This window comes from Sphingomonas fucosidasi (genome assembly GCF_036663855.1).
GTDB lineage: Bacteria > Pseudomonadota > Alphaproteobacteria > Sphingomonadales > Sphingomonadaceae > Sphingomonas > Sphingomonas faeni_B.
Genome location: NZ_JAXOJR010000001.1, coordinates 114105 through 170686 on the forward strand (window position 1 = coordinate 114105; position 56582 = coordinate 170686).

55 protein-coding genes and 2 tRNA genes (2 of these 57 cut by a window edge) are annotated in these 56582 nt (G+C 66.3%); 43 read left to right on the plus strand and 14 right to left on the minus strand.

The features are described from left to right. On the plus strand, positions 1-321 hold the 3' portion of the coding sequence (gene phhA, locus U1737_RS00525) for a phenylalanine 4-monooxygenase (RefSeq protein WP_248521235.1). 558 nt of this gene lie to the left of the window's left edge; only the last 321 of its 879 coding nucleotides appear in the window; the start codon falls outside the window, past its left edge; its stop codon occupies positions 319-321. Positions 322-564: 243 nt separating this feature from the next. Here phhA and U1737_RS00530 read toward each other — a convergent pair whose 3' ends face one another. The 4 genes from U1737_RS00530 to U1737_RS00545 all read right to left on the minus strand — a co-directional run bounded on the left by U1737_RS00530 (position 565) and on the right by U1737_RS00545 (position 5225). Next, on the minus strand, positions 565-1512 hold the full coding sequence (locus U1737_RS00530) for a 50S ribosomal protein L11 methyltransferase (protein WP_332795209.1): 948 nt from the start codon (positions 1510-1512) through the stop codon (positions 565-567). Further along, positions 1502-2191, minus strand: coding sequence for an SDR family NAD(P)-dependent oxidoreductase (locus U1737_RS00535; protein ID WP_332795210.1), 690 nt, complete (start codon positions 2189-2191; stop codon positions 1502-1504). Before U1737_RS00535 ends, U1737_RS00530 begins: the two co-directional genes overlap by 11 nt. Before the next feature lie 69 nt (positions 2192-2260). Next, positions 2261-4000, minus strand: a complete 1740-nt coding sequence (gene ggt / locus U1737_RS00540) for a gamma-glutamyltransferase (RefSeq protein WP_332795211.1) — start codon at positions 3998-4000, stop codon at positions 2261-2263. 199 nt (positions 4001-4199) lie between these two features. Next, positions 4200-5225 carry a quinone-dependent dihydroorotate dehydrogenase gene (locus tag U1737_RS00545; RefSeq protein ID WP_332795212.1) on the minus strand — a complete coding sequence of 342 codons (1026 nt, stop codon included), beginning with the start codon at positions 5223-5225 and terminating at the stop codon, positions 4200-4202. 283 nt (positions 5226-5508) lie between these two features. On the opposite strand from U1737_RS00545, the gene U1737_RS00550 reads away from it, so the two are divergent. From U1737_RS00550 to U1737_RS00595, 10 genes are all read left to right on the plus strand, one after another. Continuing rightward, the gene (locus U1737_RS00550; protein WP_248521226.1) at positions 5509-5937 is read left to right on the plus strand and encodes an SUF system Fe-S cluster assembly regulator; all 429 of its coding nucleotides are present in this window, start codon (positions 5509-5511) and stop codon (positions 5935-5937) included. A 124-nt stretch (positions 5938-6061) separates the two neighbouring features. After that, positions 6062-7552: a Fe-S cluster assembly protein SufB gene (sufB, locus tag U1737_RS00555; RefSeq protein ID WP_060523826.1), complete on the plus strand. Its 1491-nt coding sequence runs from the start codon at positions 6062-6064 to the stop codon at positions 7550-7552. Then, complete coding sequence (locus U1737_RS00560; protein ID WP_332795213.1) at positions 7545-7874, plus strand: immunity 53 family protein; 330 nt, start codon at positions 7545-7547, stop codon at positions 7872-7874. The genes sufB and U1737_RS00560 overlap by 8 nt, the downstream gene beginning before the upstream one ends. Continuing rightward, positions 7867-8610 (plus strand): Fe-S cluster assembly ATPase SufC, encoded by a 744-nt coding sequence (gene sufC / locus U1737_RS00565; protein ID WP_254687880.1) that lies wholly within the window; start codon positions 7867-7869, stop codon positions 8608-8610. Before U1737_RS00560 ends, sufC begins: the two co-directional genes overlap by 8 nt. 146 nt (positions 8611-8756) lie before the next feature. Beyond that, a complete protein-coding gene (locus U1737_RS00570) occupies positions 8757-9830 on the plus strand; it encodes a SufD family Fe-S cluster assembly protein (protein WP_332795214.1) in 1074 nt (357 codons plus the stop codon). Positions 9831-9988: 158 nt separating this feature from the next. Further along, entirely contained in the window at positions 9989-11167 is a 1179-nt protein-coding gene (locus U1737_RS00575) for a cysteine desulfurase (RefSeq protein ID WP_332795618.1), read from the plus strand. Then, complete coding sequence (locus U1737_RS00580) at positions 11164-11625, plus strand: SUF system Fe-S cluster assembly protein (RefSeq protein ID WP_332795215.1); 462 nt, start codon at positions 11164-11166, stop codon at positions 11623-11625. Before U1737_RS00575 ends, U1737_RS00580 begins: the two co-directional genes overlap by 4 nt. 135 nt (positions 11626-11760) lie before the next feature. Next, a complete protein-coding gene (locus tag U1737_RS00585) occupies positions 11761-12114 on the plus strand; it encodes a HesB/IscA family protein (protein ID WP_248521215.1) in 354 nt (117 codons plus the stop codon). A gap of 290 nt (positions 12115-12404) precedes the next feature. Beyond that, positions 12405-13796: an amino acid permease gene (locus U1737_RS00590; RefSeq protein ID WP_332795216.1), complete on the plus strand. Its 1392-nt coding sequence runs from the start codon at positions 12405-12407 to the stop codon at positions 13794-13796. 10 nt (positions 13797-13806) lie between these two features. After that, positions 13807-14670: an S-methyl-5'-thioadenosine phosphorylase gene (locus U1737_RS00595; protein ID WP_248521213.1), complete on the plus strand. Its 864-nt coding sequence runs from the start codon at positions 13807-13809 to the stop codon at positions 14668-14670. Between the two features lie 36 nt (positions 14671-14706). Here U1737_RS00595 and U1737_RS00600 read toward each other — a convergent pair whose 3' ends face one another. Further along, positions 14707-15042 (minus strand): DUF6481 family protein, encoded by a 336-nt coding sequence (locus U1737_RS00600; RefSeq protein WP_248521212.1) that lies wholly within the window; start codon positions 15040-15042, stop codon positions 14707-14709. A gap of 297 nt (positions 15043-15339) precedes the next feature. On the opposite strand from U1737_RS00600, the gene U1737_RS00605 reads away from it, so the two are divergent. Together U1737_RS00605 and U1737_RS00610 are read left to right on the plus strand one after the other, a co-directional pair. Continuing rightward, entirely contained in the window at positions 15340-16938 is a 1599-nt protein-coding gene (locus U1737_RS00605; RefSeq protein WP_332795217.1) for a beta-helix domain-containing protein, read from the plus strand. An 88-nt stretch (positions 16939-17026) separates the two neighbouring features. Further along, positions 17027-19747 carry a TonB-dependent receptor domain-containing protein gene (locus U1737_RS00610; RefSeq protein WP_332795218.1) on the plus strand — a complete coding sequence of 907 codons (2721 nt, stop codon included), beginning with the start codon at positions 17027-17029 and terminating at the stop codon, positions 19745-19747. Positions 19748-19909: 162 nt separating this feature from the next. On the opposite strand, the gene U1737_RS00615 is transcribed toward U1737_RS00610, so the two are convergent. Further along, the gene (locus U1737_RS00615) at positions 19910-20566 is read right to left on the minus strand and encodes a prolyl hydroxylase family protein (RefSeq protein WP_248521489.1); all 657 of its coding nucleotides are present in this window, start codon (positions 20564-20566) and stop codon (positions 19910-19912) included. Positions 20567-20770: 204 nt separating this feature from the next. Here U1737_RS00615 and U1737_RS00620 point away from each other — a divergent pair, with 204 nt between their 5' ends. The 20 genes from U1737_RS00620 (at position 20771) to U1737_RS00715 (ending at position 38513) form a co-directional block, all read left to right on the plus strand. Further along, positions 20771-21544: a type II secretion system protein N gene (locus tag U1737_RS00620; protein ID WP_332795619.1), complete on the plus strand. Its 774-nt coding sequence runs from the start codon at positions 20771-20773 to the stop codon at positions 21542-21544. After that, entirely contained in the window at positions 21541-23751 is a 2211-nt protein-coding gene (gene gspD / locus U1737_RS00625; protein ID WP_332795219.1) for a type II secretion system secretin GspD, read from the plus strand. The genes U1737_RS00620 and gspD overlap by 4 nt, the downstream gene beginning before the upstream one ends. Beyond that, the gene (locus U1737_RS00630; RefSeq protein ID WP_443027062.1) at positions 23748-25418 is read left to right on the plus strand and encodes a GspE/PulE family protein; all 1671 of its coding nucleotides are present in this window, start codon (positions 23748-23750) and stop codon (positions 25416-25418) included. The genes gspD and U1737_RS00630 overlap by 4 nt, the downstream gene beginning before the upstream one ends. A 189-nt stretch (positions 25419-25607) precedes the next feature. Continuing rightward, the gene (gene gspF, locus U1737_RS00635; RefSeq protein ID WP_332795220.1) at positions 25608-26834 is read left to right on the plus strand and encodes a type II secretion system inner membrane protein GspF; all 1227 of its coding nucleotides are present in this window, start codon (positions 25608-25610) and stop codon (positions 26832-26834) included. 8 nt (positions 26835-26842) lie between these two features. Further along, positions 26843-27283, plus strand: coding sequence for a type II secretion system major pseudopilin GspG (gspG, locus tag U1737_RS00640; RefSeq protein WP_248521204.1), 441 nt, complete (start codon positions 26843-26845; stop codon positions 27281-27283). Between the two features lie 22 nt (positions 27284-27305). Then, on the plus strand, positions 27306-27761 hold the full coding sequence (locus U1737_RS00645) for a GspH/FimT family pseudopilin (RefSeq protein ID WP_328805532.1): 456 nt from the start codon (positions 27306-27308) through the stop codon (positions 27759-27761). Further along, positions 27751-28155, plus strand: a complete 405-nt coding sequence (gene gspI, locus U1737_RS00650; protein WP_332795221.1) for a type II secretion system minor pseudopilin GspI — start codon at positions 27751-27753, stop codon at positions 28153-28155. The genes U1737_RS00645 and gspI overlap by 11 nt, the downstream gene beginning before the upstream one ends. Continuing rightward, entirely contained in the window at positions 28152-28838 is a 687-nt protein-coding gene (gene gspJ / locus U1737_RS00655) for a type II secretion system minor pseudopilin GspJ (protein ID WP_332795222.1), read from the plus strand. Before gspI ends, gspJ begins: the two co-directional genes overlap by 4 nt. Continuing rightward, positions 28825-29847: a type II secretion system minor pseudopilin GspK gene (gene gspK, locus U1737_RS00660; protein WP_332795223.1), complete on the plus strand. Its 1023-nt coding sequence runs from the start codon at positions 28825-28827 to the stop codon at positions 29845-29847. Before gspJ ends, gspK begins: the two co-directional genes overlap by 14 nt. Further along, on the plus strand, positions 29844-30944 hold the full coding sequence (gspL, locus tag U1737_RS00665; protein ID WP_332795224.1) for a type II secretion system protein GspL: 1101 nt from the start codon (positions 29844-29846) through the stop codon (positions 30942-30944). The genes gspK and gspL overlap by 4 nt, the downstream gene beginning before the upstream one ends. Then, positions 30941-31417, plus strand: coding sequence for a type II secretion system protein GspM (gene gspM / locus U1737_RS00670; protein WP_248521198.1), 477 nt, complete (start codon positions 30941-30943; stop codon positions 31415-31417). The genes gspL and gspM overlap by 4 nt, the downstream gene beginning before the upstream one ends. Beyond that, positions 31414-32139 (plus strand): type II secretion system protein N, encoded by a 726-nt coding sequence (gene gspN / locus U1737_RS00675; RefSeq protein ID WP_332795225.1) that lies wholly within the window; start codon positions 31414-31416, stop codon positions 32137-32139. Before gspM ends, gspN begins: the two co-directional genes overlap by 4 nt. Before the next feature lie 66 nt (positions 32140-32205). Then, positions 32206-32282 (plus strand) — tRNA-His (locus U1737_RS00680). Between the two features lie 111 nt (positions 32283-32393). Further along, on the plus strand, positions 32394-33443 hold the full coding sequence (locus tag U1737_RS00685; protein WP_248521194.1) for a Leu/Phe/Val dehydrogenase: 1050 nt from the start codon (positions 32394-32396) through the stop codon (positions 33441-33443). Positions 33444-33662: 219 nt separating this feature from the next. Beyond that, complete coding sequence (ccmC, locus tag U1737_RS00690; RefSeq protein WP_332795226.1) at positions 33663-34388, plus strand: heme ABC transporter permease CcmC; 726 nt, start codon at positions 33663-33665, stop codon at positions 34386-34388. 97 nt (positions 34389-34485) lie between these two features. Next, entirely contained in the window at positions 34486-34932 is a 447-nt protein-coding gene (gene ccmE / locus U1737_RS00695; RefSeq protein ID WP_248521190.1) for a cytochrome c maturation protein CcmE, read from the plus strand. Continuing rightward, complete coding sequence (locus U1737_RS00700) at positions 34929-36842, plus strand: heme lyase CcmF/NrfE family subunit (RefSeq protein ID WP_332795227.1); 1914 nt, start codon at positions 34929-34931, stop codon at positions 36840-36842. The genes ccmE and U1737_RS00700 overlap by 4 nt, the downstream gene beginning before the upstream one ends. After that, the gene (locus U1737_RS00705) at positions 36839-37366 is read left to right on the plus strand and encodes a DsbE family thiol:disulfide interchange protein (RefSeq protein WP_248521186.1); all 528 of its coding nucleotides are present in this window, start codon (positions 36839-36841) and stop codon (positions 37364-37366) included. The genes U1737_RS00700 and U1737_RS00705 overlap by 4 nt, the downstream gene beginning before the upstream one ends. A 125-nt stretch (positions 37367-37491) precedes the next feature. After that, positions 37492-37872, plus strand: a complete 381-nt coding sequence (locus tag U1737_RS00710; protein WP_332795620.1) for a cytochrome c-type biogenesis protein — start codon at positions 37492-37494, stop codon at positions 37870-37872. After that, positions 37872-38513 carry a tetratricopeptide repeat protein gene (locus U1737_RS00715; protein WP_248521181.1) on the plus strand — a complete coding sequence of 214 codons (642 nt, stop codon included), beginning with the start codon at positions 37872-37874 and terminating at the stop codon, positions 38511-38513. The genes U1737_RS00710 and U1737_RS00715 overlap by 1 nt, the downstream gene beginning before the upstream one ends. Before the next feature lie 44 nt (positions 38514-38557). Here U1737_RS00715 and U1737_RS00720 read toward each other — a convergent pair whose 3' ends face one another. Together U1737_RS00720 and ald are read right to left on the minus strand one after the other, a co-directional pair. After that, entirely contained in the window at positions 38558-38773 is a 216-nt protein-coding gene (locus U1737_RS00720) for a DUF3072 domain-containing protein (protein ID WP_332795228.1), read from the minus strand. Positions 38774-38823: 50 nt separating this feature from the next. After that, the gene (gene ald / locus U1737_RS00725; protein ID WP_332795229.1) at positions 38824-39930 is read right to left on the minus strand and encodes an alanine dehydrogenase; all 1107 of its coding nucleotides are present in this window, start codon (positions 39928-39930) and stop codon (positions 38824-38826) included. Positions 39931-40057: 127 nt separating this feature from the next. On the opposite strand from ald, the gene U1737_RS00730 reads away from it, so the two are divergent. The 6 genes from U1737_RS00730 (at position 40058) to U1737_RS00755 (ending at position 46668) form a co-directional block, all read left to right on the plus strand. Continuing rightward, complete coding sequence (locus tag U1737_RS00730; protein ID WP_332795230.1) at positions 40058-40498, plus strand: Lrp/AsnC family transcriptional regulator; 441 nt, start codon at positions 40058-40060, stop codon at positions 40496-40498. Between the two features lie 262 nt (positions 40499-40760). Beyond that, positions 40761-42659 carry a potassium transporter Kup gene (locus U1737_RS00735; RefSeq protein ID WP_443027071.1) on the plus strand — a complete coding sequence of 633 codons (1899 nt, stop codon included), beginning with the start codon at positions 40761-40763 and terminating at the stop codon, positions 42657-42659. 2 nt (positions 42660-42661) lie between these two features. After that, positions 42662-43174 (plus strand): 2'-5' RNA ligase family protein, encoded by a 513-nt coding sequence (locus U1737_RS00740; protein WP_332795231.1) that lies wholly within the window; start codon positions 42662-42664, stop codon positions 43172-43174. 66 nt (positions 43175-43240) lie between these two features. Then, positions 43241-43317, plus strand: a tRNA-Met gene (locus U1737_RS00745). Positions 43318-43498: 181 nt separating this feature from the next. Then, a complete protein-coding gene (locus U1737_RS00750) occupies positions 43499-45883 on the plus strand; it encodes an FdhF/YdeP family oxidoreductase (RefSeq protein ID WP_332795232.1) in 2385 nt (794 codons plus the stop codon). Then, complete coding sequence (locus U1737_RS00755; protein WP_332795233.1) at positions 45880-46668, plus strand: formate/nitrite transporter family protein; 789 nt, start codon at positions 45880-45882, stop codon at positions 46666-46668. Before U1737_RS00750 ends, U1737_RS00755 begins: the two co-directional genes overlap by 4 nt. Before the next feature lie 31 nt (positions 46669-46699). Here U1737_RS00755 and fdhD read toward each other — a convergent pair whose 3' ends face one another. Genes fdhD through U1737_RS00770 form a run of 3 tightly spaced genes read right to left on the minus strand, consistent with a single transcriptional unit; the run spans position 46700 to position 50288 of the window. Next, a complete protein-coding gene (gene fdhD, locus U1737_RS00760) occupies positions 46700-47491 on the minus strand; it encodes a formate dehydrogenase accessory sulfurtransferase FdhD (RefSeq protein ID WP_332795234.1) in 792 nt (263 codons plus the stop codon). Further along, the gene (mobA, locus tag U1737_RS00765; protein ID WP_332795235.1) at positions 47488-47973 is read right to left on the minus strand and encodes a molybdenum cofactor guanylyltransferase; all 486 of its coding nucleotides are present in this window, start codon (positions 47971-47973) and stop codon (positions 47488-47490) included. The genes fdhD and mobA overlap by 4 nt, the downstream gene beginning before the upstream one ends. Positions 47974-47999: 26 nt before the next feature. Continuing rightward, positions 48000-50288: an FdhF/YdeP family oxidoreductase gene (locus U1737_RS00770; protein WP_332795236.1), complete on the minus strand. Its 2289-nt coding sequence runs from the start codon at positions 50286-50288 to the stop codon at positions 48000-48002. Positions 50289-50414: 126 nt separating this feature from the next. Between U1737_RS00770 and trxB the strand changes: the two genes are divergently transcribed. Then, positions 50415-51383, plus strand: coding sequence for a thioredoxin-disulfide reductase (gene trxB / locus U1737_RS00775; RefSeq protein WP_332795237.1), 969 nt, complete (start codon positions 50415-50417; stop codon positions 51381-51383). Positions 51384-51516: 133 nt separating this feature from the next. Here the strand turns inward: trxB and U1737_RS00780 are convergent, their stop codons facing one another. Genes U1737_RS00780 through U1737_RS00790 form a run of 3 tightly spaced genes read right to left on the minus strand, consistent with a single transcriptional unit; the run spans position 51517 to position 53257 of the window. Beyond that, positions 51517-52290 carry a hydrolase 1, exosortase A system-associated gene (locus U1737_RS00780; RefSeq protein ID WP_332795238.1) on the minus strand — a complete coding sequence of 258 codons (774 nt, stop codon included), beginning with the start codon at positions 52288-52290 and terminating at the stop codon, positions 51517-51519. Next, the gene (locus U1737_RS00785; RefSeq protein WP_248521143.1) at positions 52278-52949 is read right to left on the minus strand and encodes an alpha/beta hydrolase family protein; all 672 of its coding nucleotides are present in this window, start codon (positions 52947-52949) and stop codon (positions 52278-52280) included. Before U1737_RS00785 ends, U1737_RS00780 begins: the two co-directional genes overlap by 13 nt. 29 nt (positions 52950-52978) lie before the next feature. Next, on the minus strand, positions 52979-53257 hold the full coding sequence (locus U1737_RS00790) for an acyl carrier protein (protein WP_248521141.1): 279 nt from the start codon (positions 53255-53257) through the stop codon (positions 52979-52981). Between the two features lie 93 nt (positions 53258-53350). On the opposite strand from U1737_RS00790, the gene U1737_RS00795 reads away from it, so the two are divergent. The 3 genes from U1737_RS00795 to U1737_RS00805 form a co-directional block, all read left to right on the plus strand. Beyond that, complete coding sequence (locus U1737_RS00795; RefSeq protein ID WP_332795239.1) at positions 53351-55024, plus strand: AMP-binding protein; 1674 nt, start codon at positions 53351-53353, stop codon at positions 55022-55024. Continuing rightward, complete coding sequence (locus U1737_RS00800; RefSeq protein WP_332795240.1) at positions 55021-56247, plus strand: pyridoxal-dependent decarboxylase, exosortase A system-associated; 1227 nt, start codon at positions 55021-55023, stop codon at positions 56245-56247. The genes U1737_RS00795 and U1737_RS00800 overlap by 4 nt, the downstream gene beginning before the upstream one ends. Positions 56248-56418: 171 nt before the next feature. Then, a protein-coding gene (locus tag U1737_RS00805; RefSeq protein WP_332795241.1) for an XrtA/PEP-CTERM system exopolysaccharide export protein crosses the window boundary here: on the plus strand, positions 56419-56582 show its start. Its footprint extends 481 nt past the window's final position; the window shows 164 of its 645 coding nt (coding positions 1-164); the start codon lies at positions 56419-56421; its stop codon lies beyond the right edge, outside the window.

Genomic DNA, 56582 nt, shown 5'->3' on the forward strand with positions numbered 1-56582 from the left:
ATCTACGGCTCGGGCATCGTCTCCAGCTACGCCGAAACCCGCTTCGCGCTCGACGATCCGAGCCCCAACCGGATCGCGCTCGATCTCGCCCGGGTGATGCGGACCGAATACCGGATCGACGATTTCCAGCAGAACTACTTCGTGATTCCGAGCTTCGACGAGTTGCTGCGGCTGACGGTAGAGACGGATTTCGCGCCATTGTATGAGGAGCTGAAGGCGCTGCCGGATATCCCGGTGGCGCGGATCGAGCCGGGGGATGTGGTCATCACTGAGGGTACGCAAGACTACGCGAACGCAAAGGTGGCCGCGGAGACCGCATAAAAGCCTCCCTCACAGAGGCCACTACCCCGGCGGAGGCCGGGGCCCAGTTGGGATAGCGGTGCGGTTCTATCTCAAGGCTTCACCCAACTGGGCCCCGGCCTTCGCCGGGGTGGTGTCAGAGATGGGGTAAGGGCAACCTTTGCAAACTTGTTCCCCCGCGAAGGCGGGGGCCCAGACTGGACCCCCGCCTTCGCGGGGGAACGTTCTTCTGAGGGAAGGGCAGCTCTCAGATTTCCGCACCCCTCAAATATCGAGTGCCCACCCATCGCGACCCTTGGGATCGAACGGCCCATCGGCCACGAACCGCTCAACCCCAGCCTTTAACCGAAGCACACTCCAATCCCCCCGCCGGTCGACCGCCTCGAGCGAGCAGCCGCAAGCCTCATACGCCGCCACGACTCCGGCACGCTGGGTCTCCAGCAACCCGGCTAGAACGATCGTTGCTCGCGCATCCGCAATCGACGCGATTTCCGGCGCCATCGACACCAACGGCCCAGCCAGAATATTCGCGATCACCAGATCATACGGCGCGCGCGTCACGATCGCCTCGTCCAACGTGCCGTCAGCGACCACCAGATCGATCCCCGAGACCCTATTCAACGCCGCATTCTCGCACGTAACGTCGATCGAGACCGGATCGATATCCGTCCCCATCACCTTGGCCCCAGGCCAAAGATGCGCCGCCGCAAACGCGAGCAAACCCGTCCCCGTCCCGATATCGATGACGTTCGCAAAGTTCTCGTCCGCCAACCCGTCGAGCATCGCCAGACACCCGCTGGTCGTCTCGTGATGCCCCGTCCCGAACGCGCGGCTGGCTTCGATCAGAAAAGCCCGCTTGTCCGCCGGCACCGCGCCCGCATGCGCCCCGGTATGCACGAAGAACCGCCCCACCGACAAAGGCTCCAGCCCAGCCTGGCTCATCGTCACCCAATCCGCATCGCCCAACCGCTCGACCGCGATCTCGGCCCCGGCCGCACTCGGCACCAGCGCGCGTACCGCTGCGACCGTGTCGGCGGCCGGCTCATGTTCGAAATACGCATCGAGCCGCCACGATTCGACGTCGTCCTCGATCTCCTCGGTGGTCATCAGCACCGCGTCGCCCGGAATCGCGTTACCCAGATCGCCACTCGCATCGATCGCCTCCGCCTCCGCTCGCGTGCAGGGGAGGGTGAGCTTCCAACTATCGGACATAGCTGGCCCCATTCACATCGATCACGGACCCGGTCATCGAGGCCGGCGCCTCCAGCGCGCAATAGCGGGCGACCGACGCGATCTCGGCGGGCTCCGCGACCTTGCCGAGCGGAATATCCGCCAGCAACGCATCGCCCCCGCGGCTCGCCAGATACTCCTCCGCCATCCCGGTCATCGTGAAGCCCGGACACACCGCGAACGCCAGGATGCCTTCGCGCGCATACCCTCGAGCGATGGTCTTGGTCATCGCCACCATCCCCGCCTTCGACGCGGCATAATGCCAGTGCGCGGGCGAGTCCCCGCGATACGCCGCCCGGCTCGCGATATTGACGATCCGCCCACCGACGCCCCTCGATTGCCAATGCAGCACTGCCAACCGGCACAATTCGGCCGACGCGGTCAGGTTGACCCGCATCGTCCGCTCCCATTGCGCGGTCCAGTCGTCCGCGCCCAGCGGGCTAGCCTCGAACACCCCCGCATTGTTGATCAGCACGTCGATCGTACCGCCAGCCTGCTCCAGCGCGGCGTTCCACAACGCAGTCGGCGCCGCAGGGTCGGCGAAGTCGGCCGGGATGCCGCTGGCGGTCCCATGCCCAATGACGGCTGCGCCAGCGTCGGTCAGCGCAGAATGGATGGCGGCGCCTATGCCGCGGCTCGAACCTGTTAGGAGAATAGACATGCCCTCCCTTTAGCGGGCGATGCCGTCCGTGTCCCAGGCGATGCTCCCGCCCATTGGCTGTTTTCCGTCTTATTCCGGCGCGCGCTGCAGGACGCCGACGCGCCGGATCCGGGATATCGTGCCGTCCTGACTCATCGCGACGCCTTCGCTGCGCGGGTCCGCGGCGCCGATCCATTTGCCGCCGACGCGCTCGATCGCGTTCGCTTTCAGGCCCAGCGGCGTCACTCGCACTGTTTCGCCGAGCGCCTCCAGGGCGGGGATCATCGCCTCGATCTGCGTACCCTTTTCCGCCGCGGCGACGTGGCCGGGGGCGTAGAGCAACCCCAGCGCGATCGAGTCCTGCGCGGACAATTTCCAGTCGACCACGCCGATGATCGCCTTGGCCACCTGCGCGATGATCGTCGAGCCGCCTGCCGCGCCGACTGCGAGCCGGACCTTGCCGTCGGGGCCGTAGACGATCGTCGGCGCCATCGAGCTGCGCGGACGCTTGCCGCCCTCGACGCGGTTGGCGACGAGCGCGCCGTTCTTTTCGGGGACGATATCGAAATCGGTCAACTGGTTGTTGAGCACGGTGCCGTCGACGGTGATGCCGGACCCGAAATAGCCCTCGACGGTGGTGGTTACCTCGACGACGTTGCCGCGTGCGTCGGCCACCGCGAGATCCGTCGTGCCAGGAACTTCGCTGACCGGCGCGGGGGCGCGGGCGGGGGCGCCGGGAGGCGTGCCGGGCGCGACGGTCGCCATGGTCGTCGCGGGCGAAATCAACGCCGAGCGTGCCGCTAGATAGACGGGGTCGAGCATGCCCTTGATCGGCACGCGGACGAAATCGGGATCCCCGACGTAAAGGTCGCGGTCGGCATAAGCGAGGCGCGAGGATTCGGCGAACACATGCCAGGCCTGCGCGCTGTCCTTGCCGAGTTTCCCCATGTCGAAGCGTTCGAGCTGTTTCAGGATCATCAGCACGGTCAGGCCACCGGACGACGGGGGGCCCATCCCGCAGACCTGGTAGACGCGGTATTTGATGCAGACCGGCGGGCGGTTCTTCGCGTCGTAGCTCGCGAGATCGCCGGTCGTCATCTTCGAGGGGTTGCGCGCGGCGGTGTTGACTGCGGTGACGATCTTCTGCGCCTCGGGCCCGACGTAGAAGCTGTCGGGGCCTTGTGTGGCGATGCGTTGGAGCAGCGCGGCCTGCGCGGGGTTCTTCACCGTGTCACCGACGGCGACAGGCGTGCCGTCTGCTTTCGAGAACAGCGCACGCGTCTCGGGCGTCACATGGCCGCCATATGCCGCCATGCCGTTGACGAGACGCGGCGTAACCTGGAACCCGTTGGTCGCGATCCGGATCGCAGGGGCGAACAGCCGCGCCCAGGGGAGCTTGCCCGACGCGCGGTGCGCGAGCGCCATGCCGCGGAGCGCGCCGGGGATGCCGACGCTGCGGCCGCCGGGAACCGCGTCGCGGTGGCTCAGCGGGGTACCGTCGGGGGCGTAGAACCAGCGCGCATCGGCGGCGGCCGGCGCGGTCTCGCGTGCGTCGATCGTGCTGAGCGCGCCGCCGGCCGCATGGCTGACCCAGAAGCTGCCGCCGCCGATCCCCGAGCTCTGCGGCTCGACGACGTTGAGCGCGAGCATCGTCGCGATCGCCGCGTCGGTGGCGCTGCCGCCGGCGCGGAGGATCTCGACGCCGGCGGCGGCTGCGCGGGGGTCGGCGGCGCTGACCATGCCTTGGTCTTTGGGAGCGGGGGCGGGTTGGCGCGCGTCTGCGGTGGCGACGGGGACGAGGAGGGCGAGCGCAAGGAGAGAGGTCTTCATCGCCGGCGAGCGTAGCGCGGTTCGGGTATGAGGCAAGTCGTCTTGCTCCGTTGCGATCCTCCCCCGCCAAGGGGAGGTGGCGCCGAAGGCGACGGAGGGGGAGGAACTCGCAACCGCGAGGAACTCGCAACCGCGGTAATTCTAACCTCCCCCTCCGTCAGGCAAGCGCCTGCCACCTCCCCCTAGCGGGGGAGGATCGTTAAGCGTCGACCCCCACCGCGTCGGCGATCTTCGCAAACCCGTCGCGCGTCAGCAGTTCGTCCAGCTCGCGGAGGATGCGGGCGGGGAGGCCGGGGCCTTCGTACACCAAAGCGGTGTAGAGCTGGACGAGGCTCGCGCCGGCGCGGAGGCGGGCATAGGCTTCGGCGCCGCTGTCGATGCCGCCGACCGAGATCAGGGGGATCGCTGCGCCGGTGGCCTTGCGGAAGTCGGCCAGGCGTTGGCGGGCTAGCGAAGCTAGTGGCGCGCCGGAGAGGCCGCCGGTTTCCTTGGCGTTGGCCGAGCGCAGGCCGGGGCGGGAGATCGTCGTGTTGTTGACGATCAGCGCGTCGATGCGGTTGTCGAGGGCGGCGCGGGCGATGTCGTCGATGTCGGTGGGGTCGAGATCGGGGGCGACCTTGAGGAAGATCGGCGTGGTGCCCTTGGCAGCGGTGCAGGCGGCGAGCAGCTCGCGGAGTGCGGCGCCGTGCTGGAGGTCGCGGAGGCCGGGGGTGTTGGGGGAGCTGATGTTTATGGTGATGTAGTCGGCGTGGGGTGCGGCACGGGTGACGCCGTGGACATAGTCGGCGGTGCGGTCGGTCGCGTTCTTGTTCGCGCCGACGTTGATGCCGAGGATGCCGTTGCGCTTTGCGCTCTGTGCACGGGGAAGCGCGCCATCGAGGCCGCCGTTGTTGAAGCCCAGGCGGTTGATGACGGCGCGGTCTTCGGGGAGGCGGAAGATGCGGGGCTTCGGGTTGCCTGGCTGCGCGAGCGGCGTGAGCGTGCCGATCTCGACGCTGCCGAGGCCGAGCCCGAAGAAGCCGTCGATCGCGCGGCCGTCCTTGTCGACGCCAGCTGCAAGGCCGACGGGGTTGGGGAAGGTGATCCCCGCAACCGTCGTCGCGAGCCGCGGTACGTTCGGAGCTAGGGGCGTGCCGGTGCGGCCCCATGCGGCGAGCGCGGCGATGGTCAGGCTATGCGCGCGCTCGGCGTCGAGGCGGAACAGGATCGGGTGGTAGAAGGCCATGGCTCGTCCTTGCGTTCCGCGGGGGGAGCGTCAAGCCTTGGACCGCCGGGCATGTCTTGCTCCGTAAATCTACATTGTCCGACCTCCCAACCCGTCACCCCCGCGAAAGCTGGGGTCTCCCCGTTCAAGCCACTCGACCCGAACCGGGAGACCCCAGCTTTCGCTGGGGTGACGACGCGATCCAGTTGCGAGTCGTTAGCACCGCCCGCCGGGTTGACGATGCACTGCACAAAGCCCATTTGATCAATCGGATCATATCGGTCCGATTGGACTCTAAGCCACTATGCGTCTCTCCAGCCTAGCCGACTATGCGGTCGTGATGATGAGCGCCGCGGCGCGTCATTGCGGCGGTATCGCGCGGCTGAACGCGACGCTGCTCAGCGAGGAGACCGGCGTGCCGTTGCCGACCGTGCAGAAGCTGGTGAGCCGTCTGTCCGCCGCGGGGCTGATCGAGAGCACACGCGGTACTGGTGGTGGCTTTCGCCTGTCCCGCCCGCCCGCTATGATCTCGCTCGCCGACATCATCGAGGCGGTCGAGGGGCCGATCGCGCTGACCGCCTGCGTCGACGGCGCCTCGCAGGATTGCTGTATCGACCAGAGCTGTCGCGTGAAACCGCACTGGAACGCGGTCAACGGGGCGGTCCGCGGAGCGCTCGCCGGCGTGTCGCTCGCTAGTCTTTCGCAAGCCCCCCTTTCGCAGGTGCCCGCATGACGCGCGTAGCGCCCTACCCCTTCCTCAGCGATCTCTGCGCCTCTGCGCGCAAAATTTCTTGTTCGCGCAGAGGCGCAGAGATCGCCGAGTTTTTTGAGAGCCGCGTTGCGGCGGAGATGGAATGATGGCTACCCGGAACGCAGAGGCTTACGCCGCCGCGAACAAGACGTACGAGTGGGGCTTCTCCTCGGACATCGAACAGGAATTCGCGCCCAAGGGCCTGTCTGAAGACACGGTGCGCTTCATTTCCGCCAAGAAGGGCGAGCCGCAGTGGATGCTCGACTGGCGGCTGAAGGCGTTCGCCTTGTGGCAGACGATGGAGGCGCCCGACTGGTCGAAGCTCAACGTGCCGCCGATCGATTACCAGGATGCGTATTATTACGCGGAGCCCAAGGCGAAGCCGAAGCTCGGGTCGCTCGACGAGGTCGATCCTGAGATCCTGCGCGTCTACGAAAAGCTCGGCATTCCGATCGGTGAGCAGAAAATGCTGGCAGGCGTGGTCGAGGATCCGCTGAACGAGGACGGCACGCCCAAGCGCCGCGTCGCGGTGGATGCGGTGTTCGACAGCGTCTCGGTCGCGACGACGTTCCGCAAGGAGCTTGAGGCTGCGGGCGTGATCTTCCGGTCGATCTCCGAGGCGATCAAGGAATATCCCGAGCTCGTCCGGAAATGGCTCGGCAAGGTCGTGCCGCAGCGCGACAATTACTTTGCGACGTTGAACTCGGCAGTCTTCTCCGACGGCACGTTCGTCTACATCCCGGAGGGTGTGCGTTGCCCGATGGAGCTGTCGACGTACTTCCGTATCAACGCGGAGAATACCGGGCAGTTCGAGCGCACGCTGATCGTGGCGGACAAGGGCTCGTACGTCTCGTACCTCGAAGGCTGCACCGCGCCGATGCGCGATGAGAACCAGTTGCATGCGGCCGTGGTCGAGTTGGTCGTGCTCGACGATGCCGAGATCAAATATTCGACCGTGCAGAACTGGTATCCGGGCGACGAGAACGGCGTTGGCGGGATCTACAATTTCGTCACCAAGCGCGCGCTTTGCCAGGGCAAGAACTCGAAGGTCAGCTGGACGCAGGTCGAGACCGGCAGCGCGATCACGTGGAAATACCCCTCGTGCGTGCTGCTCGGCGATGGATCGGTCGGCGAGTTCTATTCGGTCGCGGTGACGAACAATCGCCAGCAGGCCGATACCGGCACGAAGATGATCCACCTCGGCAAGAATACGCGATCGACGATCGTGTCGAAGGGGATTTCGGCCGGGCGATCGGACAACACGTACCGCGGGCTGGTGCGCGTCGCGCCGACCGCGGAGGGCGTGCGGAATTTCACGCAGTGCGACAGCCTGCTGCTCGGCGACCAGTGCGGCGCGCATACCGTGCCGTACATCGAGGTCCGCAACCCGTCCGCGCAGATCGAGCATGAGGCGACGACATCGAAGATCTCCGAGGACCAGCTGTTCTACGCGATGTCGCGCGGGCTGGACCAGGAGGCGGCGGTCGCGTTGATTGTCAATGGCTTCGCGAGGGAAGTGCTGCAGCAGCTGCCGATGGAGTTCGCGGTCGAAGCGCAGAAGCTACTGGGGATTTCGCTGGAGGGTAGTGTTGGCTGACGATCCGCTCTCTTGGCTTCAAAGTTTCTATCGAAGTCTTTGTGACGGAGATTGGGAGCATTCCTTCGGCTGCGACATTGGAAACGTGGATAATCCAGGTTGGACCCTGACGTTTGATCTGACGGATACCGATTTTCAATCGCATCTCTTGGATCGTTGCAAAGAAGAGCGATCAGAGGACGACTGGCTCCATTACTGGAAAGAGGACGTCAAATTCGAGGGTCGCTGTGGTCCCGAAAATCTTTCCGAGTTGCTGACCCGGTTTCGGCATTTCATCGACGGCGTTGCCGCGAAAAAAGTTACGGAATTTCAAAATGCTTAAAATTGAAAACCTTCACGCCGAGATCGACGGCAAGGAAATCCTCAAGGGCCTGTCGCTCACCGTGAACGCGGGCGAGGTGCACGCGATCATGGGGCCGAACGGGGCGGGCAAGTCGACGCTGGGCTATGTGCTCGGCGGGCGGCCCGGCTATGAGGTCACCGCGGGCTCGGTCACGTTCGACGGCGTCGACCTGCTCGAACTGGAGGCGCACGAGCGCGCCGCGGCGGGCGTGTTCCTCGGCTTCCAGTATCCGGTCGAGATCCCCGGCGTGTCGAACGTCCAGTTTTTGCGCGAGGCGCTCAACGCCCAGCGCGCCACGCGGGACGAGAAGCCGTTGTCGGGGGGCGAATTCCTGAAGCTCGCGCGCGGGCAGGCGGATCTGCTCGGCATGGATTACGACATGCTCAAGCGGCCGGTGAACGTCGGCTTTTCGGGCGGCGAGAAGAAGCGCAACGAGATGGTCCAGATGGGCATCGTCAACCCAAAGTTCGCGATCCTCGACGAGACCGATTCGGGGCTCGACATCGATGCGCTGCGCGTCGTCGGCGACGGCATCAACCGCATCATGCGCGCGCCCGACAAGGCGGTGCTGCTGATCACGCACTACCAGCGGTTGCTCGATTATGTGGAGCCGGACTTCGTGCACGTGCTGGCGGACGGGCGGATCGTGCGCTCGGGCGGCAAGGAACTGGCGCAGCAGCTGGAGAGCGAAGGCTATGTGGGGATCGCCGCATGAGCGTGCTGTCGCAAATCCTCCCCGGCACGGGGAGGGGGACCAGCGAAGCTGGTGGAGGGGGTTCTCCACTGGACGTAGCGCCCGTGGAAGCCCCCCTCCACCCCGCCGCTACGCGTCGCGGTCCCCCTCCCCGTGCCGGGGAGGATTTGAAGGCCGAACTTCCCTCCACGCGCGAAGAAGCGTGGCGCTGGGGTGATCCGGCAGCGATTGTGGCGGCGGCTGAACTGCCACGCGGCGTTGCGTCAGATGCTGGCGAGTGGTTTTTGGACTTGCCGGGTGCGCGGGCGGTGTTCGTCGATGGCGTGCTCGACGAGGCTCGGAGCGATCTGCGGCATGTCGCGATCGTGCACGTCGATGGCGGCGCGCATGTGCTTGGCTGCCGTACGACCGGGACCGGCTGGTCGATCCGGGTCGAGACGGATGCTGCGGCAGAGCTTCTCCAGATCGTCCACATCGCGACCGGTGGCGAGAACCAACTTCCCGCTGAGATCCTGCTCGCCGATGGCGCGAGCGCGTCGGTGGTCGAGACGTATATCGGGGCTGGCTGGTCGAACCGGTCGACGCGGATGACGCTCGGCAGGGGCGCCAAGCTTACGCGGGCGGTGCGGTTGTTGCAGGGCGATGGCTTCGTGTCGTTGCGCGACGAGGTGGACATCCATGCGGGTGCGAGCCTGATCGCGACGGTGCTCGGCGCGGGCGATGCGGGCACGCGGATCGACGGGTCGATCATCGTCTCGGGCGACGATGCGTTCGCCGAATATGGCGGCGCGTTGCTGACGCGGAACGATCAGCGGCAGGAGTGCGCGGTGTCGGTGCGGCATGCGGCGCTGAACGGGCAGAGCAAGCAGATCTGGCGCGCGGTCGCGGCGGACAAGTCCACCGCGAGCCTTGCCGCGCGGGTCGAGGTGGCGCGCGATGCCCAGAAGACCGACGGGGTGCAGTCGTTGCGCGGGCTGCTTTTGCAGCGGACCGCGACGGTCAACCTGAAGCCCGAGCTGGAGATCTTCGCGGACGACGTGAAGTGCGCGCATGGCGCGACGGTCGGCGAACTCGACCAGCGCGCGCTGTTCTACATGCAGAGCCGTGGCATCCCGCATGCCAAGGCGCAAGCGCTGCTCACGCGCGCGTTCGTGGGGGATGCGTTCGTGCAGATCGCGGACGAGGCGGTGCGGGAGGCTTTCGTGGCGGATGCGGATGCGTGGCTGGAGCGGGCGCTGTGAATGACGGGACAGAAATCCTCCCCGGCACGGGGAGGGGGACCAGCGTGGCTGGTGGAGGGGGGGCTCCACGAGGCGTAGCGTCTGTGGAAGCCCCCCTCCACCCCGCCGCTTCGCGTCGCGGTCCCCCTCCCCGTGCCGGGGAGGATGCACTCGACCGGCTGTCGGACTTCCCTGCGATCCCCGAGGGCTGGGCCTATCTCGACACAGCCGCTACCGCACAGAAGCCGCAAGTCGTGGTCGATGCGATTACGCGTGCGTATGGCGAAACCTATGCGACCGTGCACCGGGGGGTTTACCAGCGTTCGGCCGATATGACGGTTGCTTACGAGGCGGCGCGGAAGGCCGTCGCGCGGTTTATCGGTGCGGGTTCGCCTGACGAGATCGTGTTCGTCCGCGGCGCGACCGAGGGGATCAACCTCGTCGCCCAATGCTGGGCCGGCGAGCAGTTGAAGGCGGGCGATCGCATCCTGCTGTCGTTGCTGGAACACCATTCGAACATCGTGCCATGGCAGATGATCGCCGAACGCGTCGGCGCGGCGATCGATGTCATCCCGCTCACCCCCGATCACCGTATCGATCTCGACGCGATGGAGCGGATGATCACGCCGGCGCACAAGCTGGTTGCGCTCGGGCATGTCTCGAACGTGCTCGGCTCGGTGCTCGATGCCAAGCGCGCTACGGAGATCGCGCATTCGGTCGGGGCGAAGATCCTGCTCGACGGCTGCCAGTCGGTGCCGCGGATTTCGGTCGACGTGAAGGCGATCGGCTGCGATTTCTACGTGCTGTCCGGGCACAAGCTGTACGGGCCGACCGGGATCGGTGTGCTCTGGGCCAAGCCGGAACTGCTCGACGCGATGCCGCCGTACCAGGGTGGTGGGTCGATGATCGACAAGGTGTCGTTCGTCAAGACCACCTACGCGCCGCCGCCGGGCCGGTTTGAGGCCGGGACGCCGCATATCGTCGGTGCGCTCGGGCTGCATGCCGCGATCGACTATGTCGAGAGCATCGGGCTCGACGCGATCCACGCGCATGAAACCGCGCTGGTTACCGCCACGCGCGAGGCGTTGTCGGGGATCAATTCGGTGCGCCTCTACGGCCCGGCGGACTCCGCGGGGATCGTCTCCTTCACCATCGAGGGGGTTCATCCGCACGACATCGGCACCATATTGGACGAGGAGCGCGTCGCGATCCGTGCCGGCCATCACTGCGCACAGCCGCTGATGGAGGCGCTGGGCGTCGAGGCGACGGCCCGCGCGAGCTTCGGCGTGTATAACGGGCCGGCGGACGTCGAGGCGCTGGTGCGCGGTATCGAGCGAGTAACGAGGATTTTTGGATGAGCGATCGGTTCGAGATCGAGGAAGTGGAGGCTGTAGCCTCGCCGCCCAAGGCGCGTGTCGTCATGGAGACGGACTCCGACGCGGAGCGGAAGCGGGATTATCTTGCCGGTTTCCTCGCGCAGAAACCGCAGGTGGACTCGCCCGGCGAGCCCGGCGGCGCGGTGTACGATGCGATCATCGATGCGTTGAAGGAGATCTACGATCCCGAGATCCCGGTGAACATCTACGATCTGGGGCTGATCTACGGCGTCGAGGTGACTGAGGACGGGCATGCGGTGGTGGCGATGACGCTGACCACGCCGAACTGTCCGGTCGCGGAGTCGATGCCGGCGGAGGTCGAGATGCGGGTCGGGTCGGTGCCGGGGGTCGGGTTCGCGGAAGTGAACCTGGTCTGGGATCCGCCTTGGGATCCGCAGAAGATGTCGGATGAGGCGAAGCTAGAGCTGGGCATGCTCTGACTTATGCTTCCCCTCCCGCATGCGGGAGGAGAAGGGGGTGGGCTCGCGCTCACGTCGTTGATTACGGTTCGAATGGCTGGCCGGGAGCCCACCCCCGGCCCCTCCCGCTCGCGGGAGGGGGGGAAGGAAAAAGAGATGGCGACGACATTGCGAGCACGGCCGGCGGCGCTGAACCTTACGGCGACGGCCCACGCGCGGATCGCGGATCTGATGGCGCGCGCGCCAGCGGACGCTATCGGGGTGAAGCTGTCGACGCCCAAGCGGGGGTGTTCGGGGCTGGCGTATTCGGTGGATTACGTGAGCGAGGCCAAGCCGTTCGACGAGCGAATCGAGACGCCCGGCGGCATCCTGTTCGTTGATGGCGGGTCGATCCTGTATCTGATCGGCTCGACGATGGATTGGGTTGAGGACGACTTCACCGCCGGCTTCGTGTTCCAGAACCCGAACGCCAAGGGTGCGTGCGGGTGTGGGGAAAGCTTCACCGTTTAAGAATCGCTTTAAAATAGCGTGTGTCCCCGCGAAGGCGGGGACCCAGAATGGGCCCCCGCCTTCGCGGGAGAACAAGGAGGTGCGGGTGACGGCGTTCCACTCCCTCCGTCACCCCGGACTGGTTCCGGGGGCCACCGTTCCGCGAACTCAGATTTCTCGAATGTGCGGAGCCGTGGATGCCGGAACGAACCCGGCATGACGGAGGACGGGGCAGTTCCCGCTAACTGACCGCTAGCCTTGCCCGCCGCGCCCCTCCTGTGCCACTCCCCGCGCCAACAAAGGGGATATCCGTGGCCAGTCTGTTTCGCCGAAAAATCGTCACCGAGCAGCCGCCCGAGCATCAGCTCGCGCGCACCCTGTCGTGGCCGCACCTCGTCGCGATGGGCGTCGGCGGGATCGTCGGCACCGGTATCCTGACGCTGATCGGCGTTGGCGCAGGGCTCGCCGGGCCGGCCGTGATCCTGTCGTTCGTTATCGCCGGCGGGATCTGCGCCTGCGCGGCGCTCGCCTATGCCGAGATGGCGACGATGATCCCGGCGTCGGGCAGTGCGTACACCTACAGCTATGTGGTGCTCGGCGAGCTGATCGCGTGGGTGATCGGCTGGTCGCTGATCCTCGAATATTCGCTCGTCGTGTCGACCGTCGCGGTCGGCTGGTCGGGGTACGCGGCGCCGTTGCTGCGCGGTGCGTTCGGGTTTCCCGAGGCGCTGACGCTCAGCCCCGAACTCGGCGGCATCCTAAACGTGCCGGCGATCTTCATCATCGCGGTCGTCGCTGGCGTGCTGTCGTTCGGCACGCGCGAGAGTGCGACGCTGAACGCGGTGCTGGTGGCTGTGAAGATGATCGCGCTGACCGTGTTCGTGTTCATCGCGCTGAAGTATTTCAATAGCGCCAACCTGCATCCGTTCATGCCCTACGGCTTCCCCAAGGCGGTCCAGCCCGACGGTGCCGAACGCGGCGTCATGGCGGCGGCGGCGATCATCTTCTTCGCCTTCTACGGATTCGACGCAATCTCGACCGCGGCGGAGGAGACCAAGAACCCCGGCCGCGATCTCGCGATCGGCATCGTCGGGTCGATGGTCGCGTGCATCGCGATCTACATCCTGGTCGCGGTCGCCGCGGTCGGCGCGCTGTCCTATACCCGGTTCGCCGGCAGCGCCGAGCCGCTCGCGCTGATCCTGCGCGAGATCGGCCGGCCCGGGTTCGCGACGTTTCTCGGCGCGTCCGCGGTCATCGCGTTGCCGACGGTGCTGCTCGCCTTCCTGTTCGGGCAGAGCCGGATCTTCTTCACGATGGCGCGTGACGGACTGCTCCCGTTGAGCCTTGCCAAGGTTTCGAAGCGAGGCGCCCCCGTCCGCATCACCTGGATCACCGCGGCGATCGTCGCGGTGATCGCCGGCCTGTTGCCGCTCGCCGAGATCGCCGCGCTGGCTAACGCCGGCACGCTCGCGGCGTTCGTCGCGGTCTGCGCCTGCATGCTGGTGATGCGCCGCCGTGCGCCCGATGCGGTCCGGACGTTCCGCGCGCCGGCGGCGACGTTGGTCGGCACGATCGGCATCCTTGGCTGCCTGTACTTGTTCGTCAGCCTGCCCTCGAAGACGCAGCTGTATTTCGGTCTGTGGAACCTGCTCGGGCTGGTGATCTACTTCATCTACGCCCGGCCGCGAGCGCTCGCGGAATGAGTGCCGCAGAATGACCGGCTGGACGATCGGGATCATCGGCGGCTCGGGGTTGTACGCGGTCGACGGGATCGAGGACGGTCGCTGGCAAACGGTGGAGACGCCCTGGGGTGAGCCCTCCGACGCGATTTTCACCGGCCGCGTCGGCCACGTGAACGTCGCATTCCTTCCACGACACGGGCGAGGGCATCGCATTGCGCCCTCAGACCTCAATGCGCGCGCAAACATCGACGGGCTGAAGCGGCTCGGGGTGACCGACGTCCTGGCGGTGTCGTCGGTTGGGTCGCTGGTCGAGGCACGCCCGCCCGGCAGCTTCACCATCGTCGATCAGTTCATCGATCGCACCAAGGGCCGCCTGTCGAGCTTCTTCGGCACCGGCCTCGTCGCGCATGTCTCGATGGCCGATCCGGTATGCGCCCGACTGTCGCGCTATGCGGCCCAAGCGGCGCGAGAAGCCGGCGTTCAGGTCGACGACCGCGGCACCTATCTCGCGATGGAGGGGCCGCAATTCTCCACGCGCGCGGAAAGTCTTCTCTATCGCCAATGGGGCTGCGACGTGATCGGGATGACCGCGATGCCCGAGGCGAAGCTCGCGCGCGAGGCGGAGCTGCCCTACGCGCTGGTCGGCATGGTGACGGATTACGATTGCTGGCGCGAGGACGAGGCGGGCGTCGACGTCGCGCAGGTGATCGCGCAACTCGGCGCGAACGCGGAGAAAGCCCGGGCGATGGTGATGACGCTATTGCGCAATCTGCCGATGGAGCGCGAGGCTTCACCGATCGATACGTGTCTCGACACCGCGATCATCACCGCGCGCGATGTGCGCGATCCGTCGCTGGTGGCGAAACTCAGCGCGGTAGCAGGACGCGCGCTGTAGCGGGCGGATCCGCCGAGACGGATCCGCGCACGCGACTTACTTCTTCTTGTTCTTTCGCGCGGCGTATTTCGCGTCGCGAATGGCCTTCTTCTCGGCATCGGTCAGCTCGACCTTGGCCTCGGCCTCGCGCTTCTTTGCGGCCGCGATCTCGGCCTCGGCCTTCTTCGCAGCCTTTGCCTCGTCCTCGGCCGCACGCTTGGCGGCGCGCTTCTCGCGCTCGGCGAGCTCCTTGGCTTCGCGCGCGGCAAGGCGCTCGGCGACGACGGCTTCGTCGATCGGCGGCTTCGCCTTCAGCGCTTCGAGCGCCTTCTGCTTGGCGGCGGCTGCGCTGCTCGTGCGGTCCTGGAAACTGGGGTCCTTGAAAGAGGCCATTGTCGTCGAGATATCCTGTAATGATGGTCTGGCCGCACGGTCGCAGGGATGCGCCGGCGGTGACTCTGGCTGCGCCTGTAAATCATCGCGCGCCGGATCGGAAGAGATGTGTTCGTGCGTGCCGATTTCAACCCGTCGCCGGGCGCACTGTCATCGAACGGTCATATCCCAGTCATGCAAGCGTCACGCAAATCGCATCGTAACGTCACGCGCCCCGCATAGTCGCCTAATCGAGGTCGGCAGGGGGGAGCCTGAGTCGATCCATCAGATCAACGATTTCGACCGGGAGTCTCTCGAATGACCATCTTCAAGCGCACGAGTCTCGTTCTGCTGGCCGGCACCGCCTGCCTCGCACTCTCGGCCTGCGATGGCGCCGACAGTGTCGCCTCGCCGGGTGAGGGCGTGATCGTCGTTCCGGGTACGCCGACGCCGAGCCCGACCCCTTCGCCGACCCCGACGCCGACCCCGGGTACGCCCGCCACGTCGTGCCCGACCGGCACTACCGACGTCGGTGTGCTCGGCAATTACCGTTCGTGCCGCCTACCGTCGCTGATCACCTCCGCGCTCAGCCTGCCGAAGGTCGCGGGCGTCGCCTACGAGATCAACGGCCGCGTCGATGTCGGTGTCGACATCGGTGGCGCCGGCACCGCGCCGACGGGCATCCCCACCACGCTGACGATCGCGGCCGGCTCGCTGGTCTATGCGAACACCACCAACGCGGACAACGACTATATGGTCGTCAACCGCGGCTCGAAGCTGATCGCCGAGGGCACCGAGACGCAGCCGATCATCTTCACCGCACAGGCTAACCTGACCGGCGGCGTCACCGACGAATCGCAGGGCCTGTGGGGTGGCATCATCCTGGCGGGTCGCGCGCCGATCTCGAACTGCAACACCACCGTCCCCGGCGGTAACGCAGCCTGCGAGAACGTCGTCGAGGGCACCAGCACCGCATTGTACGGTGGCGCCATCCCGACCGACAACAGCGGCACCATCCGTTACGTCCAGATCCGGTATTCTGGCACCGTCATCAGCCCGAACAACGAGCTTCAGGGCCTGACGCTCGGCGGCACCGGCTCTGCGACCGTGCTCGATCACATCCAGATCCACAACAGCTCGGACGACGGCATCGAGATCTTCGGCGGCCGCAGCAACCTGCGCTATCTGGCGCTGACCGGTTCGGACGATGACGGCTTGGATACCGATGTCGGCTGGCAGGGTTTCGTGCAGTTCGTGCTAGCGATCCAGAAGCCGAACAACACGCAGACCGACAACTACTCGACCGAGATCGACTCGAACGGTTCGGAAGATGCCGTGCCGCGCCAGGCTTACAACCTCGCCAACTTCACCTTCATCCAGACCTCGACCGCGACCAACGCGGCGATCCGTCTGCGCGGTGGTGCCGATGCGACCTTCGTCAACGGCATCGTCAGCAATCCGAGCAGCGCATGCCTGAACGTCATCGCCGGCGCCGATGCAGGCGGCAAGACGACCATCCGTCCCGCCAGCACGACGCTGGAAGACAAGGGCCCGCCGGTGTTCAACTCGGTCGTGTTCAGCTGCCTGACGCCGTATGCGACGACCACCGTCAACGGCATCACCGTGACGACCGAAGAGCAGCAGGCGCTGTTCCGCGCCGGCACCAACAACACCGAGAGCGCGGCCGTCGGTTCGGCCGTCACGGGCACGTTCCTGCCGGCCGGCGTGTCGACCACGACCACCGCGTTCAACGCGGCGACGCTCAACCCGTCGGGCAGCTCGTTCTTCGTGAACACGAGCTATGTCGGCGCGGTCAACGGCAGCACCGACACCTGGTACCGTGGTTGGACCTGCAACTCGAACCGCGCGAGCTTCGGTACGACCAGCACCGCCTGCACCGCGCTGCCGACCAGCTGACACCGACGCAAGCCTGAGGCTGCGCGGTGGGCGGGGGCCCGCAGCGCAGCCTTTTACCTACCGAATTCCTCTTGTTGCCGGGGCAGCCATGAAGTCATCCGTTCTCGTCTCCGTCCTGCTCGCGACGACGACGCTCGTCCCGGCGCAGTCGTTCGCGCAAAGCGCTCCAGCAGGGAGTGTCGTATCGCCACAGGCGGGCACGCCGGTGGAGGATCGTACGGATCCCGCCGCGGCAGCCGCGCAGCAGCAGGAGCAGGTCGAAATCTCGACGCCCGGCGGTAGCGGGAGCGGTGAGGACATCGTCGTCGTCGGTCGCAACGTCCCCAATGCGGTGCGTGCCACCGCCGCGGTCGTCAACGTGCTATCGTCCGCCGATATCGCGCGGACCGGCGAAGGCGATATCGCCGGCGCCCTGCAGCGCGTGACCGGCCTGTCGGTGGTCGGCAACGGGCTGGTCTATGTCCGCGGTCTCGGCGATCGGTATTCGTCGTCGCTGCTCAACGGCTCGCCGCTGCCGTCGCCGGAGCCGCTTCGCCGCGTCGTCCCACTCGACATCTTCCCGACCAACGTGATCGCATCGGCGGTCGTCCAGAAGAGCTATTCGGTCAATTACTCGGGTGAATTCGGCGGCGGCGTCATCAACCTGACGACCAAGGCCGTCCCCGAAAAGACGTTCTTCCAGTTCGGCGGCTCGGTCGGCGCGGACACCGTCACGACCAGCGAGCTCGGCTATGTCTATGATGGCGGCAAGCACGACTGGACCGGTTTCGACAGCGGCGAGCGCAAGGTTCCCGGCTTCATCAAGACGGCGGGCGCAGACGGTACGTCGCTGACCGGCGCGCAGATCACCGCGCTGTCGAACGCCAAGACGAGCTTGCTGCAACAGAACAACCAGATCCCCGCCAATCTGTCGGGCGAGACCAGCTTCGGCACCTCGGCCGATATCGGCAGCACCCGGGTCGGCGTGATCGCCGCGGCCGGGATCAGCAACACGTGGCGGACGCGCGACACGATCCAGCAGTCGACCGACGACGTCGGCGGCATCCTCACGCGCGATTTCCGCACGGTGCTGACCGACAACCGTTCGATCGTCAACGGCTTGCTCGGCTTCGGCGCGGAGTTCGGCGAGAACAAGATCCGCTGGACCAACCTCTACATTCACGACACGCTGAAGCAGGGGCGCCTCAGCACCGGCTCGACCTCGAACATCGGCGATGTCGCCGGCATCCAGCCGTTCATCGTCCAGAACACCAGCTGGTTCGAACGCCAGTTGATGGACACGCAGCTGGTCGGCGAGTTCAAGTTCGGCGATTTCGCGCTCGATACCCGCGGCAGCTATGCCAAGACCGAGCGCAACTCGCCCTACGAGCGCCAGTTCACCTATCAATATAACGAGAACGTCGGCGACTACACGAACAACCTCAGCGGCTTGCAGAGCGCGACGGTCGCGTTCAGCGAACTCGACGAGACCTTGTGGTCGGGACAGGCCAACCTCACCTGGAACGTGCCATTCGACCGCCCGTTCGCGCTGTCGGTCGGCTATGCCTATAGCGACACCGATCGCACCTCGAGCCGCTACACCTTCCGCTACCAGACCGCGGGCAACGTGGCGCTGACCGATGCGGTCGCACAGCAGCGGCCCGACTTCCTGCTGTCGGACTTCAACCTCCAGACCTATGGCATCGGCCTCGCGAACACCTGCGTCGCACCGACCTGCGCGCCGACCTATGATGCGTCGCTGCGGATCCACGGTGCCTATGCCCAGGTCGAGGGCGAGATCACCGACGGCCTGCGCGCCAATGTCGGCATCCGCTACGAGGACGCACTGGAGACGGTGCTGCCGGGCGGTGGCGTCGGCGTCTCGTTCGCGCAGACCAACCTCGCGCGGTCCTATTGGCTTCCCGCCGTCACGGTGACGTGGAATTTCGCGTCCGACATGCAGCTTCGCGGGCATATGTCGAAGACGCTGGCGCGGCCGCAGTTCCGCGAACTCGCACCCCAGCTCTACCAGGATTTCGAGAGCGATCGCCTGTTCTTCGGCAACCCGTTCCTGACCGACTCGCAGCTATATAATGGCGAACTGCGCTACGAATGGTATTTCGCGCGCGACCAGAAGTTCAATCTGGCAGGCTTCTACAAGCGCATCGACAACCCGATCGAGGCGGTCGCGTTCTTCCCGGCCGGTAGCGACACGCTCCAGACCGGCTTCGCCAACGCACCGCGCGCGGACCTGTACGGCGGCGAGGTCGAGCTTCAGAAATATATCCCGCTCGACGGCGTAGGCGGCGATTTCTTCGCGACCCGCCGCCTCGTCGCGATCGCCAACTACACCTACACGCATTCGGCGTTGAAGATCGGCGACGAGCTGATCGCCAGCCCGATCCAGTCCAACGGCACGACCGCCAGCCTGCGTCCCGCCAACGTTCTGTTCCAGGACGGCGCGGCGCTGACCGGCCAGTCGGATCACCTCGTCAATCTGCAACTCGGGATCGAGGACAAGGCCAGCCTGTCGCAGCTGACGTTCCTGTTCAACTACGCCAGCGACCGCGTGACGAACCGCGGCCCGGTCGGCGGCGGCGGCGGCGTTCGCCTGCCCGACCTGATCGAGAAGCCCGGCATCCGCTTCGACGTCGTCGCGCGCCAGGGCATCGCAGTGGCGGGCAAGCAGATCGAGGTGAAGTTCGAGGCCCGCAACCTGACCGGCACCGGTTACCGCGAGTACCAGACCTTCTCGAACGGCAACGAAGTCGACATCAACCGCTACAAGCTGGGCCGTGTGTTCACGCTGGGAGCGAGCGTACAGTTCTAAGGGCGTTCGGGACCGAACGTTTGCAAATCCTCCCCCGCCAGGGGGAGGTGGCGCGAAGCGACGGAGGGGGAGGACACGAAACAGGGGTTACCCTTTCCGCCCCCTCCGTCTGGCAAGCGCCAGCCACCTCCCGCTGGCGGGGGAGGATCGAAGCACCACGCCTCACCGCCACTCCTTCTCCCGAAACCATTTCGTGATCACGTATTTGACCCCTGCGCGCACCTTCATCCCGTGATGCAGCGTCGCCGCATTCAGGCTTCCGTCCGCACGCCGGTTGTTCCACGCGAGCAGCTTGCCCGTCTCCGGCTGGACGATCTTGTCGATCGCCTTGAACCGCGTCGCGCCGCCGGCTTCGGGCTGGTTGAGATAGACCATCACGGTCCACGTCCGATTTCCCGCGACTCCGCAATAGCGCTGGTAATCGATGCCGCTCGGCTCGAAATAATCGGTGTGGCCCTTGAACTCCTGCCCGACCGCATAGCGTTGCCCCTGCAACGGTTCGCCATGCGCCGGGTCGAGCCCGGTCAGCGCCAGGATCCGACGCTCGACCTCGACCACCGCGGGATCCTCTGCCGACAGGTCACCCGTCTCGCTCGTCCGATAGCTCGCATCGCCGTTCGAATCGGAGATCGTCGATGGTCGCCGCACCGCATCGATCCGCTCGATCAGCGCCGCACACAGCTCTGGCGGCAGGAAGTCCTTGCGCACGAACAGGTCGAGCTTCGCGCTAGGCACCCGCTGCACGCCGGGGACGGACAGGCGCGCGATGACCGGTTCGGGGGGCAGGCCGGAGCCGCTGGAGGAGAGATGCTCGAACATCCGCGTGTTCTGCCCATCGTCGAGGCGATGCGCTACCCCGTCCTTCATTCCGGGGCGGGCTGTATCAGATTGCACATGAACACGGCGCAAGGCATTGACGCGGAATTGTAACATGGCATGCCTACGCGACGAGATGCGGGAAATTGGGGTGGGTCGCGCATGCGATTGAAGCTGGACGCGCGAGCGCGCCGTATCTTGCGGCGTATGCCCGTCGTGAATGTCTATAGTGTGGTCGAACTCGCGCTGCTGGCCGGGCTGGCGGTGCAGTGCGCGCGGCTGGCCTGGACGGTGGTGACGCCGATCACGCCGCTTGGCGACTGGCGACCGGCGGTGCCGATGGTCGTCGGATCGCCTGCCGATATCCTGCGCGATTTCGACCCGTTCTTTCGCTCCGATGCGTCAGGTGGCGCGCCGACGACGGTTACGTCGCTTCAACTCACGCTCTTCGGTACGCGTCTGGACGAGGCGATGGGGCGGAGTTCCGCGATCATTGCGGGCCCTGATGGCGTTCAGCAAAGCGTTGGGATCGGCGACGAGATCCAGCCCGGGGTACGTCTGAAGGCGGTCGCGTTCGATCATGTCACGATCGACCGCGGTGGTGCCGACGAGGATCTGTTTCTCGATCAGTCCGCTGCGGTAACGCCAGTCGTACCAGGCGCTACGACGGCGGCCCCGGCCTCCGACGCGGCTGGCATCCCGATTGCGAAATTGCGTACCGAGATCGGGTTCATCCCGAGGATCGACGGCGGTCGGATCAGTGGGTTGACGCTTCGATCACAGGGTTCGGGTGCCGTGTTTCGTGCTGCCGGACTGAAAGACGGCGACGTCGTCACGTCGATCGGTGGGCGGCCGGTCACGGGTCCCGGCGATCTGGACCGGATCACCAAGGATTTCGCGGGCGGCGGCAACGTCCCCATCACTGTAGAACGCGGACAGGACACTCTGTCGCTCGCCATCACGATTGCGTCTCCCCAATGAAAAAACTGATCCTCGGTCCGGTCGTTGCGCTCGCGCTGGCGGCAGGCGTCCACGCACAAACCACGCTCAACGTCCGCGACGCCGATATCCGCGCGTTCATCGCCGATGCCGCCAAGGTCACCGGGCGGACCTTCATCATCGACAACCGCGTCGCGGGGAAGGTGACCGTCGTCACCGATCGGCCGCTGTCGCGCTCCGAATATTTCGAGGTCTTCCTTTCGACCCTGCGCGCCAACGGCCTTGTCGCGGTGCCGACCTCGAACGGCGCGTTCCGGGTCCAGCCGCTCGACAACGCCGCTTCGCAGCCGAGCCGGATCGGCGTCGCGGGGGCGGCGCGCAACAGCTACGTCACCGAGATCGTCCGCCTCCGTGCGATCGACGCGCAGTCCGCGGTGGAGACGGTCCGCCCGCTCGTCAGCGCGCAAGGCTCGGTCAGCGCCAACCGCGGCGGCAACAGCCTAGTCGTCGTCGATTTCGCCGACAACATCCGCCGCATCCGCGAAGTCCTCCGCCGGATCGACACCGACACCTCGTCGACGCGTGTCGTCGCGCTCAAAAACGCCAGCGCCAAGGAAATCGCCACCGCGCTCCAGGGCCTGATCGGCGCGGGCACCGGGGGCGGGCAGGGCGGAGCAGCCGCGACCGGCCCTAGCGCCTCGGTTGTCGCCGTCGAAGGCTCGAACGCGGTCGCGCTCCGCGGCGACCCGACCACCGTCGCCCGCCTCGCACAGGTCGCCGCCGACCTCGATCAGAAGGCGCGCAACGGCACCGAGATCAGGGTCGTCTTCCTCGAAAATGCCGATGCCGAGCAGTTGCTGCCGGTGTTGCAGGAACTCGTCGGCCAGACCCCGACCCAGCCCGTGCAGACAGCCCTGTCGCGCTCGAACTTCGGATCTAGCAGCACCAACGGGGCGTCGGGCGGCCAGTCGAACATGTCGCAGCCGCAGATCCAGCAGTCGGGGCCATCGCCGAGCGGCGGGGGCGGCGGCTCGGGTCAGCCCGCGATCACCGCGGCCGGCGGCAAGACCGCCGCGGTCGTGACGCGCTTCGCCGGCGCCAACGCGATCGTCATCGCCGCCCCCGCCGAGATCCAGCGCCAGCTCAATGACGTCGTCCGCCAGCTCGACACCCGCCGCGAACAGGTGCTGGTCGAGGCGATCGTCGCCGAAGTGTCGGATTCGACCGCCCGCACGCTCGGCGCGCAGTTCATCGTTGGCGATCCCAGCGGCGGCGCGTTCGGCGCGTCGACCTTCTCCAACTCCGCACCCAACATCCTGCAGATCGCCGGCGCGATCGGCGCGACCCAGCTCAACACGTCGAGCACCACGACGGTCAACACCGACGGCAGCACGACGACGACCAACACCACCAGCGACGCTGCGAACACGCTGCAACAGTCGGCGATCAGCTCGATCCTCGCGGCGACCGGCGGTTTTGGCGGATTCGGCGGGAAGATCGGCAGCACGTTCTTCGGCGCGATCATCAACGCGGTGAAGAGCGACACGACCTCGAACCTGCTCCAGGTCCCGCATCTCGTCACGCTCGACAATCAGGAGGCGCACAGCCTCGTCGGGCAGGAGATCCCGATCACCACGGGGCAGGCGCTCAGCACCAATTTCGACAACGCCTTCCGCACCACGCAACGCCAGAATGTCGGTATCGAGCTGACCGTACGGCCACAGGTGAACTCGTCGGGCACGGTGAAGCTCAACCTGCGCCTGGAAGTCAGCTCGATCGCAGGGCCAGTGTCGAGCGACAACAGCGACCTGATCCTCAATAAGCGCGAGGTCGAGACCGTCCGCACCGTCGACGATGGCCAGATCGCAGTGATCAGCGGCCTGCTCGACGATAATGAGCGCCGGACGATCGAGAAGATCCCGCTGCTCGGCGACATTCCGGTGCTCGGCCATTTGTTCACCTCGAAGGCGAAACAGCGGTCGAAGACGAACCTGATGATCTTCATCCGCCCGACGATCCTGCGCACCGCGGAGGACAGCCGCAAGTTGACCGAGCAGCGCTACGGCTATGTCCGGTTGCAGCAGGGCTTGCAGGAGCCGGGCGCCGAGCCGTCGATCGACCAGCTCGTCCGCGATTACATGGGCGCCGCGCCGCCGATCCCGTCCGGCCCGATCCCCGGCAGCATCGAAGACCCCCGCATCGCGGTCCCCGTGCGGACCTCGACGATGGTCTTCCGGCCCAAGAAATGATCATCCGCGAAGGCCATGAGATCGACGCCGCTACTCAACTCCCGCTTGCGGGAGGGGGCGGGGGAGGGGCTGCCTTACTCACGGACGAAGCGATCGAGGGATATGCCGTGCCCTCCCCCGAACCCTCCCGCAAGCGGGAGGGGAGCAGTGAAGCGTTATCATCGACCGACCTCCCCCAGATAACCATCCCCTACGCCTTCGCCCGCAAGTTCGGCGTCGTCGTCGACCACACCGATACCGACTCGCACCTCACGATCGCCATGCGCGCCGGCGCCGACCCGAAAGTCCTGCTCGAACTGCGCCGCTATCTGGCCCGCCCGTTCGACGTGACCTTCGTCGAACAGATCGCCTTCGACCGCCTCCTCTCCAACGTCTACGCGATGGACGGCCAGGCCAACGCTCTCGCCGCGGTCGGCATGGGCGACGAACTTGACCTGCTCGCCGGCGACATGCCGACCGCGGAGGATCTGCTCGACACCGCCGACGACGCGCCCGCGATCCGGCTGATCAACGGCATCATCGCCGACGCCGCGCGCAACGGCGTGTCGGATATCCACATCGAACCGTACGAGACCGGCCTCGTCGTCCGCATGCGGATCGACGGCGTGCTGCGCGAGACGCTGCGGATGCCGCCCAACGTCGCGCCGGTCGTCGTCAGCCGCATCAAGGTGATGGCCCGCCTCGACATCGCCGAGCGCCGCGTGCCGCAGGATGGCCGCATGGGGCTGACACTGGGCGGCAAGCTCCTCGACGTCCGCGTCTCGACTCTGCCGAGCCGCGCCGGCGAACGGGTCGTGCTGCGTATTCTCGACAAGGAGAATGCCGGCATCGACCTGGAAGCGCTGGGACTGCCGCCCGCCTTGTTCGCGCTGCTGAACGAGGCGCTGAGCGAACCCAACGGCATCATCCTCGTCACCGGCCCGACCGGCTCGGGCAAGACCACCTCGCTCTACGCCGCGCTCCGTTTGCTTAACGACGGCAGCCGCAACATCCTGACCGTCGAGGACCCGGTCGAGTATGCCGTCGACGGCGTCGGCCAGACCCAGGTCAACCCGAAGGTCGGCCTGACCTTCGCGGCGGGCCTTCGCGCGATCCTCCGCCAGGATCCCGACGTCGTCATGGTCGGCGAAATCCGCGACCGCGAGACCGCCGAGATCGCGGTGCAGGCGTCGCTCACCGGGCATCTCGTGCTGTCGACCGTCCACACCAACGACGCGATCGGCGCGATCACCCGCATGCGCGACATGAAGGTCGAGAGCTTCCTGCTCGCCTCGACTCTGCGCGCGGTGATCGCCCAACGGCTCGTGCGACGGCTGTGCCCGACGTGCCGCAAGGCCGTGCCCGCGTCGGATACCGTCGCGCCGTTGCTCGGGATCGCGCCGGACGCGCTAGTCTACGTCGCGCAAGGCTGCGAAGACTGCAACCAGACCGGCTACAAGGGCCGGATCGGCGTGTTCGAGGCGGTCCGTATCGACGACACCATCCGCCGCCTGATCAACACCGACGGCCACGAATCGGAGATCACCGCGCACGCGTTCGCGAAATCTCCGAACTTGGCTCAGTCGGCGCGCGACCTGGTCCTGATCGGGCAAACCACCGCCGAAGAAGCCGTCCGAGTATCCCGCCGCGACACGACCGAGATCGTCGAGGACGTAGCAGTTGCGTAGGGGGCAACAATTCCTCCCCGGAACGGGGAGGGGGACCAGCGCAGCTGGTGGAGGGGGTTCACCGCACCAGCACCGCCAGCCGTACATCGCCACGCTACCGCACGCTCGATCACCACAACCGGAATGTTCGCGGCACGCCCCCTCCACCACCGCTACGCGGCGGTCCCCCTACCCTTGCAGGGGAGGATGATGGCGGACTTCGACTATCTAGTGATCGATACCAAGGGCGCCGAACGGCGCGGCCACATCGCCGCGGCGGACATCGACGTCGCGCGCGCCAAGCTCGATGCGCGGAAGCTCTACGTCGTCAAGATCGTCCCCGGTGCCCCGCCACAGGCAACCAAGGGCCGCCCGCTCTTCGGGCTGCAGCTCGGCACGCCGAAGATGTCGGGTAAGAACCTGACTCTCTTCACGCGCCAGCTCGCCACACTGAACCGGGTCTCACCGCTGGAGGAATCGCTCCGCACGATCACCCGCCAGACCGAGCAGGACAGCGTCCGCGCGATCGTCCAGCATGTCCACGCGGGTGTCGTCGAAGGCCGTAGGCTCGCCGACGCGATGGCGCGCGAGCCGAAGAGCTTCCCGCCGCTTTACCGCGCGATGGTGTCGGCGGGCGAAAGCTCGGGTTCGCTGCCGACGATCCTCGACCGCCTCGCTGCCCTTCTCGAACGCCAGGCGGAAATCCGCGGCAAACTCATCACCGCGCTAGCGTATCCCGCGATTCTGGCGCTCGTCGCCTTCGGTGTCGTCACCGCGCTGATGATGTTCGTGGTCCCCCAGGTGGTCGAGCAGTTCGATACGGTCGGCCAGCAATTGCCGTTGCTGACGCGGATGGTGATGGCGTTCTCGGCGTTCCTCGTCGGCTATTGGTGGGTGATGCTGCTGATCGTCGTCGGCGGCGGCCTGATCGGGTGGCGGGCGCTCAAGGATCCGTCGATCCGCCTTGCCTTCGATGGCTGGCTGCTGCGCATTCCGCTGCTCGGCAGGCTGCTCCGCGACCTCCACGCCGCGCGGATGGCGCGTACGCTAGGGACGATGGTCGCGAGCCGCCTGCCGCTGCTCGACGGCCTCAACCTCACCGCCAGCACGATCCACAATCGCCGCCTGCGCCTCGCCTCCGATCAGATCGTCGAGGCGATCCGCGGCGGAGGCAGCTTGTCCGCCGCGATGCGCCGTGCAGGGGTGTTCCCCCCGCTGCTGACCTATCTCGCAGCATCTGGCGAAGCCGCCGGTCGTCTCGACGAGATGCTGGAGCGCGCCGCCGACTATCTCGAACGCGAGTTCGACCGCTTCACCGCCACCGCATTGTCGCTGCTCGAACCGCTGATCATCGTCGTGATGGGCGGCATCGTCGCGACGATCGTGCTATCCATCCTGCTCCCGATCCTCCAGCTCAACACGCTGGCCGGACAATGAGGTCGTACATGCGTCCAGAAGACAAAAAGAAGCGCCGCGAGGCAGGCTTTACTCTCGTCGAGCTCATGGTGGTGATCGTCATCATCGGCCTGCTCGCGACGATCGTCGCGCTCAACGTGCTGCCGTCGGGTGACACCGCGCGGATCCAGAAGGCCAAGGCCGACATCGCCCAGATCGAGGGCGGCCTTGAACTCTACAAGCTCCAGAACATGACCTTCCCCAACACCTCGCAAGGTCTGAACGCGCTCGTCACCGCACCTGCCGGCCTGACAGATCCCTCGCGCTATCAGCGTGGCGGGTATCTCAAGAAGCTGCCCAACGATCCATGGGGTCGCCCGTATCTCTACGCGTCACCCGGCACGCACGGCGAGGCCGACGTCTGGACCTTCGGGGCCGACGGCAAGGAAGGCGGCGAGGGGATCGATGCCGATATCGGCAGCTGGCAGTAAGCGCGAAGCCGGTTTTACGCCTGTGAGGCGTTCCGCCGAACTCGGCTTCACATTGGTCGAGTTGATGGTCGTCGTCACGATCATCGGCCTCGCATCGGCCGTGGCCGTGCTCGTCATGCCGGACCCGCGCGGCCGCGTGCTCGATGAAGCGACGCGCTTCGCCCTGCGCACCCGCGCCGCGCACGACTCGGCGATCGTCGACGCGCGTCCGGTCAGCGTCTGGATCACCGGCGGCGGCTATGGCTTCGACCAACGGCTGGCGGGCGGCTGGACGCCGATCGCCGAGAAACCGATGCGCGTCGAACGCTGGAACGACGGCACCAGGGCCAGCATAGGCGACGCCAGCGGTCGCATGCGCGTAACCTTCGACCCGACAGGACTGGTCGATCGCCCGGCGGAAATTCGGCTCGACCGCGGCGGGGTTGCGGCCACCGTGCATATCGACGCCGACGGCAGCGTGCGCGCCGATGCGGGCTGAGCGCGGCTTCAATCCTTTCGCGCGTTATGCCGAACACGGCTTCACGCTGATAGAAATTATGGTCGCGCTGGCCGTCTTCAGCCTCGCGGCGATGGCGCTCGTGCGTCTTGAAAGCGCGACGATCCGCGGTGCCTCGATCCTCGACGAAACCCTTGTTGCGCAAATGGTCGCGCGCAATGTCGCGATCGAAGCGGTGACCGATGCGCAACCCCCGACCGCGGGCCGCGTCACGGGTGTCGAGACGAACGGCGGCCAAGCCTGGACCTGGACCCGGCAGGTCAGCGCGCTCGGCGGCTCGCGCGTGCTGCGGATCGACGTGGTGGTCGCCGACCGTACAGGCACCCAGCTCGGCCGCCTGACGATGGTGCGCCCTGCGCCGCGGTCGGCGACATGACCGTCGATCGGAGACCAGGGGAGGCGGGCTTCACGCTGATCGAAGTCATGGTCTCGCTGATGATCTTCGGAATGATCGCCGCGGCGGGCGTCGCCATCCTGTCGTTCAGCGTGAGGGCACAGAGTTCGACCGGCGCCAAGCTCGACGATATCAGCGCGCTGACCCGAACGATGTCGATCCTCTCCGCGGATCTTGCCCAGGCCGCGAATCGCGTCACGCGCGACGAAGCCGGAACGCGGATACCGGCGTTCGTCGGCGAAAGCGGATCGGGCGTTACGCCGATGCTCCGCCTCGTGCGCGCCGGTTGGAGCAATATCGACGGTACCGCACGGTCCAACCTGCAAAAGGTCGCCTACCGCGTCGATGCCGGCGTTTTGCAGCGGATCGCCTATCCGATGATCGATGGCGCCCAGCCTCTGCCTCCGGCCGCGCTGCTGACGCGCGTCCGCCAGGTCGGGCTTCGCTACCGGATCGCCGGCGCCTGGAGCGATCGCTGGGACGGGGCAGGCGGTGTGCCCTTGCCCGACGCGATGGAATTGCGTGTCCAACGCGACGACGGGACGCAATTTCGCCAGATGTTTCTGGTCGGCACCGGCTACACACCGATGCCGGCCGACGTCAGCGAGGCGCCGGTTACGCCGCCCGCGGGATCGCAACAGGGGGCGTCGGGTGCGCGAAACTGATCCGGTGCAATCGCATGGCGCAGAGCGAGGGGCAGGGCGGGGGCCGGAGCGGGGGGCGGCATTGCTCACCGTGCTGATGCTGGTCGCGATCATCGCCGTGATGGCGGGCGCCGCGCTCGAAAAGCTGCGGCTGTCGACGCGGTTGGCCGGGAATGCCGCGACCGGCGAGCAGGCGCGCGCCTATGCGCTGGCCGCCGAGACGATGGCACTCACCCGCATCTCCAACCTGCTCGGACCGAGCCCAACGCGCGTGACGTTGGCCGGCGGGTGGAGCAATACGCCGTTCGGCCTTCCCGTGCCCGGCGGCTTTGCGACCGCGCGCGTGCGGGACGGTGCGAACTGCTTCAACCTCAACAGCTTGGTGCGGATGACTGAACCGGGCATCTATATGACGCAACGCGAGGCCCGCCCGCAGTTCGTCCGCCTGATGCGGCTCCTCGACGTGCCGGTACAGGTCGCTGAACAGGTCGCGGCAGGCACGGCGGACTGGATCGACACCGATCAGGATCAGCAGCAGATGGGGGCGGAGGACGGCGCCTATCTCGGCCGCGAGACGCCGTATCGTACGGCCGGTACGCTGATGACCGACCCGAGCGAACTCAGGGCGGTGCTCGGCATGACGCCGGACATCTACGCCAGGCTGCGGCCCTGGATCTGCACGCTGCCGATCGCGAAACCATCGCCGATCAACGTCAATACGCTGTTGCCCGAACAGGCGGTGCTGCTGGCGATGATGTATCCCGATACGCTGTCGATAGGCAACGCGCAGCAGGCGCTGCTGCGGCGGCCTGTGCAGGGCTATGCCGAGATCGGTCAGATGCAGACGAGCCTGTCGCTGCTCGGGGCGTCGACGATCGCGCCGGGCGCGGAAGCCACGGTCGTCTCGAAATGGTTCACGCTCGATATCGACGTGACGCTCGGGACAACGCAAATGCAGGAACGTGCGCTGATCGATGCGAACAGGGTTCCCGCGCAGCTCGTATCGCGGCAATGGGGCGAGCCATCATGACGACGCTATTGTTCCTTCCCGCCGGCGAGACCGGATATCGCTGGATGCGCGTCGTGGACGCGCGGGTGGTCGGGGAGGGGGAAGGCATTCCCGAAGCGATCGACGACGAGACGATCGCGGTGGCGCCGGCCGATGCGGTGACGCTGCATTGGGCGGAATTGCCCTCGCGCTCGCCGGCCCAGGCGACCGCCGCCGCGCGGATACTGGCGGCCGAGGCGAGCGCATCGCCGCTCGTGGAACTTCATGTCGCGGTCGGGGACGAGGGCGCAAGCGACCGTCCGATCGGCGTCGTCGGGGCCGCGACTATGCGCGACTGGTTGCGGATGCTCGCCGAGGCAGGCGTCGACCCGATCGCCGTCATCCCCGCGCCGATGCTCCTGCCGCGACCCGAAGAGGGGTATGCGCGCGCTGAGCTTGCCGGCAGCGGCGTGGTGCGCGGTACGTCCAGCGGGTTTGCGGACGAGGCGCGCCTGACCGAGCTCGTGACCGGCGGCAGCGCGCCGGCGACGATCGACCGCGACACGTTGGAGGCGGCGATCGTTGCCGCCGCCGCATCGCCCACGCTCGACCTCCGCCAGGGCCCGTTCGCGCGGCGCCGCCGGTTCGCGATCGACTGGCGGCTGATCCGCCGGCTAGCATTGTTGTCGCTGACGATCCTCGCGGTGACGCTCGCCATCTCGCTCGTCCGCATCGCCAAATACAGTTTTGGCGCGGATGCGCTGGAGGCGGAGGCGAACACGGCGGCGGTCGCCGGATTGCCGCGCGGCGAGACGGTGGTCGACGCCGCCCGGCAGCTTGACGAGCGGCTGTCGCGCGTGCGCGGGCCGGGGCTCGGATTCACCAATACGACCGCGGCGGCGTTCGCGGCGGTACGCGCCACGCCCGGCACCGAAGTTACCGGGCTCGATTTCCAGGCGAACGGCGATCTGCGACTGTCGGTAGCGGTCGAGCGCGAGGCGTTGGCCACTGATCTCAAGCGCGCGCTGGAGGCGGCAGGCTTCGCCGTCCGCGCCGGCGTGTTCCAGGCCGCCGCGGGTCGCGTGACGGGCGAATTCACGATCAGTCCAAGTTCAGGCAGCCCGGGGAGCGGACAATGACCGGCCTGAAGACATGGTTCGAGGGACGGTCGCTCAGGGAGCGGCGCCTGCTCCTCGTGATGGCCGCGCTCGCGGTGCTGACGGTGCTGTGGGCGGTGATCATCCGTCCGGTCGGCGATGGTCTATCGAGCGCCCGCGAACGCCACGCCGATGCCGTCACGCGACTGGGCGAGACCCGCGCGCAGGTCGCCACGTTGCGCGATATCCAGCGGACGCGCGCGACGCCGCTGACCGGGGCACTTGCCGACGTGGTGCGTGCCGAGGCCGATCAGGCCGGTTTCGCGCTCGCGTCGCTCGATCAGGACGGTGCGGAGCGCGTCCGTGTCGGTATCCCGTCGGCGCGGCCCGCTACGCTTACCGCATGGCTCGCGCGGCTCGAACGGCTTGGCATCCTCGTCGATGCGGTGACCATGACCGACAAGGGCGACAAGACTGTCGGTGTCGCACTCACGTTGAAGGCGCGTGCGGCATGAGGCGGATTCGACTGCGGACCGGTCCTGCGGCGCTGTTCGGCGGCATGCTGCTGATCGCGCTGGTCGTCTTCCTGCCGATGCGTGCGGTGCTCGGCTGGGTCGGCGTCGGCGACGAGGGGCTGGTCGCGCGGCGCGTGTCAGGCACGATCTGGGGCGCGACCCTGACCAACGCACGGTTTGGGGATCTCGCGCTCGGTAATCTGCACGCACGGCTGTCGCCCCTGCCGTTGCTGGTCGGTCGCGCGACGATCGTCTTCGCCGGTCCCGAATCGGTATCCGCCAAACCTCTCCGAGGATCGGCGAGCGTCAGTCGCCACGGCTTCGGCGTCGACCACATGACCGCCACCGTCGCGACCGGTCGATTGTTCGCGCCCGTGCCCGTCTCCGCGCTCGATCTCGACGACGTGTCGGTCCGCTTTCGCGACGGTCAGTGCGAAGCGGCCGAGGGTCGGGTCCGCGCAACCTTGGCGGGCGATGTCGCAGGCATCACGCTACCGCAGTCGGTGAGCGGCACCGCACGGTGCGACGGCACCGCCTTGCTGCTGCCATTGGCGAGCCAGGCGGGGACCGAGAGCATCGCGCTCAGGATCGAAGGCGCAGGCACCTACCGCGCCGAACTGTCGCTTCGCCCGTCCGACCCGCTGGCCGTCCAGAAGCTCGAACAGTCGGGCTTCGTGCGCGGGCCGAACGGCTATCGGCTCGCCATCGAAGGACGTTTTTGACGTCTTTTAGGCAAGTCGACGGTTGACGCAGGGCGGCGACCCCCGCTAGGGGGCGATGCCTACGCGGCGGTCGTAGTTCAATTGGTTAGAGCGTCGGCTTGTGATGCCGGATGTTGCGGGTTCAAGTCCCGTCGGTCGCCCCATTTTTTCGATATTTTTGAAGAGCCCCCGTATCCGGGCGCTTTGGGCTGGTAAAACCGGCAAGAAAATAATATTTCGCCTCCCGGTAATTTTATTCTCCTCAGGAGCCGGCGATGACAGCGGTTTGGGACCTTCCCGATTTCGACGACCACGAGGGCGTTCATGCCTTCACCGATCCCGAATCGGGCCTGCGCGCGGTAATTGCGCTGCACTCCACCAAGCTGGGACCGGCAGCTGGTGGTACGCGCTTCTGGCATTATGCCGATAACGGTCGCGCGGTGACCGACGCGCTGCGCCTGTCGCGCGGCATGAGCTTCAAGAACGCGATGGCCGGGCTCGAACTCGGCGGCGGCAAGGGCGTGGTCCTCGCGGCCAAGCCCGGCGATGTCATCACGACGGCGCAGCTCGAGGCGTTCGGCCGCGCGGTCGATTCGCTCGGTGGTCGTTACGTGACGGCGGAAGACGTCGGCATGTCCGAAGAGCGGATGAAGGTAATCGCTACGCAGACGCGCTACGTCTCCGGCCTGCCGGTCGCGAGCGGCGCTGCCGGCGGCGATCCCGGACCGTACACCGCGCTCGGCATCTATCTCGGCGTGAAGGCGGCGGCACAGCGCGGCCTCGGCGCGACCGACATGAAGGGCGTGCGCGTTGCGATCCAGGGCGTCGGGTCGGTCGGCGGCGGGCTCGCGCGGTTGCTCGCCAAGGACGGCGCGGTGCTGACGCTAGCGGATGTCGACGAGGGCCGTGCGCAGAAGCTGGCCGGTGAGCTCGGCGCGACCGCGGTGGCGGCCGAGGCGATCCTGACGACCGAGGCGGATATCTTCAGCCCGAACGCGCTCGGTGCGATCCTGACCGAGATGTCGATCGCGGCCTTGAAGGCGAAGGTCGTTGCAGGCGGTGCGAACAACCAGCTGAGCGTCCGCGAAGACGGCGCGCGCCTGCATGCTCGCGGCATCCTGTACGCGCCGGATTATGTGATCAATGCGGGCGGGATCATCAACGTCGGTCTCGAATATCTTGGTCACGGCGACGAAGCCGAGGTGAAGGCACGGATCGCCCGTATCCCCGGGCGCCTGACCCAGGTCTGGGACGAAAGCGACCGCTCCGGCGAGCCATCGTCGGACGTCGCGGACTCGATCGCCAAGCGCCTGATCGGCAGGTAAGTCCAGAAGACTGTTGCTCGTGCTGAGGGTGCGCTAATTACTCCCGTCATCCTGACGAAAGTCAGGATCCTGAGTAACGAAGCGTTGCCCTCAGCGGCTCTGGATCCTGACTTTCGTCAGGATGACGGCGTACGGGGAGAAGCGCCCCCCTCTCCCGAGAAGCGAGGGGCTCTAACTCTCGCGTGACGTCGGCGCATTAAGCCAATAAGGCTACACCCAGTGGCCACCTTACACGCCTTCGCAAACCCCGCGCGCTTCCTGCAGATCGCCAAGCCGTTGACTTCGTTGCTTTTCTGGCTCGGCGTCGCGTTCATCGCGCTCGGCTGCTGGGCAGGCCTGACCCAGACCCCGCCCGATTACCTTCAGGGCGAGACGGTCCGCATCCTCTACATCCACGTCCCCGCCGCCTGGCTGGGCATGGGCGGGTGGAGCGGGATCGCGATCTCCAGCATCATGTTCCTCGTCTGGCGCCACCCGCTCGCCAGCGTCGCCGCACGCGCGATCGCGCTGCCGGGTGCGGTGTTCGCCGCGCTTTGCCTTATGACCGGCTCGATCTGGGGGCGGCCGACCTGGGGGACGTGGTGGCAATGGGACGGCCGGCTGACCTCGATGCTACTGCTGTTCTTCGTCTATCTCGGCTACATGGCGCTGGCGAAGGCCGATGCGGATCGGGGCGGCGACGGGCGGGTGCCGGCGCTGTACGGGATCGCTGGATCGGTGCTGCTGCCGATCATCCGCTATTCGGTGGTGTGGTGGAACACGCTCCACCAGGGCCCCAGCATCGGGCTGACCAAGTCGACCATCGACGGCTCGATCCTGTGGCCGCTGCCGATCATGCTGGCCGGCTTCACCTTCGTGTTCGCGGGGATCGTGCTGATGCGGATGCGGACGATGCTCGCCGTTGCGAAGACCGAAGCCCGCATGCGCAGGATGGCTAGAGCATGAACCCCTGGCCGTTCGTGACTGCCGCCTATGTCGTGACGCTCGGTGGCGGTGCGATCCTCGCGCTGCTGAGCTACCTCGCGATGCGGAAGGCCGAGAAGTGAAGGCCAAGCATCAACGCCTGACGCTTGCGCTGCTGGCGCTCGGCGCGGTCGTCGTTGCGGGCCTGCTCGCGATGTCGGCCCTCAAGGACCAGGCCGCGTTCTTCTACGCGCCCTCCGACGTGCGCCGAGACGGCCTGCCGCTCGGTCGCGCGGTTCGGCTTGGCGGGATGGTCGAGGGCGGTTCGGTGAAGCGCGCTGCGGACGGCATCACCGTCCATTTCGTCGTCACCGACGGGCAGGCAACCACGCCGGTCGTGTTCGCCGGCATCGTCCCGGACCTGTTCCGCGAGAAATCAGGGGTCGTTGCCGAAGGCCAGTTCCAGCCGAACGGCAGCTTCGTCGCCTCGAACCTGCTCGCCAAGCATGACGAGAAATACATGCCACCCGAAATGGCCGGCAAGATGCACGAAACCAAGACACTCGAACCGGACGCCAAGCAGTGATCGCCGAAGCAGGCCTCGCCGCGCTCTGGTTCGCGGGCGCGCTGGCGGCGTTGCAGCTGGTGATGGCGGCGATCGGCATCGCACGCGATCGTGACGACGTGGCGGCGGCCGTACGACCTGTGGCGATCGTCCAGGGGCTGCTTGCGCTGCTGGCGATGGCGCTCCTGATCGAGCTGTTCCTCGACTCCGACATGTCGGTGAAGCTGGTCGTCGAGAACAGCCATTCCGCCAAGCCGTGGCTTTACAAGTTCGCAGGCGCATGGGGGAATCACGAAGGCTCGATGCTGCTCTGGGTGACGATCCTGGGGCTGGCCGGCGGGGCGGTCGCGATCTTCGAACGCTCGCTGCCCGAACGCACGCTGACCGCGACGCTCGGCGCCCAGGCGACGATCGCGCTCGGCTTCTACGCGTTCCTGCTGTTCTCCTCGAACCCGTTCGCGCGGCTCAATCCTTCAGCGCCCGACGGCCTCGGGCTCAACCCACTGCTGCAGGACCCCGGCTTGGCGTTCCATCCGCCGACGCTCTACACGGGGTATGTCGGCCTCTCGGTCGCCTTCTCGTTTGCCGTCGGTGCGCTCGTCACCCGCGACGTGGGACCGGCGTTCGCGAAGGCAATGCGGCCATGGGTGCTGATCGCCTGGATATTCCTGACGCTCGGCATCACCGCAGGCAGCTACTGGGCGTATTACGAGCTCGGCTGGGGCGGCTGGTGGTTCTGGGACCCAGTCGAGAACGCCTCGCTGATGCCGTGGCTCGCCGCGACCGCGCTGCTGCATTCGGTTACCGTTCTCGCGACGCGAGACGGCCTGCGCGCGTGGACGATCATGCTCGCGGTGGTCGCGTTCTCGATGTCGATGATCGGCACGTTCCTGGTCCGCTCGGGCATCCTGACGAGCGTCCACGCGTTCGCGGTCGATCCGGAGCGGGGCGCGTTCATCCTGGCACTTCTCGCTATATACATCGGCGGCGCGCTTGCCCTGTTCGCCGCGCGGATCGGCACGGTGCGGGCTGGCACGACCTTCGATCCGGTCAGTCGCGAAGGCGGGCTGGTCGCCAACAACCTGCTGCTCTCGGTGATCCTCGGCATCGTCCTGATCGGCACGCTCTACCCGATCGTCGCGGCGAGCTTCGACGTGCAGCTGTCGGTCGGTCCACCGTTCTTCAACAAGGCCGCGGGACCGATCGCGTTGCTGCTGGTCGCGGTGATGGCGGTCGGGCCGTTGCTGCGCTGGCGGCGTGACGACGCAAAGGCGGTGCTGCGCCGCGTGATCCTGCCGATTGGCGCGACGCTAGCCGCGGCGATCGCGTTGCTGTTCGTCTGGCCGGGCGTGCTGCCCTGGGCCGGGCTTTCGCTTGCCGCAGGGCTCGCCGTCGCGAGCGTCGCGCCGTTGTGGAAGCGCAACCTTAGGCGCACGCCACTCTTCACCTACGGCATGGTGATCGCACATCTCGGCATCGCGGTGAGCTTGGCGGGGATGGCGTCGGACAGGGCCTTCACCCAGGAAACGCTGGTCGCGGTGCGGACGGGCGAGCCGGCGCGAGTCGGCCCGTACACCGTTACGCTCGACGGCATATCGCCGGTGATCGGCCAGAACTGGTCGGCTTTGGAAGCCCGGCTGACCGCAACGCGGGGCGCAAGCGAGCGCATTCTCCGCCCGCAGCTTCGTTTCTTCGCCAATCCGCCTACCAGCACCAACGAGTCCGCGATCCTGACTGTGCTCGATGGCCAGCTCTACACCGTGCTCGGGCAACCGGACGGGCAGGGGCGGTGGCAGCTTCGGCTCTGGTGGAAGCCGTTCGTGACGCTGATCTGGTTTGGCGGCGTGCTGGTCGCGCTTGGCGGGATGCTGTCGCTGCTCGGCCGGGTGCGGCGCGAGCGGCGGACGACGATGCGGAATCAGTGGGCATGAAGCGTTTCGCACTCTGGGCGCCGCTGGCGATCTTCGCGCTGCTGTTCGCGGTGGTGGCGAGCGGGCTGTTCCGGCCTGCCGAGAAGGTGGTACGGTCGGCGATGGTCGGCAAGCCGCTCCCGGATTTCGCACTGCCGGCAATGGTCCCCGGCAAGCCGGGCTTGAGCAGCGCATCGTTCCGACAGGGCAAGCCGCGGTTGCTCAACGTGTTCGCGAGCTGGTGCATTCCGTGCATCGCCGAGGCGCCGCAACTGATGCGGCTGAGGGCGATGGGCATACCGATCGACGCGATCGCGATCCGCGACACCGCGCCGGCGATCGCCGGCTTCCTCCGCCGTAATGGCGATCCTTACGAGCGGATCGGCAGCGATCGGGCCAGTCAGGTGCAACTGGCGCTCGGCTCGTCGGGCGTGCCCGAGACCTTCGTGATCGACGGCCGCGGGATCGTCGTGAAGCAGATCATCGGCGATATCCGGCCGGAGAATGTGGCGGAGATCGTGCAGGCCGTGAAGGACGCGCGATGAGGTTCGCTCTCCTCCGTCATGCCGGGCTCGTTCCGGCACCCACCGTTGACCTTGATCATAGGCGGATGAGTTTGCGGAACGGTGGATCCCGGAACAAGCCCGGGATGACGGGGGTGGTATTGGCTATGCTGTTACCCACGCCAGCCGTTACCCAACCCGTTACGCCGCCCGCGCACTACGCAAACGTGCAGCTCGCCGACCCCGCGAAGGAAGCGTCCGCGCGCGCGCTCATGGAGACGCTGCGCTGCCTCGTCTGCCAAGGCCAGTCGATCGCCGACAGCGATGCCGACATGGCCGCCGACATGCGTGCACTGGTCCGCGAACGGATCAAGCGCGGTGAGAAGCCTGCGTCGATCCGCGACTGGCTGATCGCGCGCTATGGCGACTATGTGACCTATGATCCGCCGCTGTCGGGGCTGACCTGGCCGCTGTGGCTCGCGCCGATCCTGCTGCTGGGCGTCAGCGGCTGGATCGCGCGATCGAGTTTCCGGCGAAGGACGCGCTGATGGGCTGGGTATGGCTTGCCGCGATCGGTGCAGGCGTGTTTGCGCTGCTCGCAGTGCTGAAGGTCGATCGGCTGCTGTGGACGATGATCGCATCGGCGTTGATGCTGGGTGCGGCAGGGTACGCGTTGCAGGGGCAGCCGGGCCTCGTTGGGCACCCGGTCACGACCGGTCTCGCAGCGACGCCCGACGATGGCGCGATGCTAGAGCTGCGCGATCAGATGCTGGAGCGGTACACCGGAGCGGCAGCGTATCTGGTGGCGGCGGATGCGATGACGCGGATCGGCGATCGCCGCGCGGCGGTTCAGGTATTGCTTGGCGGGATTCGGATCGCGCCGAAGAGCGTGGTGTTATGGACCGGGCTCGCTAACGCGCTGTCCGCGCACGATGCGAACCAAGTTTCCCCGCCGGCGCTGTTCGCGTTTCAACAGGCGACGCGACTAGCCCCGAAGCATCCTGCGCCGCCGTTCTTTCTGGGGCTGGCGTATGTCCGAGCAGGGGAGTTTGTGAAGGCTCGGCCATATTGGGCGAAGGCTTTGGCGCTAACCCCATCGGATATCTCGTATCGCGGTGAGATAGCAGTTCGGCTGGCGTTGCTCGACCGATTGCTTGCTGCTCAGGACGCTGAAACGCCGCGCCAATAATCCCGTCATCCTGGCTTGCGTTGGGATGACGGGATGAAGGCTTACTAACCCCGGCCCGTCTTCGCCTGCAGTTCGTCGATCTTCTTCGACGCATCCGCCTTGGTCAGCGTCTCGTCGAATTCCTCATGCGCTTCCTCAGACAGCGTCTTGAGGTAGCTTGCCTGTGCACCGGTCATCTTCTCGTCGCCAGTGGTCCAGTCGTCCGGGTCCTTCTCGGCGTTCGAGAACGGTTCGGACTTGGGGTTCGGGGTGTCGGACATTGGAAATTCCTTTCCCCTGTCCAACACCGATGTTCCGTATCCGTTCCCTATCAGCCGGCCCAAGCTTCGTACGGTAAACCTAGATCATCCGCGACCGCCTTATACGCGATCTTGCCCTTGTAGACGTTCAGCCCGTTGGCGAGATGCGGGTCGGCCTTCATCGCCGCTTCGGCACCCAGATTGGCGAGCTTCAGCGCGAACGGCAGCGTCGCGTTGTTCAGCGCGAACGCCGAGGTCCGCGCGACTGCGCCTGGCATGTTGGCGACGCAGTAATGGATCACGCCGTCGACCTCGAACACCGGGTCCTCGTGCGTCGTGGCATGCGACGTCTCGAAGCAACCGCCCTGATCGATCGCGATGTCGACCAGCACCGAGCCGCGCTTCATCGTCTTCAGCATCTCGCGGGTGACGAGCTTCGGCGCAGCGGCTCCTGGCACGAGCACCGCACCGATCACCAGATGCGCGTTCTTCACGGCCGCGGCGATCGCGGCCTTCGAAGCGTACGCCGTCTTGATCTGGCTGGAGAAGAACATGTCGAGTTCGGCGAGACGATCGTTCGAAATGTCGTAGATCGTCACGTCGGCGCGCATGCCGACCGCCATCTGCGCGGCGTTGACGCCCGATACGCCGCCGCCGAGGATCGCGACTTTGGCAGGTGCAACACCGGGGACGCCGCCGAGCAGGACGCCACGTCCGCCCTGCTCCTTTTCGAGATAATGCGCGCCGACCTGCACCGACATGCGGCCCGCGACCTCGGACATCGGCTTGAGCAACGGCAGCCCGCGGCGATTGTCAGTGACCGTCTCGTACGCGATGCAGGTCGCGCCGGACTTCATCAGCCCCTCGGCCTGCGGTTTGTCGGCGGCGAGGTGGAGGTAGGTGAACAGCAGGTGGCGCGGTTCGAGCATCGCGATCTCGCCCGGCTGCGGCTCCTTGACCTTCACGATCATGTCGGCGCCGGCGAACACCGCGGCGGCGGTCGGCAGGATCGTCGCGCCCGCGTCGATATAGTCCTGGTCCTCGAAATCGATGCCCGAGCCGGCCTGCGTCTCGACGACGACTTCGTGACCGGCGGCAACCAGTTCGGCGACCGACGGCGGGGTCAAGCCGACGCGATATTCGTGGTTCTTGATTTCCTTGGGGACACCGACGCGCATTGATTCCACTCCATTATCGTTTGCGCGATTGTAGCGCGGCTTGGACGGGAAGGGTTCGCAAACTGGTCGCGGTCAGGTAGCGCATCTGCAAGATAATTGCATCCATTGCCATCGAAGCGGGATAATCTTGAGCAGCACGATCGAGCGCAGGATTTTAGACCTGCTCGCCGCCAATTCCGATCTGACCAGCGCCGAACTTGGCGACGCGGTCGGGCTGTCGGCCAGCGCTGCACACCGCCGCGTCGCGCAACTGCGCGAAAGCGGCGCGATCGTCGGCTACCGCGCGGTCTTGTCGCGTGCGGCGCGCGGCGATCCGAGCATCGTCCTCGTCAACGTGACACTCCGCGACCAGCGCAAGGAGACGATGGCGGCGTTCGAGGCGGAGATCGTCGACTGCCCGCAGGTGGTGCAATGCTTCCTGATGAGCGGCGAGGCGGATTACATGCTCCACGTCGAGATCCGCGACGGCGAGACGTTCGAGCGCATTCACCGCGAGACGTTGTCGCAACTGCCGGGCGTGACGCGGCTCGCCTCGCATTTCGTGATCCGCGAAATCGTCACCCGTTAGCGTTTTCCTGCGAATGCAGGAATCCAGGGCCAACAACGGTAGCGCCCGATACCCTGGGCTCCTGCGTTCGCAGGAGAACGGCAGGGCCCGATCAGCCCCGGTTAATCCACGTTGCCAGCCCCGCCGTTGCCGCCCTCTACCCCTCATGCTAAATGCGCCGGCTTGGGGCACAGGGTGAAATCGGAAATTCGATGATGATTGCTGCACTTCCGGGTCGATTCACCGTCCAGTGAGCGTCGATCAGACCGCCGCGGCTTCGACCGTGCCACCCGCCAATCTCGATCTCGAGACGGGGCATCACCATTCCGACGGCATGCTGAAGCTCGCGTTCGGGGCGATCGGCATCGTCTTCGGTGATATCGGCACGAGCCCGCTCTACGCCTTCCGCGAAACCTTCGCCGGCCACCACAAGCTCGCGCTCGACGCGGCGCACATCATGGGCGTCATCAGCCTGATGTTCTGGTCGATGATGATCGTTGTGACGGTCAAGTACGTCATCATCATCATGCGCGCCGACAACAAGGGCGAGGGCGGTAGCCTCGCATTGCTCGCGCTCGTCTCGGGCAAGACCAAGACGAAGCGGTGGAGCAAGGGCATCATCCTGCTCGGCGTGTTCGCGACCGCGCTGTTCTACGGCGACAGCATGATCACGCCCGCGGTCTCGGTGCTGTCCGCAGTCGAGGGCCTCGCCGTAGCCGCGCCAGCGTTTGCCGGGCTCGTGCTGCCGATCGTGATCGTCATCCTGATCGCGCTGTTCTGGGTGCAGAAGAGCGGCACTGCGCGGATCGGGCTCGTCTTCGGGCCGATCATGCTGGTGTATTTCGGCGTCATCGCGGTGCTCGGCATCCTCAGCATCGTGCAAACGCCCGAAGTGCTCTGGGCATTCTCGCCGCACTACGCGGTCCAGTTCTTCCTGATCGATCCCGAGCGCGCGTTTCTGGCACTTGGTTCGGTCGTGCTCGCGGTCACCGGCGCCGAAGCGCTTTATGCGGACATGGGTCATTTCGGCCGCAAGCCGATCGGCATCTCGTGGCTGTTCTTCGTGTTGCCGGCGCTGATCCTCAATTACATGGGGCAGGGTGCGCTGCTGTTTCGCGACGGTCAGGCGGCGCTGGTCAGCCCGTTCTACAATCTCGCGCCCGAAAGCCTCCAGCTCCCACTTGTCATCCTCGCGACAATGGCCGCGGTTATCGCGTCGCAGGCGGTGATCTCCGGCGCGTTCTCGGTCACGCAGCAGGCGATCCAGCTCGGCTTCATCCCGCGGCTTCGCATCGAGCATACCAGCGCCTCGACGGAGGGCCAGATCTATATCCCGCTCGTCAACGGCGCGCTGATGGTGATGGTCATCCTGCTCGTGCTGTTCTTCCGCACTTCGTCGAACCTCACCAGCGCGTACGGGATCGCGGTGACGGGTGCGATGTTCATCGACACGTGCTTGCTCGGCGTCGTCCTGTTCCGCCTGTGGAACTGGCCGAAGATCGCGGCGATCCCGCTTCTGGCTATCTTCTTCACCGTCGATGGCGCCTATTTCGCGGCAAACCTCACCAAGGTGCCGGCGGGCGGCTGGTTCCCGCTGCTGGTCGGCTTCATCATCTTCACCTTCCTGACGACCTGGTCGAAGGGGCGACAGCTGATGATCGACCGGATGCATGAGGCAGCGATGCCGATAAAGGTGTTCATCGGCTCGGCCGCCAGCTCCGCATCGCGCGTGCCGGGGACCGCGGTGTTCATGACCTCGACCGCCGACGGCGTTCCGCACGCGCTCCTCCACAATCTCAAGCACAACAAGGTGCTGCACGAGCGCGTCATCCTGCTGACGGTAAAGATCGTCGGCCAGCCCTATTGGCCCGCGCATGACCGTGCGGTGCGCGAGGAGCTCGGCGACGGCTTCCATCGCCTGATCCTGCGCTATGGCTTCATGGAGGATGCCGACGTGCCCGCGGCACTGCGCCAGGTCCATACTTGCGGCGCGGACTTCAAGATGATGGACACCAGCTTCTTCCTGTCGCGCCAGACGCTGCTCGCATCGGACAAGCCCGGCATGATGCTCTGGCGCGAGAAGCTGTTCGCGTGGATGCTGCGCAATGCCGAAAGCGCGATGGAGTTCTTCCGGTTGCCGACGAACCGCGTCGTCGAGCTTGGCAGCCAGATCGAGATTTGATCGTGAGTGATGCAGTCGCCCCGATCATCGTCACGGCCTTGTTCGGTCGTCAGGACACCGCGTTCTTCGACTCAATGCGCCGCGAGCATTTCCCGCCCGAGCGCAACCAGCTCGACGCGCATCTGACGCTGTTCCACCATCTGCCGCCGTCGGGGCTCGACGAGCTGAAGCACCGCCTGAACCAGGAGACGCGCGGCATCCGCGCCCCGCAGGCGCGCGTCGGCGGCCTGATGTCGCTCGGCCGCGGCGTCGCCTATCGGATCGAATCCCCCGAGCTTGTGGGCATCCGCGCCCGCCTCGCCGACGCGTTCACCGGCATGCTGACGCCGCAGGACGCCGGCGGCTGGCGTCCGCACGTCACGATCCAGAACAAGGTCAGCCCGCAAGTGGCCAAGCTCCTGCTCGGCAATCTGCAACGCGATTTCGTCTCGAAGGATGTCGAAATCGCCGGTCTGGGCGCATGGTGGTATCGCGGCGGACCGTGGGAAGCGATTTCTCGGCACATGTTCGCTTGACCGTCCGGAAACCGCTTCCTATAGGCCGCGCCTCGCAGGGAAGAATGCTTCCCTGACGGACGGTACGGCGAAGTAGCTCAGTTGGTTAGAGCACGGGAATCATAATCCTGGGGTCGGGGGTTCAAGTCCCTCCTTCGCTACCATTTCGGACCTGGCGCAAGGCGCCGCCGACATATCACCCGCAGACCGACGCAGGCGATCACCAACTGCGGGAAACTCGTCTTCGCAATCGGAAAATGCGCTTCTATTGCCTTGGGTTAATGGTCAGCCTGTGCGCCGCATTCGGGGCGCACGCGTCGGCCCGGCCTTACGGGAGATACGAGTATGCGTGACAAACGCTCTGATGGGCGCCCTGATGGGATCGCCGATTATACGGGTCCGGCCGGCGGCTGGGGCGCGCTGAAGGCGGTCGCCGTCTCGCTGAAGGCACAGCAGATCGTCGTGCGCGGCGGCCAGACTTTGCTCAAGTCGAACCAGCCCGACGGCTTCGATTGCCCAAGCTGTGCCTGGCCCGACCCGAAACACACCTCGTCGTTCGAATTCTGCGAGAACGGTGCCAAGGCGGTCGCGTGGGAATCGACCGCCAAGACGATCGGCGCCGATTTCTTCGCCGCGCATAGCGTATCCGACATCTGGCAGCAGAGCGATCACTGGATCGAGGACCAGGGCCGCGTTACCGAGCCGCTCCGCTACAACGCCGCGACCGATCACTATGAGGTCGTGAGCTGGGACGAGGCCATGCGCGGGATCGGCGCTGGCCTTGCCGCCGTGCCGGACCCGAACCAGGCGGAATTCTACACCTCGGGCCGCTGCTCGAACGAGGCGGCGTTCCTGTTCCAGCTGTTCGTGCGGATGTACGGCACCAACAACTTCCCCGATTGCTCGAACATGTGCCACGAGGCGACCTCGGTCGGCCTTCCCAAGTCGATCGGCATCGGCAAGGGCACCGTCAGCCTCGAGGATTTCGATCACGCCGACCTGATCCTCTCGATCGGTCACAACCCCGGCACCAACCATCCGCGGATGATGGCGACGTTGCGTGAAGTGTCGAAGCGCGGCGGGAAGATCATCGTTTTCAATCCGCTCAAGGAACGCTCGCTCGAACGCTTCGAATCGCCGCAGTCGGTGGTCGAGATGGCGACGATGTCGGCGACCCCGATCGCCAGCAGCTATTACCAGGTGAAGGTCGGCGGCGACGCGGCGGCGCTGAAGGGCATCGCCAAGGCGCTGGTCGCGCTCGACGAGGGGGCCAAGGCATCGGGCGGCGAGCCTGCGCTCGATCATGCGTTCATCGCCGAGCACACTGCCGGGCTCGACGACTATATCGCCGACCTCGCGACCACCGAATGGGCGGACATCGAACGCTCCAGCGGGCTCTCGCGCACCGACCTGGAAGAGGTGGCGCTCGCCTATTCGAAGTCGAAGGCGGCTATCTGCTGCTACGGCATGGGCGTCACGCAGCACCGCACCGGCACCACCAACGTTCAGCAGATCGCCAATTTGCTCCTTCTGCGTGGCAACATGGGCAAGCCGGGTGCGGGCATCTGTCCGCTGCGTGGCCACAGCAACGTCCAGGGCGACCGCACCGTCGGCATCACCGAGCGGCCGATGCCGATGCTGCTCGACAACATGCGCGACGTCTTCGGGTTCGAGCCACCGCGCGAGCACGGCCATTCGGTGGTCGAGAGCATCGCCGCGATGCGCGACGGCAAGGCCAAGGCGATCGTGTGTCTCGGTGGCAATCTCGCGATCGCCTCGTCCGATCCTCAGGCCTGCGCGGAAGGGTTCCGCAACCTCGATCTTGCCGTGCACATCACCACCAAGCTCAACCGCACGATGCTGTTGATGGCGAAGTCGACGTACATCCTGCCGTGTCTCGGCCGGACCGAACTCGACATGCAGGCGACCGGCCAGCAGGCGGTGACGGTCGAGGATTCGATGTCGATGGTCCACGCCTCGCGCGGCTTCCTGATGCCGCCGGGCGAGAACGTGAAGTCGGAGATCTGGATCGTCGGCGAGATCGCCAAGGCGACCTTCGCCGCCAAGGGCCGCGCGCCGATCGCAATCGACTGGGATGCCTATGTCGGCGACTACAGCCTGATCCGCGACAAGATCGAAGCCGTGTTCCCCGCGTTTGCCGACTATAACGCACGCATCCGCAAGCCGGGCGGCTTCCACCTCCCGAATTCGGCGGCGATGCGCGAGTGGAAGACGGACAGCGGCAAGGCCAACTTCATCGTCACCCAGGGCGTCGAGAAGGACGAGAGTGCGGGCGATCCGACCGTGTTGCGGCTGACGACATTGCGGGCGCACGACCAGTACAACACCACCGTCTACAGCCTCGACGACCGCTATCGCGGGGTGTTCGGACGCCGCGACATCCTGTTCATGAACGAGCGCGACATGGCACGGCTCGGGCACAAGGAAGGCGACGTCGTCGATATCGCCACCGCGCTTCAGTTTGCGCGGCCCGATCGTGTCGTCCAGAAGCTGATGCTGGTCCGTTACGCGCTGCCCGACGGCTGCGTCGCCTCTTATTATCCTGAGACGCAGCCGCTGATCGCACTCGAGGATCACGATCCGCAGAGCTTCACGCCTTCCTACAAATCCATTCCGGTGACCGTCCGTCCCGCGGCGGCCGACATGGGTTCGGATCGCGGCGTGGTGCGTGCGGGGATCGTCGGCCAGAAAAGCAAAATCGACGCATGAGCACCGGTTACACGTCGACGATCGACACTTACGCTACCCTCGCCGCGACCAAGGCGGCGGCACTGCGGCGCTCTCCGGCGGGGTTCTTCGCCGGCGCGATCCTTGCGGGTACGTATATCGGCATCGCGATGATCCTCGCGCTCAGCACCGGGTCGGGGCTTGATCCCGGCGTGCGCCCGCTGGTGATGGGGGCGACCTTCGGGCTCGGGTTGATCCTGACCGTGTTCGCGGGCGCCGAGCTCTTCACCGGCTATGTGATGTATCTCGGCTTCGGCCTGGCCAAGCGGACGATCACCGTCGCGGACGCCGTGAAGCTGACCGTCGTCGTCTGGATCGGTAACCTCGTCGGCGGTGTGGTGCTGTCGCTCGTGTTTGCGGCCGGCGGCGGCGGCGCGATCTTCGCGAACGCCGACGCGATGTTCCATGGCTATGTCCAGCACAAGGTGTCCGTCGACGCGACCGCGCCGATGGCACGTGCCATCCTGTGCAACTGGCTCGTCTGCCTCGCGATCTGGACGGCGGCCCGCATGACCGGCGATGCCGCCAAGTGCATCGGCATGGCCTGGATCCTGCTGGCCTTCGTGGCGGCGGGATTCGAACACTCGGTCGCCAACATGACCGCACTGACGCTGGGGCTGCTCGTCCCGGACGCCTCGATCGATATGGTGGGCGTGATCCGCAACCTCGCGATCGTCAGCGTCGGCAACATCATCGGCGGGCTGGTGTTCGTCGTCGGGGGCTATCTCGTTGCGGCCAAGACCGACGTCGTGACGGCCACCAAGTGACGCCTGCTTCGACTAGTCGCAGCGTCTGCGGCTAGTCGAAGACCTTCCAGGGATCGTTGACCACCAGGATCGCATCGCTGCGCGCGAGGGCGAGCAGCGTCAGGCCATGCGAGTGCGCGTGATCGATCGCGAGACTGGTCGGTGCGGAGATCCCGACCAGCATCGGCGCGCCGGCGATCAGCGCCTTGTCGACCATCTCGAAGCTGATCCGCGAGGTGACGAGGATGAACCCGTCGATCGCGTGCCCCTTTATCGCCAGTCCTCCGACCAGCTTGTCGAGCGCGTTGTGGCGACCGACGTCCTCATAGGCGGCAACGACCTGGCCTTCGCGATCGCATGCTGCCGCCGCGTGAATGGCGCCCGTGGCCGCGTTGAGGGGCTGGTGCGCGCGCAACCCACCGAGTGCGGCAAACAACGCGCTGACGGGCGTGTCGGGCTTCGGTGGCGTTCCAGGGACAGGTTTACGGAGCTGTTCGAGCCCGGATATCCCGCAGAGCCCGCAACTCGTGTCGCTGGTGCGGTGGCGGACACGGTCGTGAATGCGCCCCTTGCACCGTTCGGACAGGCCGACGCGGACGATCCAGCCCGCCTCGGCTTCGAACACGTCGATGTCGCGCACGTCGTCGGCGCTGTCGGCCAGCCGCTCGGTCAGCAGGAACCCGGTCGTGAACTCGGGCAGGTCGGCGGGCGTCATCATCATCACCGCATAGCCGAGCCCGTCGATCTCGATCGCGACGGGCACCTCGATCGCGATCGTTCGCTCACCCGCCATGACCGAATCAGGGCGAAGGATCTTGATCGGCAATGTGCGAGAGGTCGTCATAGGGTGGCGATGTCTTTCGGCGTATTGATGTTGGGAATCGGCGCGGGCGCAACGATCGGCACGGCGCCGATTGCCGCCGCCCAACCGCGAACCGAGCGGCGTGGCGATGCCGCGATATGCGCGAGCAGAGCCTTCATCGACGCAGTGCTCCAATGCCCGAGCACCGGCGCATCCGGGCAATAGGCCGGCGCTCTCCGTGCGAGCGCCGCCAGCAAACCGTCGGGGAGCATCGGCATGTCGCATGCGATCGTCAGGACCGACGTGAAGCCCCGGTCGCCGGCATAGGACAGTGCGCCGGCGATCCCGCCCAAAGGGCCGAGGTCGGGGCCGGGGAGGTCGGCGATGAGGCCGTCTCTGCCAACGATGACCGCCGTATCGACGTACGGCCCCAGCAGGTCGCGCGCATGCTCGGACAGCGTACGCCCTCGAAACATCGCCCGTGCCTTGTCCGAACCGAACCGGGACGATCGCCCGCCAGCCAATACGACGCCGAGGATATGCGTGTTGGTCAGCGCGTCTTCTCGATCCGTACCGGCACCGACTTCGCCGCCGGCACATGACTCTCGCGGGCGTGGTGCGCGACCGGCATGAGCAGGTTGCTCTCGGGGTAATAGGCCCCAACGCAGCCCTCGGGGATCGAATATTCGACCACCCGCAGCTTGTTGAGACGGCGATCCGAATTGCCCCCGGCGTCGCCGACCAGATCAACGTCTTCGCCATCCGCGATGCCCATTCGGGCCATGTCGTTCTTGTTCATGAACACGATGTCGCGCGTACCCTTCACGCCGCGGAAGCGATCGTGATAGCCGTACACGGTCGTGTTGAACTGATCGTTCGACCGCAGCGTCATCAAGCGGAAGCGGCCCTCCGCCTCATCGAACCCGGTGACGTTGAGGGATTGCGGCACATTGATCTCCGCCTTGCCGCTCTCGGTCTTCCACTCTCGATGCGCGGCGGGAACGCCCTTCCAGAAGCCGCCGGGCGTGAACATCTGTTTGTTGAAGTCTTTGAACAGCTCCGGATACGTCACCTCGATCGCATCGCGAACGCGCGCATAGTCGCGCACCCACGCATCCCAATCGAGTTTCGGATTGTGCGCCAGCGTCGCCTTGGCGATCCCCGCGACGATCGCAGGCTCGGACAGCAGCGTTTCGGCCGCCGGCGTCGCCTTGCCCTTCGAGCCGTAGATCTGGCTGAACGAATCCTCGATCGAGACGCTCTGCGGCCCGGTACCCTGCATATCCGTCTCGATCCGGCCGAGACACGGAAGCAGATACGACGTCTCGCCGGGCAACAAGTGCGAGCGGTTGAGCTTGGTGGCGATATGCACGGTCAGGTCGAGCCCGCGCCATTTCGGCTCCATCCGCGCATGATCCGGGATCGCGCGCACGAAATTGCCGCCGAGGCCGATGAAGGCCTGCGCGCTTCCGTCGAGGACGGCCTCGCACGCTTCGACCGTATCCCAGCCCTTCTCGCGCGGCGGCTCGAAGCCATATTGCTCGGCGAGCTTGTCGAGCGGGGCGAGCTCGGGCTTTTCGGTGATCCCGACGGTACGTTGGCCCTGCACGTTCGAGTGACCGCGGACCGGCCCCATGCCGGCACCGGGCTTGCCGATGTTGCCGCGGAGCAGCATCAAATTGACGACCATGTGGACGTTGTCGATCCCGCCGACGTGCTGGGTCAGCCCCATGCCGTACACCGCGATCACCGCCTTCGACTTGGCGTAGACCTTGGCGGCCGCCTCGATCTCGGCGCGAGTAAGGCCGCTCTCATGCTCGATCACCGACCATTCGGTCTTGCGAGCGACGTCGGCGAACGCATCGAAGCCGGTCGTGTGCTCGGCGAGGAACGCATGATCCAGCACGCGCAGGCCATCGATCCGCTGGGCGTGGTCGTCGGCCTCGATCAGGTATTTGCACATCCCCATGATCGCACCGACGTCGCCGCCGGTCTTCACTTGGTGATATTGCGAGGCGATCGGCGTCGACTTGCCCGTCACCATCTCGATCGGGTTCTGCGGATCCTGGAATTTCTCCAGCCCGCGTTCCTTGAGCGGGTTGAACACGACGATCTCGACCCCGCGCTTCGCGCAATCGCGCAACGGATGCAGGAATCGGGGGCTGTTCACGCCGGGGTTCTGCCCGAAGTAGAAGATCGCGTCGCACTTCTCGTAGTCGGAGAGATGGATGGTGCCGACCGCCGATCCGATCGCGGACTTGAGGCCGACCGAGGTCGTCTCGTGGCACATGTTCGAGCTGTCGGGCAGGTTGTGGCTGCCGTACATCCGCGCGAGCAGGCTATACATGTACGACGTTTCGAGACTGGCGCGGCCGGAGGCATAGAAGATGACCTTGGTCGGGTCGTAGGTCTTCAGCTTGGCGCCGATGCCCGCGAACGCCTCGTCCCAGCTGCACGCGGTATATTTGTCGGTGGTCGGATCGTATTTCAGCGGATGCGTCAGGCGCCCGGCCTGTTCGAGGTCGTAATCCTTCCAGCCCAGCAGTTCGCTGACCGTGTGCTGCTCGAAGAATGCAGGAGTCACACGGAACGAGGTCAATTCCCATGCGGTCGCCTTCGCCCCGTTCTCGCAGAACTCGGCGACATGCGGGTGCGCTGGCTTGCCCCACGCGCAGCTGACGCAGGCAAACCCGTCCGGCTTGTTCTGCCGCGCGAGTTCGCGAATCACCTCTGGTCCGACCTTCTCGCGGGCGGAAATCTCGACGAGCGACTTCATCGAGCCCCAGCCGCCTGCTGGTGCCGTATAGTCCTCGATCTCTACGGTCCGGTCGTCGCTCATGCTCATCTCCGCTTTTGCCCATCAACGAAGCGGCAAAGCTTTCGATGCAGGCGGTACAGATTTACCGGCGGTTCAAATCCGGGCGCGCATCCCCTAGATGCGATTACGAATCTCCAAGGAACAACGATGACGACCCATACCACCCGCATGCTTATCCTCGGCTCGGGGCCTGCCGGGCTCTCGGCTGCGATCTATGGCGCGCGTGCCGGGATGGCGCCGATCGTCGTGCAGGGCATCCAGCCCGGCGGCCAGCTGACCACGACGACCGACGTCGAGAACTATCCCGGCTTCAAGGACGTGATCCAGGGCCCGTGGCTGATGGAGCAGATGACGGCGCAGGCCGAGCATGTCGGCACGCGGATGATGTGGGACACGATCGTGCAGGTCGACCTGACCAGCCGCCCGTTCCGCCTGATCGGCGACAGCGGCGACGTTTACGAGGGCGACACGCTGGTGATCGCGACCGGCGCGCAGGCGAAATGGCTCGGGATCGATAGCGAGGAGCCGATGAAGGGCAAGGGCGTCAGTGCGTGTGCGACCTGCGATGGCTTCTTCTACCGCGGCAAGAAGGTGGCGGTGATCGGCGGCGGTAACACCGCGGTCGAGGAGGCGCTGTACCTCACCAACCACTCGCCCGACGTGACGCTGATCCACCGCCGCGATTCGCTGCGGGCGGAGAAGATCCTCCAGGAGCGGCTGTTCGCGCACAAGGGCGTGACGGTGCTGTGGAACAAGGAGGTCCGCGAGTTCGTCGACGGTGGCGGCAATGCAGGGTTGGTAGCGCTGGAGCTGGAGGACACCGTGACGGGCGAGCGCTCGCGTCTCGACGTCGATGGTGGGTTCGTCGCGATCGGGCATCACCCGGCGACCGAGTTGTTCCGCGGGCACCTGGAGCTTGATTCGGATGGGTACATCGCGGTCGAGACCGGCTCGACCCGCACCAATATCGAGGGGGTGTTCGCGTGCGGCGACGTGGCGGACAAGGTGTACCGGCAGGCAGTGACCGCGGCCGGCACGGGTTGCATGGCAGCGTTGGACGCGGAGCGCTTTCTGGCGGCGGCCGAGTTTGCGGAGCTTGCCGAAGCCGCTGAATAAGTTTCGCGCATCCCGTTACACTCACGCCAGACGTCATCCAGACGCAGGTCAGGACCCAGAGCCGCGAGCGCCCTCTTGCGTAACCCTGGGTCCTGACTTTCGTCAGGATGACGGGCGGGGGGGGCGCTGCTGCTTAGCCAGCGAGCGCGGTAACGATCTCGGCATAGAGCGCATCGCCGTTCTCAGCGCCGGCAAAGCTATGCGATGCCGTATCGAACCGCATTACCCGCGCCCCGCCGCGATACCGCGCGGCAAACGCCAGCGCGGTGGCGTCACGCACCGCGAGCAGGACGACGGCATCGTCCCCCCACGCGTCGATCGCATCGCCAACCCGCATCGCCAAGCCGTCCTTACCGGCCGGCGCGGTACGCGTGAGCTTCCCCAGCCCCTTCCCCAGTTTGCGGAGATTGATCTCCCCGCGGATCAGCCGATGCCAAGACCGGGGATCGCGCAGTCTCTCGGCATAGCGCGCCCGGATGGCGGCGGCGGGGGGGAGGTCGTCGAAGGGTTCGATGATCCAGGGGTTAGCGAGGATGACCTTGTCGAACCCGGCCGATCGTCCGAACAGCGCGAGCGTGCTGGCGGCGTCGCAATTGCCGAAGCCTACCAGGCGGGTGATATGCGGGGCTGCGTGCCGGAACGCAGCAACCGCTGCGATCAGGTCGGGCTCTGCGCTCAGGAAGCCGCCATTGTGGCCTGTCGAATCGCCGACGCCGCGGCGGTCGTAGCGGAAGACGGGCGTGCCGGTGGCGGCGAGGCGTTGGGCGAGCATCGCCATCCCGCGATGCGCGCCGCTGCGGATTTCGTTGCCGCCGGAGACTATGAGAAGTCCGGTCGTGCCGGGTGCTTCGTCCAGCGTGGCGGCGAGCGTTTCGCCTTCGCACGTGAACCCGATCAGCCTTCGCATGATGCTATCCAGTGTGCGATATCGGCTGCAAGCTGCTGTGCCAACGCGATATCGCTGCCGGGTTCCGACCGGCGCCAGAGTGGCGATCCGGCGTAGGTCGCATGGGCGGCGCGGGGATCGGTGCCGAGGCGTACGACCCGGTATCGTCCGTCCTGGCACGGCACGGCATCTCGCAGTTCGGCGAGCATCTCCGGGAACAGGCGGTTGCCGGCGTACTCGTCCCCCCGGTCGGACTTACCCGCTGCGGCGCGGGTGCGTTCGAGGTCACGGATGAGATCGGCGCCGGTTTGTGGAGCGAGGTGCCAGCGGCCGGTAAGGTCGGCGTCGGTATCGAGTAGCGCGCCGCTTCTTATCGAAAACGCGTAGCTATGAGCGCCAAGCTGCTGTGTTAGTTCGCTATAGGCTCGGCGCTGCTCGGACAGCTTGGCATCGACGGTCGCGACGAGGCTCTCTCCGGTACCGGGGAAGTCCGGGAGTATGCTGCCGATGCCGTGATCCGCTAGCGCGCGCAGGATCGTGCACGTGAACTGCCGGGTCCGGTTCGCTTCCTCGAACAGGGGGAGGGCGGCGATGACGATCGGGCCGCTCTCGGGTCCGAACCGCAGCATCGCCTCGCAGCCCCCATTCCAGTCATATGTATCGAAGCGGAGGCCGGTCATTCCGGCGGAGGCTAGACCGCCGGTCAGGGTTAGACCAGCGCCTTGCCCGCGGCGAACTGGACGAGCGCGCCGAATGTCTCGAGCATCTCGCCGTCGATCTCGTCGTCCTCGATCAGGATGCCGAGCCGGTCCTCGAGTTCGGTGAGCACGCTTGCCACCGCCATCGAATCAAGCTCGGGCAGAGCACCGAACAGCGGCGTGTCGGCGGTGAACGTCGCGACTCGGTCGGCGCTGAGGCCGAGGATGTCGGAGAGGACGGCGCGTACCGTCGTTTCGACTTGGGAAGTACCTTCGAAGATCACGAGCATCGCCTGAACCGTTACGAACCGGGCCCCGCTAGCGTGTGGGGGTGAATTCGGCAACGGGTTCGCGCTAAGGGGGCTTGGCGCTATTAGGGCCCCATGATCGCGCTCGACCCCAAGCCATACCCTATCGACCACATCGCGCTGCGAGGTGCGCCCGATGCCGTTGCGCTGGTCGACAAGGCCGGCGCGATGACGTTTGCCGAGCTCGAGGCCGGGGTCGGGGCGCTGGCGGGGTGGCTTGCTGGACGGGGGCCGTCGGCGGGTGATCGGGTGGCGACGTGGCTGCCCAAGACGCGCGCCGCGTGCCTGATGCCGTTGGCGGCGGCGCGGGCGGGGCTGGTGCATGTGCCGGTCAATCCGCTGCTGAGACGGGCGCAGGTCGCGCATATTCTTGGGGATAGCGGGGCGCGGTTGCTGGTGACGCAGGGTGTGCGGGCTGGGACGCTGGATGATGGGGATCTGCCGAGCGGGTGTGCGATCGTCGATGAAGTCGATCTTCCCTTGGCTCCCCGGCGAAGGCCGGGGTCCAGTTGGGAGGATCCCGATGGTGTCGCGCAACGTCCTGTCACGGTGTTTCTCCCAACTGGGCCCCGGCCTTCGCCGGGGAACCGCGAGCAAGGCCGTATCGGACCGTCCGATGTCGATCCCGACAGTCTCGCGGCGATCCTCTATACCTCGGGATCTACCGGCCGGCCCAAAGGCGTGATGCTGAGCCATGCTAACCTGTGGCTCGGTGCGATCTCGGTCGCGCATTATCTGAAGCTGGAGCCCGAAGACTGCGTGCTCGGCGTGCTGCCGCTGTCGTTCGATTACGGTCAGAACCAGCTGTTCTCGACCTGGGCGGCGGGGGCGTCGGTGGCGCCGCTCGATTATCTGGTCGCGCGCGACGTGGTGAAGGCGGTCGAGCGGGTCGGGGCGACGACGCTGGGGGGCGTGCCGCCCTTGTGGGTGCAGTTGCTGGAGGCGGACTGGCCGGCGGAGACTGCTGGGCTGTTGAAGCGGTTGACCAACTCGGGTGGCGCGCTGACGCCGCGGCTGGTGCGTGGGCTTCGGGAGCGGTTTCCAGCGGCGGACGTGTACGCGATGTATGGGCTGACCGAGGCGTTCCGATCGACCTATCTCGATCCCGCGCTGATCGATGCGCATCCCGATGCGATGGGGCGGGCGATCCCGTTCGCCGAGGTTTCGGTGGTGAAGCCTGACGGCGCGCGCGCCGCGCCGGGTGAGGCGGGGGAGCTGGTGCACGCCGGGCCGCTCGTTGCGCAAGGCTATTGGAGGGATGCGGAGCGGACGGCGCAGCGGTTTCGGCCGGCGCCTGATGGCAACGGCATGGCAGTGTGGTCGGGGGATACCGTGGTCGAGGGCGAGGACGGTCTGTTGCGATTCGTCGGGCGTGACGACGAGATGATCAAGAGCGCGGGGAACCGGATAAGTCCGCTCGAAATCGAGGAGGCCGTGCTGGCTGGGGGGGAGGCGCGCGAGGCGGTCGCGGTTGGCGTTCCGGACGAGCGGCTGGGGCAGGCGATCGTGGTGATGCTGGCCGGGGATACTGGCGCGGAGGCGGGATTGCGGGCGCGGTTGCGGACGGCACTGCCTAGCTTCATGCAGCCCGGCGCGTATCTCTGGCGGGACGAATTACCGCGTAATGCCAACGGGAAGCTGGACAGGTCTGCCATCGCGTTGGAGGTGAAAGCTTGTTCCCCCGCGAAGGCGGGGGTCCAGTCTGGGCCCCCGCCTTCGCGGGGGAACAAGGAAGGGAGCGCGTCATGAAACCGATGGGTGCCCTTCCGCCGGAGTTCGTTCAGCAAGATGGCCTCCTGAAGATCGGCGGCCGGCTGGCCGACGACTGGGTTGCCAAGGCCGGCGACACACCGCTGTTCGTCTACGACATGGCGATCGTCGCCGCGCGCATCGCACGCTTCAAAGCAGCGATGCCCGCGATCGATCTTCACTACGCGATCAAGGCTAATCCGCATGCCGACCTTCTGACCGCGATCGCGCCGCTGGTCGACGGGCTCGACGTCGCGTCGTCGGGCGAGCTCGCCAAGGCGCTCGCGGTCAAGCCAGCGGCGTCGATCAGTTTCGCCGGGCCCGGCAAGCGTGACGACGAACTCTCCGCAGCGATTTCCGCCGGCGCCACGCTCAACGTCGAATCGGAAGGCGAAGCGGCGCGGGCGTTCGCGATCGGCGACCGCCTCGGCGTTCCGCCGCGCATGGCAGTACGCGTGAACCCCGATATCGAACTCCGCGGCTCGGGCATGCGGATGGGCGGACGGGCGTCGCCGTTCGGCGTCGACGCAGTGCGCGCGGCGGCGCTCGTCAACGCGATCGTCGGCGCAGGTGCGGACTGGCGTGGCTTTCATATCTATGCCGGTAGCCAGGCGCTTGATCCCGGCGCGATCATCGAGACGCAGGCCGCCACGATCGCGCTCGCCGCGCGGTTGGCGGGGGAGGCCGGCGCAGCGCCCCCGCTCGTCAATCTGGGCGGTGGCTTCGGCGTGCCCTATTTCGCTGGCGACGTGGCGCTGGATATCGAGCGTGTCGGCAGTGCGCTGGGTGAAGCACTAGCATCCCGCCCGCCAATTCTCGCCAAAACACGGTTTGCGATCGAACTCGGTCGCTGGCTTGTCGCCGAGGCCGGCGTCTATCTCACCCGCGTGATCGACATCAAACACAGCCAGGGCGAGACCTTCGTCATCGTCGACGGCGGACTCAACCACCAGCTCGCCGCGAGCGGCAATTTCGGCACCGTCGTCCGGCGCAACTATCCGCTCGCGGTCGCCGCTCGCATGGGCCAGGACGCAACCGAAACCGTCTCCGTCGTCGGCCCGCTCTGTACTCCGCTCGACCGCCTCGGCGACAAGGTCGCGCTGCCGCCGGTCGAGATCGGCTATCTGATCGCGATCTTCATGGCCGGCGCATATGGCGCGAGCGCCAGCCCGAGCGCGTTTCTCGGGCATCCAGCGGCGATCGAGATCGTTACTGCTCCATAGCCTGCCGGTCCCATGTCCCGATGTGGGGCCATTGCCGGTCGGGAGCATGGTTACAGGGCGCTCCTAACGCTATCTTCACCTGTTCCTTGCATAGCCGAGGCTGAGTTTAGCCGACCGCCGGGCAACCGACGGCCGGCGTCCCGCCAGTGTGGCTCCAGGAGAGAAGTGCCCATGCGTTCCGGACCCGTATCGAAATCCCTGCTGACCCTCGGCCTCGTCGGGGCGACGCTATCCGCGTGCACGAGCACCGGCAGCCGTCCCGAACTGCCGCCTGCCGCCTATGTCGCGAACCAGGAGCTGCCGGGCGAGGAATACGTCATCGGGCCGCTCGATCA

What these genes read in the sequence shown, in the direction of transcription:
- U1737_RS00530 (WP_332795209.1), bottom strand. Translation starts at nt 1,512, where the DNA reads ATGTCCGATAGTTGGAAGCTCACCCTCCCCTGCACGCGAGCGGAGGCG.
- U1737_RS00535 (WP_332795210.1), bottom strand. Translation starts at nt 2,191, where the DNA reads ATGTCTATTCTCCTAACAGGTTCGAGCCGCGGCATAGGCGCCGCCATC.
- ggt (WP_332795211.1), bottom strand. Translation starts at nt 4,000, where the DNA reads ATGAAGACCTCTCTCCTTGCGCTCGCCCTCCTCGTCCCCGTCGCCACC.
- U1737_RS00545 (WP_332795212.1), bottom strand. Translation starts at nt 5,225, where the DNA reads ATGGCCTTCTACCACCCGATCCTGTTCCGCCTCGACGCCGAGCGCGCG.
- U1737_RS00550 (WP_248521226.1), top strand. Translation starts at nt 5,509, where the DNA reads ATGCGTCTCTCCAGCCTAGCCGACTATGCGGTCGTGATGATGAGCGCC.
- sufB (WP_060523826.1), top strand. Translation starts at nt 6,062, where the DNA reads ATGGCTACCCGGAACGCAGAGGCTTACGCCGCCGCGAACAAGACGTAC.
- sufC (WP_254687880.1), top strand. Translation starts at nt 7,867, where the DNA reads ATGCTTAAAATTGAAAACCTTCACGCCGAGATCGACGGCAAGGAAATC.
- U1737_RS00580 (WP_332795215.1), top strand. Translation starts at nt 11,164, where the DNA reads ATGAGCGATCGGTTCGAGATCGAGGAAGTGGAGGCTGTAGCCTCGCCG.
- U1737_RS00585 (WP_248521215.1), top strand. Translation starts at nt 11,761, where the DNA reads ATGGCGACGACATTGCGAGCACGGCCGGCGGCGCTGAACCTTACGGCG.
- U1737_RS00595 (WP_248521213.1), top strand. Translation starts at nt 13,807, where the DNA reads ATGACCGGCTGGACGATCGGGATCATCGGCGGCTCGGGGTTGTACGCG.
- U1737_RS00600 (WP_248521212.1), bottom strand. Translation starts at nt 15,042, where the DNA reads ATGGCCTCTTTCAAGGACCCCAGTTTCCAGGACCGCACGAGCAGCGCA.
- U1737_RS00605 (WP_332795217.1), top strand. Translation starts at nt 15,340, where the DNA reads ATGACCATCTTCAAGCGCACGAGTCTCGTTCTGCTGGCCGGCACCGCC.
- U1737_RS00610 (WP_332795218.1), top strand. Translation starts at nt 17,027, where the DNA reads ATGAAGTCATCCGTTCTCGTCTCCGTCCTGCTCGCGACGACGACGCTC.
- U1737_RS00615 (WP_248521489.1), bottom strand. Translation starts at nt 20,566, where the DNA reads ATGTTCGAGCATCTCTCCTCCAGCGGCTCCGGCCTGCCCCCCGAACCG.
- U1737_RS00620 (WP_332795619.1), top strand. Translation starts at nt 20,771, where the DNA reads ATGCCCGTCGTGAATGTCTATAGTGTGGTCGAACTCGCGCTGCTGGCC.
- gspD (WP_332795219.1), top strand. Translation starts at nt 21,541, where the DNA reads ATGAAAAAACTGATCCTCGGTCCGGTCGTTGCGCTCGCGCTGGCGGCA.
- U1737_RS00630 (WP_443027062.1), top strand. Translation starts at nt 23,748, where the DNA reads ATGATCATCCGCGAAGGCCATGAGATCGACGCCGCTACTCAACTCCCG.
- gspF (WP_332795220.1), top strand. Translation starts at nt 25,608, where the DNA reads ATGGCGGACTTCGACTATCTAGTGATCGATACCAAGGGCGCCGAACGG.
- gspG (WP_248521204.1), top strand. Translation starts at nt 26,843, where the DNA reads ATGCGTCCAGAAGACAAAAAGAAGCGCCGCGAGGCAGGCTTTACTCTC.
- gspI (WP_332795221.1), top strand. Translation starts at nt 27,751, where the DNA reads ATGCGGGCTGAGCGCGGCTTCAATCCTTTCGCGCGTTATGCCGAACAC.
- gspJ (WP_332795222.1), top strand. Translation starts at nt 28,152, where the DNA reads ATGACCGTCGATCGGAGACCAGGGGAGGCGGGCTTCACGCTGATCGAA.
- gspL (WP_332795224.1), top strand. Translation starts at nt 29,844, where the DNA reads ATGACGACGCTATTGTTCCTTCCCGCCGGCGAGACCGGATATCGCTGG.
- gspM (WP_248521198.1), top strand. Translation starts at nt 30,941, where the DNA reads ATGACCGGCCTGAAGACATGGTTCGAGGGACGGTCGCTCAGGGAGCGG.
- gspN (WP_332795225.1), top strand. Translation starts at nt 31,414, where the DNA reads ATGAGGCGGATTCGACTGCGGACCGGTCCTGCGGCGCTGTTCGGCGGC.
- U1737_RS00685 (WP_248521194.1), top strand. Translation starts at nt 32,394, where the DNA reads ATGACAGCGGTTTGGGACCTTCCCGATTTCGACGACCACGAGGGCGTT.
- U1737_RS00705 (WP_248521186.1), top strand. Translation starts at nt 36,839, where the DNA reads ATGAAGCGTTTCGCACTCTGGGCGCCGCTGGCGATCTTCGCGCTGCTG.
- U1737_RS00710 (WP_332795620.1), top strand. Translation starts at nt 37,492, where the DNA reads ATGCTGTTACCCACGCCAGCCGTTACCCAACCCGTTACGCCGCCCGCG.
- U1737_RS00715 (WP_248521181.1), top strand. Translation starts at nt 37,872, where the DNA reads ATGGGCTGGGTATGGCTTGCCGCGATCGGTGCAGGCGTGTTTGCGCTG.
- U1737_RS00720 (WP_332795228.1), bottom strand. Translation starts at nt 38,773, where the DNA reads ATGTCCGACACCCCGAACCCCAAGTCCGAACCGTTCTCGAACGCCGAG.
- ald (WP_332795229.1), bottom strand. Translation starts at nt 39,930, where the DNA reads ATGCGCGTCGGTGTCCCCAAGGAAATCAAGAACCACGAATATCGCGTC.
- U1737_RS00750 (WP_332795232.1), top strand. Translation starts at nt 43,499, where the DNA reads ATGCGTGACAAACGCTCTGATGGGCGCCCTGATGGGATCGCCGATTAT.
- U1737_RS00755 (WP_332795233.1), top strand. Translation starts at nt 45,880, where the DNA reads ATGAGCACCGGTTACACGTCGACGATCGACACTTACGCTACCCTCGCC.
- fdhD (WP_332795234.1), bottom strand. Translation starts at nt 47,491, where the DNA reads ATGACGACCTCTCGCACATTGCCGATCAAGATCCTTCGCCCTGATTCG.
- U1737_RS00770 (WP_332795236.1), bottom strand. Translation starts at nt 50,288, where the DNA reads ATGAGCGACGACCGGACCGTAGAGATCGAGGACTATACGGCACCAGCA.
- trxB (WP_332795237.1), top strand. Translation starts at nt 50,415, where the DNA reads ATGACGACCCATACCACCCGCATGCTTATCCTCGGCTCGGGGCCTGCC.
- U1737_RS00780 (WP_332795238.1), bottom strand. Translation starts at nt 52,290, where the DNA reads ATGCGAAGGCTGATCGGGTTCACGTGCGAAGGCGAAACGCTCGCCGCC.
- U1737_RS00785 (WP_248521143.1), bottom strand. Translation starts at nt 52,949, where the DNA reads ATGACCGGCCTCCGCTTCGATACATATGACTGGAATGGGGGCTGCGAG.
- U1737_RS00790 (WP_248521141.1), bottom strand. Translation starts at nt 53,257, where the DNA reads ATGCTCGTGATCTTCGAAGGTACTTCCCAAGTCGAAACGACGGTACGC.
- U1737_RS00795 (WP_332795239.1), top strand. Translation starts at nt 53,351, where the DNA reads ATGATCGCGCTCGACCCCAAGCCATACCCTATCGACCACATCGCGCTG.
- U1737_RS00800 (WP_332795240.1), top strand. Translation starts at nt 55,021, where the DNA reads ATGAAACCGATGGGTGCCCTTCCGCCGGAGTTCGTTCAGCAAGATGGC.